The organism is Geovibrio thiophilus, assembly GCF_004087915.1.
Taxonomy (GTDB): Bacteria; Chrysiogenota; Deferribacteres; order Deferribacterales; family Geovibrionaceae; genus Geovibrio; species Geovibrio thiophilus.
On sequence record NZ_CP035108.1, the window covers coordinates 572,678 to 629,944 of the forward strand.

Sequence of the window (57,267 nt, forward strand, 5' to 3'; positions counted from 1 at the left end):
GAACTGCGCCGTGCGAAGCGAAGCCGAACAGGTTCGGCGCGAGCGTGTGAGGAAACGGACAGGATGTACCGTTTCTGAACTATCATAAAACAGAGAGATTGCTTTACTTCCGTTCGCAATGACGCAAACAGTTCCATGGATGGAACTGCGCCGTGCGAAGCGAAGCCGAACAGGTTCGGCGCGAGCGTGTGAGGAAACGGACAGGATGTACCGTTTCTGAACTATCATAAATAAGAAAGGCGGCTCCCTTTTCAGGAAAGCCGCCTTTTGTATTTTGAAAATATCGTTTAATTTACTTGTGGCATGTGTTGCATGTCTTTTTCACACGCTGTTTCGTGTGGCAGTCTATGCAGAGTTTTTCGTGGAAATCGTTTTTCATGCCTTTGATTTCGCCGACTTCAAACTTGAGAACGCCTGATTCAGGGTCAGAGTGGCATTCTGTGCATGCCATCTTCTGAGCGTGCGCAAGGTGCTCAAAGTTTACTGCGGGCTTTGTGGGCTCGGGAACATATTTCTCTGCTATGTTGATTATCTCCATAGCTGAGGCTATTTCCATGAGCTCTGCCGGGTTGCCGGCAAACGCAGGCGCAGCGGGAGCTTCCTCCGCAGCGGCTTTTTGTACCATAGGCGCCGCTGCTTCCTCAGCAACGGGCGCTGTCCATGTGTCTATAGCCTCTGTCAGCTCAAGTGCTCTTGTGAAGAGGGCATCAAGGTAGTCGGGGTTATGAACGCCTTTGGAGCCGTCCATTTCCGCGATTCTGATTATACGCGCATATTCATTGAAGAGAGCACGTTTGCCCATGGGCATGTCTTCTCTTTCGCTGAAAAGCTGTGCGTATTTGCCTTTAACTTCAGCAAGTCTCTCAGCGAAAGCTTCCTGAGTGTCTGTCATGATCGATGCGTATGAATCATCATGGCACATTACGCATTTATCGCTGTTGGGGCGCTCAAAGGCTGAGTCGTGGCAGTCGGAGCAGGAGAGGTCAGCCATGTACCATCTCATCTCGTCCACACCTTTCACATATGTGCCTTCCTGAAGACCCTTCTGCATTGTATGGCAAGCAGCGCAGTCCTCGTTTGCGGGAACTGTCTGCACTTTTTCTCTTACTGTGTCGTGGCAGTCAAAGCATGTCTGCATTTTGGGCTTGTTGTAAAGCTCGCCGCCGTGGGCAACCCCAATGTGGCAGTTTGTGCAGAGAAGACCTGCGCTTATGTGTTTTGCGTGGTTAGGCTCAACACCTTTGGTTACAGGTTCGCCTGTGATACTGGCGAGTCCGTATGATGTTCTGTAGGTGGGGTTCTTAACCTCGTCTATGTTCCTGAAGTGGATGCCGACGGAGATAAGCTTCTCTCTGCGGAGCTTCTGGTTGACATCGTCCGAGTGGCAGAAAAGACATGCCGAATCGGGCGCCGCGTGCTCAGCCGCCACAGGATCTGTAGCCGCATGAGTGAGGAGTTCAACAATTTTCTCCTCTGAAACGAATATCTGATATAAAAGACTTTTTGTACCGGCGATGACATGCGCGTCAAGATAGCCGATGATGCCGGGATCTCCGTGACAGTCAAGACAGCTTACGTCCGCCTTGCTGTGGATGTTCTTGTCCCATGTGAAGTGTTCGCCCCGTACGCCGACTCTCTGTTCTGCATGACACGTTTTACAGAATGTGTCCGTACTGGTCATGTGCATAGCCTCAAGACCGCCAAACGTGGCTCCCACAACAATAACAATTATGGCAAGTACGAAGATGAGAGGGTCTTTACGGCTGAAGTTTTTGAGTTTCTGCCACATTATAAAGCCTCCGTTATGGTGAAAGAAGGGCAGGAATACCCCTTGCGGAAGCTCCTGCCCTTTTATTAGTGCCTGTTAATTAAACAACAAGAAGAAGGATAAGCGCAACTACGAGTGCGTAGATTGCGATTGATTCGATAAGCGCAAGACCGATGATCATGGTAGTGGATATTTTGCCTGATGCGCTGGGGTTTCTGGAGATACCTTCAACGGCGCCGCGGATAGCGTTACCCTGACCCATACCTGTACCGAGAGCGGCTATACCCATACCGAAGCCTGCTGCTATGTAGTGTGCCCATTTGTAAGTTTCGCCGCCTTCCGCCGCGAATGCGCTTACTGAAAATACAGCCATTATTGCTGCTACGTTGAAAAGAATTTTTGCTGCTTTAGACATTTAAGTCCTCCTGATATTAGTTTATCTTTTAGTGTGCTTCTTCAAGTGCACCACTGATATAGATCATAGAAAGCATCATGAACACATACGCCTGAAGAGCGCCGGTGAACATGCCGAGCATAACCATGGGCAGAGGTATAAGAAAAGGAACGAGCATGAAAAGGATAACTATAACAAGCTCCTCACCGAAAACGTTGCCGAAAAGCCTCATGGAGAGAGACATGGGTCTCGCGAGGTGACCGATGACCTCAATTACAAACATAAGAGGGGCAAGAAAAGCCACGGGTCCGAGGAAATGCTTAATGTAGTGCGCGCCGTGTTTTTTAATGCCTATCGCCTGATAAGTGAAGAAAACTACCAGAGCGGGCGCTATGGTGGAGTTCAGGTTTGATGTGGGCGCGAGAAAGCCGGGTATGAGCCCCATCCAGTTGGAAAAAAGGACATAAACGCCTATACCGAAAATAAGGGGTATATAGGGTTTGCCCTCTTCGCCCATGAGTTCAACGCCCATGTTGTAAACAGCTCCGACAGCAGTCTCGAAAGCGCCCTGCGCTCTGCCGGGGATTTCGCTGCCCTGTCTGGAGGCTATGCTTCCGAGGAAAAGGGTGAACAGCATTACTACGAAGGTCATCATGACATGCCAGTAAGTGTGCCCGATATCCGCGGGAAAAAGCATGGAAATATTAAGCGGGTGTTCCATCTTTAAGTTCTCCGTAAAAACAATTTAAAACTTTCAAGGTCAGGCGAAAGTCAAGCCGACCCTCCGCATCCGTCTGATGTATCATCATTTTCGGAGCGGTAATGATAAACAGCGACCAGAAGTATACACAGGGGTACAACAGAGATCCCTACAAGTATGCCTATCATGCCGGCATGGAGATATTCATAAGCAGCCCAGACAGCGGCTCCGGTTCCCAGAAGCCTCACTTGCGTGTTAAAGGCTACCGCGCGGAAAATCTGTCCTTCAAATGCGTTTCTGATATTCCTTGAGAGCATGAAAAAATTCAGCACGGCAAGTAAATAACCGCACAGAACCCCGATCGTGAAACTTTTATCAAAAAAGATCGTGCATACTGTATACAAGATAGCGGAAAAGATCAATGAAAGAATGATGATTTTATTTGTTATCTTCATCAAAAACGCCGGCTTTTTTCATAAAATAAATCATGTTTTTAAATCCGGCAGCTATTCCCAACAGCATGAAGATAAAGGTCAGCACGGGTTTTGTGCCGAAATATTTATCAAGCCACCAGCCCATGCCTGTTCCTATAAGTATGCTGAATACGAACGACATGCCTATTGAGCTTGCGTGCATAAGTTTGTCGGCTTTTTTGAGTTTTGACTCAACCTTGTTTTTTTCTTCGCTGTTCATCATACACTCCGTCAGAAGCGGAGATTAGCACAGGGTGCTGTTTTTCTCAAGAAATTCCGAAAATACATAATCAGCAGATGAAAAAAGATGTATTGAACGGCAGGGGTTACATGATATAGATATTAAGCAGCCGGAGGAACCTATGACGCTCAGCCCTAACGAACTTGCAGTGATGTTTCTTTCGCTGGGTATTCTGCTTTTCACCGCCAAGCTTTTCGGCGAGATAGCAAAGAAGTACGGGCAGCCCTCCGTTCTCGGCGAAATTCTGGCGGGGATAATTCTCGGTCCCACTGTGCTCGGTTTCTTTGCGCCTTCGGTTACTGATTTCCTTTTCCCCGCCGAAGGTCTCAGAAAAGTTGTCATGGACAGCATAGCCACTATCTCCATTGTTCTTTTCCTCCTTGTCGCCGGTATGGAAGCGGATATAGGCACGATCCGCAAACAGGGCAGACAGGTTTTCAGCATAGGTGTTTCAGGAATTGCCGCTCCCTTCATAATGGGCTTTGCCGCCGCATATTTTTTCCCGGGGCTTTTAGGCATGGAAGCGGGGGGAGAGGTGCTGTTCTTTGCCCTCTTCATAGCTACCGCTCTTGCCATATCCGCTCTGCCTGTTATCGCCAAAACTCTGATGGATCTTAATTATTACAAAAGCGAGCTGGGCATGCTCATAGTAGCCTCGGCAATTTTCAACGACATTGTCGGCTGGATGATGTTCGCCGCAGTGCTGAGTCTTGCGGGCAAGGGCGATGTGAGCCATATGCCGATTTACGCTACCATAGCTCTGACACTGCTTTTCACTCTTTTTATGATAACAGTGATGCGCAGACTGATTCATAAAATACTCCCGTGGGTTCAGGCGCATTTCAGCTGGCCGGAGGGGATTCTGGCGTTTTCGCTGGCGCTTACCATGGTCGGCGCCGCAGCCACCGAGATGATAGGGATCCATGCTATCTTCGGCGCTTTTCTGGTGGGGCTTGCGCTGGGCGACACTCACCATTTCAGGGAAAAAACCAGAACAATAATAGAACAGTTCGTATCGTCATTCTTCGCGCCGCTTTTCTTCGCCAGCATAGGTCTGAATGTCAACTTCATCACCAATTTTGATTTTACGGTAACGGCACTGTTTCTTGTGATAGGAACAATCGGCAAAGTCGCCGGATGCAGCGCCGCCGCCCGTTTCTCCGGACAGGGCAAAAGGGAGTCTTTCGCCATCGGCTTTGCCATGAACGCCCGGGGAGCCATGGAGATAATTCTCGGGCTTGTTGCGCTTAATTTCGGGCTGATAAGCGAGAAGGTTTTTGTGGCGCTGGTTGTGCTGGCGATAGTTACTTCGGTTATCAGCGGTCCCGCTATTAAGATGCTTCTGAAACTGAAGAAAAGCTTTAACTTCAGGGATTATCTGGAACCGAAGGCATTCGTTCTGATAAATAATCCTGTTGATAAATACAGGGCTATCGAGATGCTTTGCGCGCCTCTTTCGACAGTGACAGGAATCCGTTACGACACAATACGGGCGGCTGTTATGGACAGAGAGAGTATTATGCCTACCGGACTCAAAAACGGTGTTGCCATACCCCACGCGAGGCTGAGAGATTTGAAAAAACCTGTGATCGCAGCGGGAATCACCTCCCACGGAATAGACTTCGGCTCAACGGACGGACATCCCGCTCACTGTGTGTTTCTGATCCTCACCCCGACGGAGGACAACATGGCGCAGCTTGAAATTCTCTCCGGTATAGCAAGGACCTTCAAGGAGCAGGAGTTCGATTCCAAAACCGTGAGACCGAACAACTTCACGGAGTTCATCTCAATGATAAAAAGCAACGGCAGCGCATAAAAAAGGAGCCGGAAGGCTCCTTAGTTTGTTGGCAAACTCCTGTCGCTATGCGGCAGTCTCTGTTTTTTCTATCCGATCTCTTTTAAACTGTCATAATGAGCAGCGATTGTCTTAGCCAGATCCTCTTCCGTGTGAGCCGCTGAGACAAACATGCACTCAAACTGCGCCGGAGCAAGGTTCACGCCTCTTTTCAGCATAGCGTGGAAGAAGGAGGCGTATTTCTTGGTGTCTGATTTAATTGCCTGAGCGAAGGACTTTACTTCGCCTTCGGTGAAGAACATGCAGCCGAGGGATTCAACACTGTTAAACGCGTATTTGAGTCCGAGCTTTTCGCAGTTACCCTTAAAACCGTCCCAGAGAATATCGGATTTTGCTTTCAGAGCTTCATAGAAACCGGGCTGGTTGAGCTTTTTCAGCGTCGCGAGCCCTGCCGCGGTGGCAAGAGGGTTCCCCGAAAGTGTCCCCGCCTGATAAACAGCGCCCACGGGGGAAATGAGATCCATGATCTCCTTTCTTGCGCCGTATGCCCCCACAGGGAGCCCGCCGCCGATGATTTTGCCCATGGTGGTGAGGTCCGGCTGGATGCCGTAGTATTTCTGCGCGCCGCCCGAGCTCATGCGGAAGCCTGTGATGACTTCGTCAAAAAGAAGGAGTGCGCCTTCCTCCGCGCAGAGGTTTTTAAGGCTTTCGAGGAAGCCCCTCTCAGGGAGTACCAGACCCATGTTCCCCGCTGCGGGTTCAACGAGTACGCAGGCTATTTTATCTTTGTTCTCTTTGAAAAGCGCCTTAACGCTGTCAATGTCATTGTACTGGGCTATGAGGGTGTGCTTCGCGAAATCTTCGGGCACGCCGGGACTTGAGGGCTGGTTGAAGGTGAGCAGACCGCTCCCCGCTTTAACGAGCAGGCTGTCTGAGTGTCCATGGTAGCAGCCTTCAAACTTAACAATGGTGTCTCTCTTTGTGTATGCTCTGGCGAGGCGGATGGCGCTCATAAGAGCTTCCGTGCCGGAGCTCACGAGGCGCACCATTTCCACTGAGGGAACCATCTCCGTGATGAGCTTCGCCATATTCAGTTCATTAACGGTGGGAGCGCCGAAGCTTGCGCCTTTTTCCGCCGCGTCCTTGATTGCTTTGAGCACATCTTCGTCAGTGTGCCCGAGGATCATCGGACCCCATGAGCATACGTAATCTATGTATTCCTTTCCGTTAACATCGTATATTTTGGAACCCTTAGCCCTGTCTACGAAAACGGGTTCGCCGCCGACAGAGCCGAATGCTCTCACCGGGCTGTTGACGCCGCCGGGCATATATTTGCATGATTCCTGAAAATAATTCATCGCATCCTCCGAAAAAATGAATTTCCAAGCTGAATCATAATAGAAATAAGCCAAACGTACAAGAGAATATGCCTCCCTGCCGCCTCTGCTTTTTTGTATAATTTATGTATTTCCTAAAGCTTATATTATGCTAATATAGCTTCATGAACATGGCTTTTATTAACTTCAACAAAAGATGGGCAGGGGTAAAAACCTGGACTGTGGACTACGGACGGGAGCTTGTTAAGCTTGGTCATAATGTTATTATGATTATCAGAAAAGGAACCGGTCACAGAGACATATACGAGTCGGCAGGGTTTACTGTGTATGAAATCCGCGCCGGAATGAAATACAACCCCTCCACCATCTATAAACTTTCCAAGATACTTATAAAAAATGATATAGATATTTCCGTGGTGAATATTTCCAAGGATCTGAATATAGGCGCCACTGCCTCAAAGCTTTCAGGGATTCCGGTCATACATCGTGTCGGGCTTATTAACGATGTTAAAAACAGGTTTGAGGACAGGGCGCTGCACAAAACCATAATCGACGCTGTAATTGTGCCCAGCTATTTCCTTAAAGCCGAGCTTGCGGACATTAAATGGTTTAACACTTCTAAAATCAACGTAATCCCTAACAGCAAAATAGCGGACAATTACCCTATTTCCGAAAGAAGAAGTGATGGGAAAATTTTCGGCATAACAAGCAGACTGGACGCCTCCAAAGGGCATGATCTCCTCATAGAAGCCTTTGAAAAAGTGAAGCGGGAGATACCCGATGCGCAGCTTTACATAGCCGGAACAGGCAAAAGGGAAGGCTTAATCAGGGAGCGTATAAGGGAGCTCGGTCTTGAGGACAGCGTGAAGCTTTACGGCTTTATCAAGGATGTTCCCGCTTTTCTGGCGGAGCTTGATGTCTATGTGCTTACAAGCCTTGAGGAGAGCTTCGGGAATACGGTTCTTGAGGCGATGTTCGCAGCCCTGCCCATAGTCTCCTTTGAGACAGGGGGAGTACCCGAGGTTCTGGGGGGAACGGGAATCCTTGTCCCTGCCGGTGATACGGACGCTCTGGCGGAGAAGATGATTCTCGCAGCCCGTGATCCGGAACTCCGGATGGAGAAAGGCACTGCCGCAAGAAAAAGAGCGGAAGAGGTTTACGATCTTAAAAAGAATACCTGCAAGCTCATAAAGCTTATTGAAGAGGTTATCAGCTCTCGCTGAACTGCATATTGTAAAGTCTGGTGTATATCTCTGATCTACCTATAAGTTCGTCATGCTTTCCGATGGACTCTATTCTCCCTTTATCCATCACCACTATCATATCAGCGCTTAATATGGTGGACAGCCTGTGGGCTATAACGAAGCTTGTGCGCCCCTTCATGAGGTTTGCCAGCGCCTGCTGAACTATGCGCTCGGATTCGGTGTCCAGCGAGCTTGTCGCCTCATCCAAAATGAGGATCGGAGGGTTTATGAGAAGCGCGCGGGCTATGGTGATCCGCTGCCTCTGTCCGCCGGAGAGTCTGTCACCCCGTTCGCCTATCATCGTCTCAAAGCCTTCGGGAAGCTTCATTATAAAGTCCGTGGCGTAGGCGGAATCAGCGGCGGCTTTTATGGTTTCATCGGTTATGCCGGACGCCCCGTAGGCTATGTTGTTTTTGATAGTGTCATTGAAGAGGTAAGGTTCCTGCGAGACAATGCCTATGTTCCGCCTGAGCGAGTATACGTCAAATTCCCGCACATCTGTTCCGCCTATGGTGAGGCTGCCGCCGGTGACATCGTAAAATCTGGGTATGAGACTTGCGATGGTGGTTTTCCCCGCCCCGCTGGAGCCCACAAAGGCGACTGTCTGCCCGGGCTGAACCTTCAGGCTGAAACCGTCTATGACTTTTTCATCATGACCCTTGTAATTGAACACAACATTCCTGAACTCTATATCTTTTCCGTCGGCACTGCACGGCAGGGTTCCGTTCCTGTCGAGAATTTCGTTGTCCAGATCAATAATATTGAAGAATCTTTCCGCCGCCGTTATGGAGTTCTGAATAGTGTAGTTTTCCTGATTGATCTTCTTGAACGGCTCAAACATCATGGCAAAAGCCGCTATGAACGAGAAGAAGGTTCCCGGGGTGGATTCCCCGCTGATTACCTTTGAGCCGCCGTAGTAAATAATCACCGCAAGCGCCAGACCGGAGATAATATCCATCAGCGGCGAGCCTATGGCTGCGACCTTCGCGCGTTTTATCTGGTAGCGTGTTTCCTGATCGTTTTCACGGGCGAATTTGCCTGATTCAAACCTTTCCATCACGAAAGCCTTCACAACCTTTATCCCTGCGAAGGATTCCTGAAGGGCAGCGGAAAGGGTTCCCATCTTCTCATGCCCTTTGGAGCTGTATTTCTTTGTCTTTTTGCTGGTTTTCCTGATGAGGATCATCATGAAGGGTATTGCCGCCAGTCCGTAAAGCCCCAGATCAAAGTCCTGATAAAATACAACGCCTATCAGGAAAATGACAGTGAAGCTGTCCTTCATCACGTTTATAAAAGAGGGGATGGCGGATTTCACCTGATTAATGTCGTTGACAATTCTGGACATCATATCCCCTGTGCTGTTGTTGTCGTAATAGCTCATGGGCAGGCGGATCATTTTTGAATAAAGGTCAAAACGCATCTCCTGCACAACTTTCAGACCGATTGTTCTCAGCAGATAAAGCTGAAGGAAGCGGAAAACCCCTCTCAGCAGGAAAATGCCGGACACAGCGGCGGGGATTATAATAAGCATTTCCTTGTTCTGCTTGATGAAAATGTCATCCAGAACATGCTTGAGAATATATGCGGAAGCTCCGTCAGTTCCCGCTACGAAAAGCGAGGAAGCGATTGCCAGAGAAAGCAGGAGCAGATGCTTTTTGAAATATGACCAGATTTTTTTTATAATGCCCATAACACCTCTTAAAGGGGTTATGATAATAGGAAACGGCATCTGCCGCAATGAGATATTTTCGTTAAGAAGCCGACCCCCTGTCGTCTTTTGCCGGCAGGCAGGGGGACAGTTGTGAAATCAGTCCGTCAGGTTAGTGAGTGCAGCCGCAGCCGTTCCCTTCGCCGTGTCCATGTCCGTGGTCATGCTCATGCTGACCGTGGCTATGTCCGGTTGTGCACGATGCAGAGCCGAGTTCGGTCAGAGTTCCGTTTCTGAATGCCTCAAGGTTGTCCTTCACTGTGCCGCCTACTGCCTGATAAACCTTTGTGCTCAGGCTGTTGAGCTTTGAGATTGCTCCGGCGCCTATGCCGCCTACCACTACAGCGTCAATGCTTTTTCCGGCGAGAGCCAGTGCGGGGTTGCATGCGCCGTGTACATGCTGGGAATCAGCATTATTCACCATGCTTACCGTGTTTGTCTCGCTGTCAGCCACTATGAAAGCGGGTGCGGAACCGAAATGGCCGTATACCCTGCTTTCGAGCCCTTTGTCCTGTGATACGGGGAAACAAATTTTCATATCCTTTACCTCCAATATTTTGAAAGGAACGTTATGAACATATGATAATATATCCTAGGTAAAAAGAAAGTAAAAAATAAGAATTTACTTTAAAAAAATTTGTCTATTTATTACTTTATATGCTCTGACGAGTATTAAGCCGAATATAAAACGTAAGGCAGGTATGAAATTTGTTTTTTCCTATAAAGGATAATGTACCCTCAAGAACATTTCCGTTTGTCAACTGGCTGATCATCCTTGCAAATGTTGCTGTGTTTGTTTATCAGCTAGGTCTGGGGTATGAGCTCAACTGGTTTGTGTATGAATACGGGCTTGTGCCGAAGAGAGTTACGCATTATGAATCACTGCTGAGTGACAGCATTGTCCCTTTCTTCACACATATGTTTATGCACGGCGGTTTTTTTCATATTTTCAGCAACATGTACATTCTCTTCATCTTCGGGGATAATGTTGAGGACAGGCTGGGGCATGCCAGATATTTTCTTATGTATGTGCTCTTCGGTCTGTTTGCCGGAGTGAGTCAGTTTCTGCTCTCGTACGATTCGCTTATTCCTATGGTAGGGGCGAGCGGAGCTGTGGCCGGCGTTATGGGCGCTTACATGGTATTTTACCCGAGAGCTAAGGTTAAGTCACTATTGGTTATAATAATATTTATAACATTTGTTGACATTCCCGCGGTGTTCTACCTGCTGTTCTGGTTTTTCATACAGTTTGTAAACGGAGCGGCATCCGCAGGCTATGACGGCGGCGGGGTCGCATGGTGGGCGCATGTGGGCGGGTTCATATTCGGACTGCTGTACGCAGTGCGGTTTAAAACGCAGGAAAAGGAAGTTTATATATAAACAGGAGCAATATATGTGTTTGGGTTTTCCCGGAAAACTTATTGAAATGGATGATTTTAAAGCCGTTGTGGACATTGACGGCACAAGAAGAGAGGTTTCACTCATGATGCTTCCCGATGAGGTGGTGCTGGGTGATTATGTTATGGTTCACGCCGGATTCGCCATCGCCAAAATGGATCCGGACGAGGCTCAGAAGACCCTTGAAGCACTGAGAGAGTTTGCGGATCTTCTCGATGAGGAAGGACAATTGTGAAATTCGTAAAAGATTTCAGGGACAGAGAGCTTGCGGAAAAGCTGCTCGCAGCAATCAGCCGTGAGGCGGATACATCCCGCGTATACAGATTTATGGAGGTCTGCGGCAGTCACACCATGGCTGTTTCAAGATTCGGTCTGCGCAGTCTTCTGCCGAAGAATATTGAGCTTGTCTCGGGTCCGGGCTGTCCGGTGTGCGTGACTCCTCAGTGGGAGATTGACGCTATATTTGAAATAGCCTCACGGGAGGATGTCACCATAGTTACCTTCGGGGATATGATACGTGTTCCCGGCAGCAGGGGCGAAAGCCTCCAGAAACTCAGGGCGGACGGAGCGGATATACGCATAGTATTTTCGCCGCTTGATACGCTGAAAATAGCGGAAGAGACGGGGAAAAACACGGTGTTTATCGGCATAGGGTTTGAAACCACGGCACCCACGGCGGCGGCTCTGGCGAAAACAGCGAAGGAGCTCGGAACTGCAAATGTATTTGTCGCGCCGTTCTGTAAGACTGTGCCGGAGGTTATGGATGTTCTCCTTGCGGATGAAACGCTGGAGATAGACGGCTTCCTTTGCCCCGGGCATGTTTCTGTGGTTACAGGGCTTGACATATACAAGGCTGTGACGGCGCAGAAACGAAGCGCAGTGGTCACAGGCTTTGAGCCGCTTGATATACTTTCGTCAGTGCTTGAGATGGTGCGCCAGCACAACAAAGGCGAGTACGAGGTGAAAAACTTCTACACCAGAGCGGTTAAGAACGAAGGGAATCTCAAGGCGCAGGCTCTTCTGAAAGAGGTCTTTTATCAGGCGGACACCGACTGGCGCGGTCTGGGGCGGATTCCGAAAAGCGGTCTTCGTTTCAGGGATGAGTATCAGTCTGTGGACGCTCTTGCCAAATTCGGCATACAGGAAACCGGAGTCACCGATCTGAAAGGCTGCAAATGCGGCGATGTGCTCAAGGGGAAGATGAAGCCCTCAGCCTGTCCGATGTTTGACAACGGCTGTACTCCGCAGAACCCATACGGTCCCTGTATGGTTTCTTCAGAGGGTTCCTGCTCGGCATACTATAAATACGAAAGATAAAATAAAGGCGGGGTTTTTGCCCCGCCCTGCTGTTATTCCTGTTCTTTTCTTCTTCTCATTATTACCTTGGCAATTCCCGCAAGGGCGAAAAGAGCTATGGGGAGGTTGGAGTTTCCGCCTGCGGAGCACCCGCCGCTGGGTTCGCCGTCATCATCGTCATCTGTTCCGCCGTCTCCTCCGCCTGTTCCGTTGTCATCGCCATCATTGGATGATGATATGCCTCTTCCTGTCACATTGAAGCTGGTGGATATTCCTGCGTCAGTGCTGATTGTGACTGTTCGGGTTACTGAACCCGCGGCAGTCGGATTAAAGTTAAGATAGAAGACAGCTTCGCTTCCCGCATTCAGGGTGTATGGAAGTGTGGGGCTGCCTGCCGTATCAATTACAAACGGAGAACCGGACTGTATGCTGATAGTGTAGCTTACCTGTCCGTTATTCCTTATTCTGAATGACATGGCGGATGAGCTGTCAACTGTAGTATCTGCAAAGCTTAAGGTATTATTCGTGAGGTTGGGCACTTCTATTGAAGCCTGCTGAGCTGTGCCGGTGAGGTATATTGTCCTGTAGCCTGCGTTGGAAACAATTTCAAAGCTTGTATTGAATGTTCCGTTCACAGTGGGGGAGAAGGTAACATTGTATGTCTGCTCTGTGTTGGGGTTGATCTCCTGATAGTTATTGTCGCATGCGGCAATTTCAGCAGGGAGATTAATATAGGAAAAAGGGGTGTTAAGAGAGCTGAAACATTTCAGCCTGAGAACATCATCGCCCGTATTCTTTATTTTGAAGCTTTTCTGAAGAGTGCTTGCAGTATTTATGCTGCCGAAGTTTATCTGCGCCGGATTCAGGATAGAACCTGTTTCATTATAAAGAGTTATCTGCGGCTGACCGAGAGCGTAGCGTATAGCGTATATATCAGAGCCGCAGGGCCGGGTGCCCGAACCGCATGTGCTTGAACTGAGGTTCCTCGCATCAGCCCAGACCGAAATGAATCTCTGGCTGAACGCATTGTATGCCGTTGAGGGGCTCTGCTGATTGTACTGGTTCGTGGTAAGCGGGAAATTGCTTCCACTCAGTGAACCCGCTCCATTAACAAACTGACCGAAGACGTCAATGTTTTCAAGTGATGTTGCGCCGGTTCTGGCATCAGCCCATGTGACAAGAAAACGTCCGTTTGTGCTGTCATACGCAATATTCGGGTTTGTCTGACCGTGTTCAACGGATTCGTAGTCAAAGCCTATCTGAAAGTTACCTGAATAGTAGCTGCCGCTGGGTGAAAGAAGCTGACCGTATATTTTCGGCTTAACGGACGCAGCATGTCTTTCCCATGCGATAAGATAACGCTGGGCGACACTGTCAAATCTTATTATCGGAGCATGGTTTGATACGTTAAGGACAACACTGTTCACCCTGCGGTAGCCAGTGTTGTCTGTGAGCTCCGGCAGCATGAAAGCGTATATATTCGCACTTTCATCAACTTCCGTATCTTCCCAAGGTATGGGGGATATTACTCCGCTGCGGTCTTCACATCCGAATGTGTGTTCACTTCTTATTGCCTCAAAAATAACCATGCACAGCCCTGAGTTGGAGCAGTCAATGCTGGGGTTTTCAATGCTTGAGTATCTTTCCACGATGAAGTTTTCTTCATCGGCTCCGTATTCTGCTTCGAGAACTTTTATTGTAGTGTTGCCGCTTTTAAGGGTGGTCGATGTATCTGCCGTGTGCATGAAGCTTGCGGGAAAGGGTGAAGGATTGGAGAGATTAGCCGTAGTTACGGTTGCGAATCCGAGATAAGAATGGTCAGAAATAGTGTTGCCTGCCCATACTTCGTTCGGAGGGGTGGTATTCATGCACAAGTGGGTTACGGTGTGTGCCTGTGCTCTCTGTTCAAGCCACACAAAATAGAAGGTTCCATCATGGAATTTTATAAAAGGTGACTCTCTTACGATTAGTCCGTCATCCGCAGTGCTGTTTGTGAAACCGAAATATTTTTCACTTCCCAATGTTACAGCGCATGTTGATGCGTCTGTTAACGTGAGTGTTTTAAAATAAATTTTCCCGCTTGAAGCATCACCTCTGGAGTCCTGCCATGTGATAACTGCGGTATTGTTAACGTCATCAAATGCCACTTTAGGGGCAACTTCCATACTGTTTGTGGATGAAACTATGATTTCAGAGCCGCATGTTGTTCCGTCGGAATTAATGTAACGGGCATATATATCATTTTGCAGACCGGGTGTGCCTGCGTTTCTTTCATCTTCCCAGACAGCCAGCCAGAGATTGTGACCGTTTAGATAGATAACTTCCGGCTCGTTCTGGTTCAGTTCAGCGTTTGAAACAGGTATTCCGTCGCCGTCCTCTTCAAAGGTGCCTAGGGTATGTGATATGCCGTCCTCGGTGAAGCCTGCGACACTGCGCATACTTCCGTCGGTAAAGTCGGCTTTTGCGGTTGTTTCGCCGCCGGAGCCGCAGGAAGCTGTTATGAAAACTGAAAGAATAAGCAGAAAAAATTTAAAATGACGCATATATACAACCTCGCAGGGAGTTTTATTCCTTATCTGTATCGGCGGACGGGAGAAAATATAAACATGAAATACCCGTAAAAAAGCCGCTGATATATTTTATTTGATCTCATACGGATAAACAACACGGAATACTGTTCCGAGAGTTTCGGATGAAGAAAAGCCCGCCCGTCCCTTGAGATACTTTTCGCTCAGGAGCTTCACGCTGTGAGTTCCGAGCCCTCTTCCGGCGCCTTTTGTGCTGACGTTTCTGTGGAAAAGCCGCGCCTGAATATCTCTGTGGATGAATCCTTTGTTGTATACCCTGAACTCCACTCCGTCCTCAGCCGGATAGGAGCCGATTTTTACTGTTCCGCCTGATTCGACTGCTTCAAGGGCGTTTTTCAGCAGATTACCAAGAACCCGCTTAAGTATTGTTTTATCAGTTATGAAGCGTATGTCCTCTCCTGCCGGATCTGCGGCTATGTTTTTGCCGATGCAGACTGTTCCGGCGGAATACAGCGCTTTAAGCTCATTTATTATTTCTGCGGATGAAACTTCTTCCGGTCTGGTGCTGAGCTCGCCGTTTTCAGCCTCGAATATCAGCTTGTGGGAGCGTATCTCGTCTGTGAGGCTGACAGAGGTCATGCGCATTATGTCCGCCAACTCTTTTATCTCTTCAACGCTTTCGGCGGACTCAAGAATGTCCGAAGCAGCGCTTATGCCTGAGAGCATGTTCATGATGTCATGAAAGAAAAGCCGCTCAAGTATTGCCTTCCGTTTAGAGTCGCTGAGGTCTTTTATATAAACGAACAGATAAAGCAGACCGTTCATTTTCATAGGCGTGGATGTAACCCGAAGCTCCATCACATCGCCGTCTTTTTTCAGGATGCTGCATTCTCTGGCGGATTTTACCTCTTTGAGGCTTTCGGCTATAGCCCTGTTTGCTCCGCAGTGCTTGCAGAATTCCATTGTTCCGCACTGATCGTGTGAAGACACAGCGTGGGAGCAGCCTAGAATTTCCCCCGGAAGCCTGCCGATCAGTTCATCCGTTTGTCCCAGAACAAAGGCGGCAGCGGAGTTGAATGTGACGAGTCTTCTCTCGTGGTTGAGCATGATCACCGGCTCCGGTACGGCGTTTGCGATGAATTTAACCGCATGTTCGCAGCCGGAGAGATCGTCCGTGTCAGTCTTTAAGTTTTCAGGATAAATATCGGTTATCGGTTTCATTTATATGAAGCCTACCATATGAATCTGTTTTTTGTATCAAGAAAGTTGCAAATCTCAGCAAAAACTAATAATCTTCTGAACATAAATAAAACGGCGGGAAACTGGAATGAAAAAAATAGGATTGGCTGAAGGCGGCGGCGGAAGCGCCACCAATAAATTTATAAAAGAGCTTTTTATCTCCCGTTTGGGGAATGACGCATCGGAAAAAATGCCCGATGCGGCGCATGTTGAAACAGACGGCAGAACGGCATTCACAACTGACGGCTTTGTGGTGCGCCCCGAGTTTTTCCCCGGCGGAAACATAGGCAAGCTTGCCGTATGCGGCACAGTGAACGACCTTGCCGTGAGCGGTGCGAAGGCGGAATATCTCTCTCTCGGAGTCATCATTCCCGAAGGATATGAGGCGGAAAGACTGGAAAAAATCGTGGACGCCATAGCGGAAACTGCGAAAAGGGCTGGGGTCAAAATCGTCTGCGGCGATACGAAGGTTGTGGAAAAAGGTGCCGTGGACGGGCTTTTTATAAACACCGCAGGCATAGGAAGAGTGGTTAATGACTGGACAGTCTTTGAGAATATAAAGGACGGCGACGCTGTGATCCTCACCTCGGATATGGCGCGTCACGGCATGAGCGTGCTTCTCGCCAGAGGAGAGCTTGGTTTTGAGGGGAATATAGAGTCAGACTGCGCACCGCTGAACAAAATGCTTGAGGCGCTTCATGAATATGATGTTCATTTTTGCAGAGACGCCACAAGAGGCGGTGTCGCCGCTGTTCTGAACGAGATAGCCGATGGAGCGAAAAAGGGCTTCCTCATACATGAGGCAGACCTTCCGCTGAGGCAGGATGTTGGAAATTTGTGTGAAATTCTCGGTTTCGATCCTCTGTCTGTTGCTAATGAAGGATTAGCTGTTATACTTGTATCAGCTTCGGACGCTTCTCATGTTATTGAGAAGCTGAAAAATTTTGAGGAAGGCAGGAATGCCTGCGTTGTCGGTTTTGTAAATGGAGCAGGGCGTGTTATACTTGAGACGGCGGTCGGCGGCAGACGTGTGGTGGATATGCCTGCGGGCGAGCTTCTTCCCCGTATTTGTTAGCCTGATTTTTGCCTGTTCGCAGGGAGAGAAGACCTTTCCGATAATTGAACAGAAATGCGGCAAATGCCACAGAGCTTCTGTTGTGTACCAGAAAGACCGCACAGAGGAGGACTGGAAAAGGGTTCTCCACGGCATGAAAATGCGGGGTCTTGTCATCACCGGACAGGAAGAAAAAGAAGTTATGAAGGTTCTGACCGAAAACTTTCTGTTAAAGAATTAGAATAATCTGCCGAAATTTGACTCAGGGTAGTGATATGATTGAAATAGATTGGGGAAAGCAGGCGGGTCTTCTTCCTGTTGTTGTGCAGGATGAGGAAACAAAAGACGTGCTGATGCTTGCTTATGCAAATAAAGAAGCGCTTGAGCTTACAAAGGAAACAGGATACGCCCACTATTTTTCCAGAAGCAGGAACTCGCTGTGGAAAAAGGGCGAAACTTCGGGAAACCTCCAGAAAGTTGTTTCGGTGAAGCTTGACTGCGACGGGGATACCCTGCTTTACATCGTAAATCAGACCGGCGCCGCCTGCCACACCGGAGAAAGAACCTGTTTTTTTACTGAGCTTTACCGGGGAGTATAGATGTTGGGCGGAAAACAGCAGCTTATCGGTGTTGATATAGGGAGCAGTTCGGTAAAAATAGTCGAACTGAAGCCCAAAAAGAAAGGATATGTGGTTAAAAGCGCCGTTGAGGTTGCTCTTACCCCCGATGTTATAGTCGAAGGCGCTATAATGGACTACGGCGAAGTCGCCGGAGCCGTCTCGGAAGCCTTTAAAGCGGGTAAATTCTCTTCAAGAAACGTTGCCGCGGGTCTCAAAGGAAGCGCGGTGATAGCCAAAAGACTCTCCGTTCCCATAACTGATCAGGATGAACTGCGTGAAACCTTCATGTGGGAAGCCGAGCAGTACATCCAGATGGATATTGAGGACGTAAGCATAGATTACGAAACAGTGGAGATCGACGAAGCCAAGGGCGAAACCGACCTTGTGCTCGCCGTTGCCAGAAAAGATCTTATCGTGGACTTCAAGTCGGTGCTGGAGGCGGCAAAGCTTAAACCCCTTGTGGTTGACCTTGAGGTTTTCGCCATGATGAACGCTTTTACCGCTAACTATGAAACGGATGACGAGGCGGCGGTTCTTGTAAATATAGGTCATTCCACAACCTTAATCACTATCACCAGAAACGGAAGCTACGAATTTTCCAGAGAGGTCTTAAAGGGCGGCAAAAACCTCTGCGAGATGATAAGCCAGTCCCTCTCCATTCCGTATGACGAGGCGGAAAGGATGATGAAGAACACCTCCGCTATTGAGTCCGACGAAAACCTGAAAGAAACCGTAGACACCTTTAACTCCCAGATAGCGATGGAAATTAAAAACTCCATAGAAATGTTTGACACCGCAAGCCAGTCAAAGCCTGCACGCTGCTTCATCTGCGGCGGCGCTGCTGTTCTGCCCGGACTGCGGGAAAGGATTGAGAAAGCCGTGGAGGCGGACGTCTCCCTCTTTGATCCTTTTGCCAGAATGGAAATAGCAGGCTCGGCGGACAAAAGGCTGATAGAGGAAAAGCTTCACTCTTTTGCCGTTGCGGCGGGGCTTGCTCTCAGGAGCGCGGGGGAAAAATGATAAGGGTTAACCTGCTCGGCAGGAAGCGTAAAAAGAAGGTCAAACCGATACAGATTGAGTTAAGCGCTTTTGTTCTGGCGGTTGCCGCAGTTTTCGCCGGCATTATGCTGTTCAATATGACGGTGAACGCAAAAATCGCGTATCTTGAGGATCAGGTTAACAAAAAACAGACGGAACTCCGCAAGCTTCAGAGCGTCAAGCAGGAAGTGGAGAGATTCCGCACCCAGATGGATGAGATTCAGAAGAAAATCGAGATAGTCCGCAAGCTTAAGGAAGGGCAGAAAGGCTATTATAAAATACTTACAAATATAGAGAAGTCCATGCCGGACGATGTTTGGACAAGCAGCCTCAGCTTCGAGGGCGGCAAAATAGTTCTCGGCTGCTCCTCACTCAGGGTTTCATCGGTGAACAGATTTGTGATGAACCTGTACGAAACGAATATGTTTTCCACAATAGACCTTGAGAAAGCAGACAAAAAGGATGAGGACACGGTTGAAATAAACAACTTTGTAATTACCGCCGGAGTGAGGTTGGACTGATGCTGAAAAAATTTGCCTCCATACCGTTCCGTTTCCGGCTGCTGATTGAGATAGCGCTTATCGCCGTCATTATCGGCGGGTACTATTATCTGTTTCTCATGCCTCTTCAGGAGAAGATGGAAAGGCTGGAGAAGGAATATGACGACCTTGTGTATAAGATAAACGACGTTAAGCCCTATGCCCTTGCCTATGACGATTTCAAGAAGCAGCTCGCCATGATGGAGGAGCAGTTTCAGATAGTTCTCAAGGTGCTCCCCGATGAAAAAGGCTATTACCTGCTCTATGATGAGGCGGTGGGGCTTGCCGAGAAGGACGGCGTGAAGGTCACGCTGTTTCAGCCCGGCGGCGAGAAAAAAATAGATAACTTCCACTCCAGCGTAAACTTTAATGTGAAGATGGAGACCCCGTACCAGAATCTTGTCAGGTATCTTTACGACATAAATTATCTCAACAAAATAATAAACCTCCAGAACATGCAGATAAATGTGCTTAAGTCCAAAACCGGAGAAAGATTTCTGGATGTGACGGCAAGCCTCAATTCATACAAATTCAACTCAGGCGGAGCGCCGGAAACCGCGGCTAAGGGCAAGAACGCCAAACCCGTAAGAGCTGTGAAGAAGGGAGGAAAATAAGATGAAAAAGCTTACACTCCTTTTCACGGCGGTTTTTCTCTTCGGCTGCACAGAAATAGACCGTGAGGAACTGATGAAAAACAGGGCAGAGGTCAAGCCCGTCAAGCCCATTGAGGTTAATTTTGAAAGGCTTGAGAAACAGAAGGAGGAGCTGATAGAGCTTTTCAGCACTGTCTATGTGGCTCCCGAATACGCCTTTACCAAAGACCCGTTCACAAGCGTGGTTGATATTTATAAACTGGCTCAGGCGGAGGAGGAGGCGACTCTAAACCCTGTTCTGATACACAAGTTTGACGAGTTCAAGCTTGTGGGCATACTCACTGGAGAGATCGGAAACATTGCCGTTCTCGCTGTGGCTGATGATAGCTTCTATCTGAAAACCGGAGATGTCTTCAGTGCCAACCGCAGCACGATCATATTCATCGGTCAGGACTTAATAAAAGTCAGGGACAACAGCAAGGATATATTCGGCAACACCAAGACCGAGATAAAGGACATAAAGCTCGACTATCTTAAAGACGATTCCTCAAAGGAGAAGACCTCATGAGCAGATACAGAATATTAGTATTGGTACTGACGCTTTTTGCCGTGCTGTCCTGCGCGGGGAAACAGCCTGTGGAGGAAGCCTCTGTTAAGGGCAACCTGCTTTCAGGAATCAGGATAGTCGATCTCGGCGACGGAGAATACGCCATGACCCTGCGCTCCGCCGAGGAAACTCAGTTTAAGGTTCTGTACTCGAAAAGCCCATACAAGCTTGTGATATTCGCTCCCTCCACAGTGATGAACGATGAGGTTCTCAAGTACAACTTCTCAGACGAGGTGGTGGAGGGGCTGGCTTTTATGCCCGGTAAGGACGCAAGCCAGATAGAGATACTCCTCACCGAAAATGTGGATTACGATTACTCTCAGGATAAAAGCATGCTGAGCCTCACCTTCCGTGTGTACAGCGGCGGGGCTGCCGCTCTGGAGAAATACGGGATGGATGTTGGGGCTGTGGCTCCGGAAAAGGCAGGGCTCGCTTCAGCAGTGCGCAGCTTCAGGAACCTTTCCGACAGCTCGATGCTTAAGCTCGAATTCGGGCTGGACGGCATAGCCAGATACGACTACGGCTACCTTGACGACAGCACAATGTATATTGATCTGTTTGATGTGACAAGCTCGCTCAATAAGAAAAGATATTCCGGACAGGGCATAATTTCCGATGTAAAGGTCGGCGAGTATTATCCGCCCAAAAAAGTGCGCTTCCTCATGAAGGTTTCCTCCCGCATGCCCCTGTTTGCGGGACAGGACGGGGATAAGCTCACTGTCGCCAGCGACATGGGCGCTGTTCCCTCTGACAGCAGATATATAGCCGCCATTGACGCCCTGCATTATAAAAACGTGCAGAGTGTTATAATCAGGTTCATAGGCAGAATCAGCTATACAAAAAAGATCGTGAACAACGCTCTTCATCTTGAGTTTGATCAGGATGTGAAGATGCTCGGCACTGTTCAGAACAGGTTTAACTTCGCGGGGCTTCCTTTCAGAAACGTGGAAGTTCTTAAGATAGACGGCAAGCCGGTCATAGTCTTCACGCCGGAAAAAGATATATACGCCAGAGTGGATGAAACTCAGGACGGAATACTGGTGAGCGCCAGCTTCGATGAATTCGCGCGGGCTAACATGGAGCTTTCCGAACCGGCTTCCGCCGGATCAGCGGGTGCGGTTCAGGCTCCGAAGCCTCAGGATCTTGTAACCCTCAACATGAAGGATATGGATCTGAGAGAAGCGATCCGCCTCATCTACTTCGGCAGGGCTAAGAACGTAATCTTCGGTGAGGAGGTTGCGGGCAAGGTCACTCTTTACCTCAGAGAGGTTGACTACGAAACAGCCCTGAGGCTGATTCTTCGCGACAGAAACCTTACTAAGATAGAAGAGAACGGCATAGTCTGGATAACCTCAAGCCAGAAATATGAGGAAAGGCAGAACGCTGAAACCGCTAAACTACGTGCGGCGGAACAGGCAAAAGAGCTTGCCCCGCTGAAAACAGAGATAGTGCCGGTAAACTTTTCAGACGCTTCGTCTCTTTCGGGGATAGTTAAGTCTGTCCTCTCCAAGAGAGGCAGCGTTGAGGTGGAGGCGAGGACAAACAGCTTCGTGGTGCGTGATATGCCGGAAGTTATAACAGAAGTTAAGCGCCTGATGAAGACGGTTGACAAGCGTACTCCGCAGGTGACCATAGAAGCCAGAATAGTTGAGGTCTCCGATATTAACAGCCTCAACTTCGGTGTTCAGTGGGGAGCCACGGTTCAGGATACCACAAAGGTGCATTTTCCCAATACCGTCAACATCGGCGGAGATTCCAGCGGATACATGGTGAATATCCCTGCCGCGGAATCGGTGGGCACATTCGCTCTGGGTATAATGAACAGAACAGGCACATTCGGGCTCGACCTCGCACTGAGCGCGCTGGAAAGCCAGAACAAGGCGAAAACAATCTCCAGTCCAAGAGTAACTACTCTGGACAATATGGAAGCCACAATAAAAAGCGGCAGCAAGGCGCTGATCGTTCCATCCGGTGATGACACCAAGACGGAAGAGATAGACACGGGTATTATCCTTACCGTTAAGCCGCATATCACTTCAAATGACATGGTTTTCCTTGATATTCTTGTGGAAAAAAGTACACTCGGCGAAATAACAGCCACAACGGCGACCGCTGACGAAAAGAAAGCGGAGACCAAGGTTCTTCTCGCCAACGGAGAAACAACTGTCATAGGCGGTCTTTACGAAGATGAGGAAATCAACTACGTTCAGGGAGTGCCGGGGCTCAGCAAGCTCCCCATACTCGGGCATATGTTTAAAGGAACTCAGAAGAGAAGCACAAGAAAAGAGCTGCTGGTATTTCTGACGCCATATGTTGAAAAATAAAAAACTCTTTATCATCGCCGGAGAACAGTCCGGCGATACCCATGCTGCCAATCTGCTGAAAGAACTTTCTGCCCACGGTGAAATTAAGCTGTACGGAACCGGCGGCGCCCATCTGCGTGCTTTGGGGCAGGAACAGTACTACGACATAAATGACTTAAGCGTCATCGGATTTGACGGTATCATAAAAAAACTTCCTTTTTTCTTCAAAGTCAGGGATGTTCTCCTTAAAAAAATCGAAGAAATCAAGCCGGATGCGGTGATTCTTGCGGATTACCCCGGGTTTAATCTCCGTTTTGCGCAAAAGCTTGAAAATTCAGGTATTCCTGTAATCTATTTTGTCGCTCCGCAGGTCTGGGCATGGAACTACAAGAGAGTAAAAGTCATAAAAAGATGTGTTGACCTTCTCCTCTGCATCCTCCCTTTTGAGGAGGATATTTTCAGAAAAGAGGGAATAAACGCGCACTTCATCGGTAATCCGGTTGTGGATCATCTTGAGAATAAATATGCCGACCGTGCGTCATTCTTCAGGGCGGCAGGTCTCGATCCTGATAAAAAGACAATAGGCATACTCCCCGGCAGCAGACGCAGGGAGGTGGAAACTCTTCTGCCTGTGATGCTTGACGCCGCGGATGCGCTCAGGGGGCAGTACCAGTTCATTATATCAAAGGCGGAATCTGTAAGTGATGAGCTGCTGGCGGGGGTACTCAAAAAGCGGGATTACAGGATCGCCACACTCACTGCGGATATAATGAAGCATACAGACCTTGTCTGGGTCTGTTCCGGAACGGCGAGCCTCGAAACTGCGGTGAGCGGAACCCCCATGGTTATTTTATACAAAGTCGGCGGACTGACAGCGCTTATCGGCAGGCTGCTTCTGAAGATAAAATTCATCGGTCTGCCTAATCTGGTTGCGGGCAGAGCAATAGTTCCCGAAGCTGTGCAGGATGACGTCAACCCCGCCAAGCTTATCGATTATACGGAGAAAATTTTCAGTTCCTACGAATCTGTTAAAGCAGATGTTGAGAGAGTTGGCAGCCTCTTCCGCGGACTTAGCCCTTCCAAAAAAGGCGCTGAACTCGTAGCCGGTTTCCTGAAAAGCACGGAGTAAGCGGCAGGCTTTTTTCCGTTTTTTATCAATCCTTGTTAAAACTTCTTTAAAATCCCCCTCAGTCCCCCTTTGCAAAGAGGGAAGCTATTGCTGAAAAGGATAAAACACCCCAATTCATAAAGAAGGGCAGTTCAAAGAAATCATACTTTTTTCTGATAGCCGTGCGGTGCGGGCGTGTGTAAAAATTGTCAGCAGGTTTTGAGCAGAAACCGCCGGGATCTAAACGGCGATTTTCCATGGAGGGAAATTTTTACGTAAACAGGGAAAATAGTTACAGATCTCTTCAGGAATAAAGTTCCTGATCGTACATCGGCATATTTATAAAAAACTTTAGCCTGATCACAATCAAACCCTTGATTCATATAGATCCTTTTTCTCTAAAACCCTGATCAACAGCGCCTTAAAACAACTTGGCACGGACTTTTCTATATACACGGCGGAGGTGTGTCAATGGATTTGATGTCATTCATCACGCCGGGCACGGGGAATGTACCTGCATTCGGCACCGCCATCTCCGCACAGAACGGTTCTCAGGCTTCTAAGAGCTCATTTGAGGATTTCCTCAAGGACAGACTCTCAGGAACCGGAGTCAACACAGTTTCTGAAAAGGCATCGGCAAAGAGCGGAACCGAAGTTAAGTCCGACTCTAAGACCAAAGCCGGAAAAGTAATTGATGAGCTTGATATTCCCTCGGAACAGAAGGAGCAGTTAAAGAAGGAACTTGACTCTCTGGAAACTGAGGAGGATGCGGTGGAATTCCTTGAGAATCTTGAGGAAATATTGATGCTGAACGGAATCGGCGTTGAGGAAACCGTGGCAAGGCTCACAGAAGCATTCGTTGCGGAAGATGCACAGAACGCAGCGGGGAGTACGGCTATTGATTCCGCAATGCTGAAAGCCCTCAAAGCAAGGGGTTACACTCAGGCGGAACAAAACCTTACAGACAGCGAACAGCAGGCGGCGAATGAGGCCTTTGAAAAACTTATGCTTCCCAAAGAGGCGAAGATAAGCGGCACAGAGGTCAAAATAGCCGAAATTGTAAAACCGCTGACCGCTGAAACTGTTCCCGAAGAGGAGCAGATTATTAAAACTACAACAACGGACATACCCGACACGGAAGTTGGGGAAACCGCACTTAAATCGGGGCAGAGCGTTTTAACCGAACAGGAACAGCCTGAGGTTAAGATTGTTACACCCAGAGATATTAATAAGATCGCCGACTTCATACAGTATTCTAAGTCAGGCGATCAGAAAAAGCTTACCATACAGCTTATGCCGAAAGAATTGGGTAAGCTGAATATCGAGCTGGTGGAACACGCCGGTAAGATAAGCGCCCGAATCACTATGGAGAGTGATCAGGCGAGAAACCTGCTTGTCAACAACGCGGAAAGCGTAAGGCAGCAGTTGGAAGCAAAAGGGATTGTGCTTGAAAAAATGGAATTTTTCTTTGCCGAAAAAGACTCCAAGGATGGAACCGACCAGCAGTTTTTCAGGAAGAAAGGCTCTGGAAACGGAAAAAATGAATTTGCGGTAGGGGACATCTCTGAGGATGAGACTGATCCCTCAAAGGGTCTCTACGCGTAAGTCCGGAGGTTGCTATGACCACAATATCTGACTCGGTTCAGAATATTCTTAACGGCGGAAGCTCCACAACAACGACTACGAAGGAAACAGGAACCACCGAAATGGACATGATGGATTTCCTGAATCTCTTTATCAGCCAGCTTAAGAATCAGGATCCCCTTGAGCCGATGGACAACAACCAGCTTACAAGTCAGACCAGCCAGTTTTCAATGGTTGAGCAGCTTGTCAGCATCAACGAGGCAGTGGAAAAACTTGTAGACGGCGGTTCAACATCAAACGATATAGACTCCCTGTTCAGCGCCTCAAGCTTCATCGGTAAAATGGTGGAGTATGAAGGCAACAGCTTTGTCTTTGACGGTGAAAGCGCTGTTATGGATTTTGATCTCGATACGGCAAGCTACTCAACGGAGATCTATGTTTATGATACGGATGGAAATCTGATAAACGCAGTTAACGCAGGTCAGCTTGATTCCGGCAGGAACAGCATTGCTTGGGACGGAACGGACTCCGAAGGCGAAGCTGTGGAAGCCGGACAGTACAAATATGTGGTAAAGGCTTACGACTCCACAGGAGCGGAAGTTAGTGTCACAACGTACGGAAACGGGTATGTCTCCGGCGTTTCTCAAGAGGACGGTAAAATTGTTTTTGACCTTTTCGGAGAGGAACTCGACGCTGATAAAGTTATTGCAGTAAGAAGTTACTAAGGCTGTAGGGGAGATTTGTTCTCCCCTTTTCAATCAGCGGATTAAGGAGTGCGCTTATGATGCGTTCACTGTACTCGGCCATCAGCGGTCTGAACACGAATCAGAAAGCTATGGACGTTATAGGCAACAATATAGCAAACGTTAACACCACGGGTTTCAAGGCAGGTCGTGCTGTTTTTCAGGATCTGTTCAGTCAGACTCTCGTGGGAGGTAAAACCCCCACAGATGCCAGAGGCGGTGTAAACCCCCGTCAGGTAGGTCTGGGCGGATACCTCGCTGCCGTTGACAACATATTTGAAGCCGGTACACCGACCACAACAAGCAAAACCACGGACCTTGCCATACAGGGTGAAGGTTTTTTTGTTGTCAGAGGTGAAGGGCTCAATGAATATTACTATACCAGAGCGGGAGATTTTAACTTTGACCGCTACGGCACTTTCGTTAATGCTGCCGGCTATCCTGTGCAGGGATGGATGGCAGACCCCCTCACCGGAGAGTTGATTGATAACGGGGAAGTGGGCGACATAGTTGTCGGTTCCGCTTTCCAGACGATTCAGGCAAAGGCTACCACTGAGGTTTCCATGAATGCGGTGCTCAACACTGTTGCCAATGCTTCGGTTCTTGAGTACCCCACGCTCCTTCACACTGCCGGCAGCTCAGACGATCTTTTATCCGTTTTTTCAACTAACGGCGTTAAGATGGATCTTGCCGAAAATGAGCCTATAGTCATTAAGGCGCATGCCACGGAAATAACCGATATGCTTTACGCATACAGCGATTCGGATGTTAATCTTAATCTGGATTCCGAATCGGTTCTGAGAGTTTATATCAACAATAACCCGTATACTTTTACCTACGGCGTTGACTTCAGAACCATGGGTGAGCTCGCCACTGCCATCGAGAACAAGCTTGAGGATTCAGTGGGCAACGGCGCTGTGGCGAATAACTTCGTGGAAACATCCGTAAACGGTATTTTCGATGAGACTCTGGTCACCCCCAATGCTTCTTATGCCACCACTGAGAGCTGGACAGTGACCATCGATCCCACGAACCCCGCGAGATTCAATGTCGTCGGTTCAGTATCCGGCGCAGTAAACAGCGGTGTTGTGGGACAGACATACACGGCGACTGATCCTGTTACGGGGGACGCTCTTTTTACAATACCTTCCACCGCGTGGAACGGCTCATGGGCAGCAGGCGAAACCGTTACATTTGACACTGCCGCCGCTCCGGCGTCCGATTTCAGTGTCAATATAGTAAACGGAAAAATACAGATAACAAGGGACACCGACAACGGAATAGACGTGCAGGTAAACTCCTTCAGCGGCACACCTTACCTTGCTGTTATAATGCAGTCTCTCTCCGGTACATATAACGAGGCTTCCACATCAAGAAGCAGTGATGAGATTCTTTTTGAGGAGACAAAATACGCAGGAAGAGACTTCGACACACTTGCGGAGCTGGCTTCTATAATCGAGCAGGCAATAGACGGAAACGTTCTTCAGGCGGACAAGTTCAGCGTCAACTTCGATGAAGCCACAGGCAGATTTCAATTCATGAACACAGGCGAATATGATACTGCGACAGGAACCACCGAAGGACTCATTCTTTCGAGCTTTATGGTGGATAAAGCCTACAGCGGCACAGTTTTTGAAAGCAATATAACTCCTGCCGGTTCGCTCACAATACGACCGGTGGATCCCGATGACGATCCGGCGTTTGTCGCCTCAGCGGACTACGGCTACTCTGAGCAGTTCCTCAGATATGCGGAAGGCTCCGACCTTCTCACAGAGCTTTATACAAGCTCAGGCGAGAGCATGGGGCTGGATGATACGGCAATACTTCAGTTCAGCGGTGCAGTGGGCGGTGAGGATCTTCAGGGAACCGGAACGATTCCCGCGCTCGGTTCCACAGTGGACGATCTCAGAGCCATGATGGCGGGATACCTCGGCTTTGAAAACTCCACGGAAAGCCAGATTGCGGAGCACATCAGCGACATAGAGGATAACAGCGGCAAGATCAAGGTAACCGGTGAAAAGGGTCTTTCAAACGCCGTGGACTTTCTTAAGTTTGAAGTCGTGGGTGCGGGAACCTATCAGAACTTCTATGACTACTTTGAGTATCAGACAACCCAGACAGCAAGCGGCGGTCAGATGGCAACCACTCAGACCATCTATGATGCTCAGGGTAATGCGCACACGCTGAAATATACTTATGACATGGTGAATGCGACAGGCAACATCTGGAAGCTGACTCTCAGCACAACAGATGAGAACACAAGCGTGTCCTTCAACCAGACGGGCGGGAACGAAATCCTTCTGCACTTCAATAATGACGGTTCGTTCAACTATCTCTCTTCTCCGGAAGGAACAAGAGTCGCTGATCTCAGCTTTAACTTTGATCCGGCGAACGGAGCAGGGGTGATAAGCGATGTTTCCATGTTCCTCGGAACTCCGGCAAGCTATGACGGGGTCTACATCTCCGCCAAGGAATCATCCAAAAACAGCGCAGAGCAGGACGGTTACGCAGTGGGCTCTCTTGAAGAGGTAATGTTCAACCCCGCTGGAGAGATTGTAGGCTACTACACCAACGGTGAGGTGATGACCATAGCTCAGGTTGCCCTTGCCACATTCACAAACAATCAGGGTCTTCTGAAAGTAGGCGATACCCTTTTCGCGGAAACGGGCAACTCCGGCACCGCAGCGATAGGCAAGCCGCAGACAGGCTCCAGAGGGGAAATACTATCAGGAGCACTTGAAAACTCCAACGTTGACCTCTCAAATGAATTTGTGACCATGATTACCACTCAGAGAGGCTTTCAGGCAAACTCAAGGGTTATCACAACCAGTGACGAAATGCTTCAGGAGCTTCTGACCCTCAAACGTTAATAACCGTTTTAACGGTCGGCTTTTATCAAAAGGGCGTCTTCGGGCGCCCTTTTTTTATTAATTAAAAAGCAAAAACTGACGATTTATTCATAGATTCTCCTTAAAAGAGAGAGCGTAAGGCGGTAAAACGACTGCCTCACGCCGCAGAGAAGGCATTTTAAAATAAGCTTGACTCTTTTGCTGGCGTTCCTGTATCTTTTAAGGGTAGAATAGTACAAAATGTTTATATCAAAGTTTATTCTTTGAATAATGCAGTCGGACGGGAACGTATGGATTTAGCAACGATTATCGGGTTTCTATTGTCATATATTCTTCTTATCGTTGCGCTTGTAATAGGCGCGGGGGTCGGGGTTTATGTCGATTACCCTTCGGTGCTTATCGTTATCGGCGGTACTCTGGGCATTGTGCTGATCAACTACCCGCTGGACAGGATAACAGGTCTCACCAAAGTAATGATGAAGGCTTTCTTCAACAAGTCCGCTGACACGGCAGAGCTTATACAGCAGCTTGTCGGTTTCGCCGTAAAAGCGAGAAGAGACGGCATTCTCTCTCTTGAATCCGCTGAAGACGAAGTTTCGGACGAGTTCCTGAAAAAAGGGATACGCCTCGCTGTTGACGGAACCGAGCCTGAGGTTATCAAAACGATTCTTGAAACCGAACTGGAATACATGCAGGAAAGGCATAAAGAGGGCGCTGGTATTTTCACCTCTATTGCGGATTTCGCGCCCGCAATGGGTATGATCGGTACGCTTGTGGGGCTTGTCGCGATGCTTCAGAGTCTCAGCGATCCTTCGGCGATAGGTCCTGCGATGGCTGTCGCTCTTATCACCACTTTTTACGGTTCTATTATAATGAACATGTTCGCGACACCTATTTCAGGCAAGCTTAAGGTGCGTTCCGGAGAGGAAGTTCTCCAGAGACAGATTATGATCGGCGGCATAATGGCTATTCAGGCGGGGGACAACCCTAGGATAGTCGAACAGAAGCTCAACGCTTATCTTTCGCCTAACAAACGTAAATCTCAGTTTGACTGATTCCTGCCCGTTCCGGCTGAGAGCGGGCTCATAAAAAGGCAGGTTTGATCTAATGTCCGAAAAGAAAAAGTCCTGCGACTGTGAAAAGGGCTCCCCTAAGTGGATGACCACTTTCACTGACATGAACATGCTTCTGCTTACATTCTTCGTTCTGCTTGTTTCCATGTCGACGCTGGATAAAAAGAAAATTCTCGAATCCCTCGGTTCGTTTCAGGGTTCATCCGGTCTCCTAAGCGGAAGCCGCAATGAAGTGAGCGCTCAGAACATAATGACCCGAATCAACGTAATTGACCAGACAGGGAGTTCAAACGCACAGACAGCGGAAACCCTTCGTGATTATGTCAAATCCGCAAACCTCTCCGATGTTGTCAGCGTCATAGAAACCAAAAAGGGTGTCTCCATAAGAGTTCTGGATTCTCTGCTTTTTGCCCCGGGCAGTGCGGATGTTCAGGGTGAAGCAATACCATTTCTAAGAAAAGTGGGAACAGTTATAGTTGACTCTCCGTATTACACTCATGTAGAAGGGCATACGGATGACACGCCTTCCCGTTCGGCACGATTTCCTTCCAACTGGGAACTTTCGACAGCCAGATCAGTCTCTGTGGTGCGCTTTCTGATTACCGAAGGAGTCAACCCTCAGAGCCTTTCGGCGGGAGGGTTCGGAGAGTTTCATCCTCTTCTGCCCAATATCACTGATGAGAACAGGGCAAGAAACCGCAGGGTTGAGATAAACCTTGTGAGCCCCGAATTTGCGGAAACCAATAAAAATATTTTTGAAGAAGACAACGGAGGACAGTAATGGCGGCAGACGAAAAAGACACCCAACCGGAGCAGGGAGGGAAGAAAAAGTCTAAACTCAAACTGATCATTATTATTCTCCTTCTGCTTGTGCTTCTCGGCGGAGGCGGAGCGGCTTATTTCCTTTTCCTTAAGCCTAATCCCAATCAGGCAGCCCAGCCTGCGGCGGCTGCTTCTGCCGCTCCTGAAGCGGCTCCGAGCGAAGCAATCGCTCAGATAGGCGAGCTTTACCCTCTGGAATCCTTTGTGGTCAACCTTGCAGACCCCGGAGGAACCAGATACCTGCGCGTCACTCTTCAGATTGAGCTTACCGCCGTAAAAGGTCTTAAAGAAGAAATAGATAAGCGTGTTCCTCAGATCAGGGACGCGATAATAACCATACTTTCATCCAAGCGATATGAGGAGATAAACTCCGCGCAGGGCAAGATGATAATGAAACAGCAGATTATGAGGAGAATAAATTCTCTCCTCGCCGCAGGGCAGATCGCCAATGTTTATGTTACCGAATTTGTTATCCAGTAAGAGGGCTTTGATGATAGAGCATGCGAGAAACCAGTTCGGTGAGGTTCTTTTTGACATAAGAGTCGAGCTGGGGCGTAAAAAAGTGTCCGTAAGGGAAATGCTGAACTGGGAGAAGGGAACTATCCTCAAGTTCAACAAGACCTCCGGCGAACCGGTGGATTTCCTTGTGAATAACAAGCCCCTCGCCCTCGGTGAAGTGATGGTTCTTGATGACAGGTTTGCTATACGTATCACAGAGATATTGGACAAGGAAAAACTCACCGAAATGTACAAAGACGGAATCTATGGCTAAAATCCGGCTCTTAACCGCCGCTTTTTTGTTTTTTTTATGCTCATTCTCCGCTAATGCGGCGGCAGTCAAATCGGAGCTCACGGACAACTCCCTGAGGATCAGTATTCAGTTTGAAAAAGGCTATTCCGATGTAAACATCATAAAGCTTGATAAATCATACATAATCAGCTTCCAGACCGTGGAGGAGGCTGTTTATTCAGAGGAGTTCTGGGATTCTCCCGCCTCTCAGGCATACATACATTCCGAAGGTGACAGGAAAAAGCTCATAGTGGATTTTGAAACAGCCGCTGAGGAGCCGAAGGTGGAAACAGCGGAGAAGGGGCTTGATGTCACCTTCTCCTTCGCAGCCGCTCCCGCAGTCCCTTCCGCCACCGGACCCGGAGCCTACGTCAGGATGGTGACGGGGCTTGCCGTTGTTGTTGTGATAATTCTCGTCATATACTGGCTTACCCGCAGGATGCTTTCCCGCAGGGTGCTCTCGGAGCTGCCGGGCTCGGGCAGGCTTCTCGGCAAGGTTGACCTTGAGATACGCAAGAGCCTGTTTTTTTATGAGCTGGGGGACGCGGTCTACATTTTCGGCGTTACGGATATGTCTGTTAATTTAATTGAAAAAGTCACGGACGAAGCGGAAGTGCATAAGATAAAATCAGGCTTCGCGAGGAAGGGCGAGTTCGGTTCATACCTGAACTTCTTCTCCAAGGGTTCTGATGTTAAGACTGATCTTGACGCCTCAAGAAACATAATCAGGGAGAAACTGAAATCAATAAAAAAACGCTGATTTTCACCCTTTTCATGCTTCTGGCTCCTCTTGGCGCCATAGCCGCAGATCCGATCCCGTTCCCCGCTTTCCGGTTCGGGCTTGAGGCGGCGCAGAATCCTGATGACGTCGCAATTACGCTTCAGATCATCTTCTTTATAACCATAGTTACCCTTGCACCCTCAATTCTCATACTCATGACCTCTTTTACGAGGATACTAATAGTATTCTCTTTTCTCAGAACAGCAATGGGTACGCAGCAGATGCCCCCTAATCAGGTTCTGGTGGGGCTTGCGCTGTTTCTTACCTTTTTCATAATGACTCCTGTTTTCAATCAGGCGTATGAGAAGGGGCTCCAGCCCTATTTCGCGGAGGAGATGGGGTTCGCGGAAATGCTCACCGAAGCGAAAAAGCCCTTCCGCGAATTTATGCTTAAAAACACTCGCAAGAAAGATATGCGCATGTTTATAGATATAGCAGGCGGTGAAAAGCCGAAAACAGTAGATGATATTCCCGATTTCGTTCTGCTTTCCTCATTTGTTGTCAGTGAGCTGCAAACCGCTTTCCAGATGGGCTTCCTGCTGTTTCTGCCGTTTCTTATCATTGATTTTGTGGTGGCGAGCGTGCTTCTGTCAATGGGTATGATGATGCTGCCGCCTGTGATGATCTCCGTTCCGTTCAAGATACTTCTGTTCGTTCTTGTGGACGGCTGGGGGCTGATAGTCTCATCACTTATAAAAAGTTTTATGTAGTGCTTGAGCCAAGGCTGGTGAAAAATGACTTCTGATACTGTAATAGCTCTTCTTTCCGATGCTCTTAAGATGGCGCTGCTCATAGCTTCGCCCATGCTTATTTTCGGTCTTGCAGTCGGGCTTGTCGTCAGTATATTCCAGTCTGTAACGCAGATTCAGGAAATGACCCTTTCATTCATTCCGAAAATAGTCGCGGTGGTTGTGGCTGTGATAGTTTTTGCCCCGTGGATGCTTCAGAAAATGGTTTCCTACAGCGCCTCTATCTTCGGCAATCTCCATATGTATATCGGAAAATAACTCAGCCGAGGCTTATTATCTCCGCAGGCGCACCTGAGGCGAGTTCGTTCCGCAGTATTTCCATCGCCGGCGATTCGTCAGTGAAGAACAGCTTTCTCACGCTTTTTCCCGATGTATTCAGACCGCTTCTTATCAGATGCTCTATTATTACTTCCGATGAATCCACAATGCTGAACTGAGGATAAAGTCTGGTTATGGTATTTTTGAGGAGAGGATAGTGGGTGCAGCCCAGAACGAGTGTGTCTATCCCTTTTTTGCTGAGTTCCTCCAGATACATCTTCACGGCGAGCTCCGCTATAGGGCTTTCCGTCATCATTTCCTCAACAATGGGAACAAACAGCGGACAGGCGTTTTCGTATATATCGAGCTCAATTTCAGACATGGTTTCCAGTGCCGCGCGGTATGAGCCGCTGCGTATGGTTGCTCTGGTGCCTATAACGCCTATTTTCCCTTTTTTGGAGACTCTCAGAGCCTGCTCCGCACCGGGAAGCACAACACCTGTGACGGGAACATGAAATTTTTCGGAAATTATGTCAACAGCGTAGGATGAGGCTGTGTTGCAGGCTATTACGATAGCTTCGGCGCCGCATTTTGTAATGAGGTATTCGGCGCATTCCAGACTGTAGCTGATTATGGTTTCCCGGGATTTGCCGCCGTAGGGCACTCTGGCTGTGTCGCCGAGGTAGTAGATGTCCAGTGCGGGAAAATGCTCCGCAATGGATTTAAAAACCGTGAGTCCGCCGATTCCTGAGTCAAAAACGCCTATAGCCATTCGGACTTTATACCTCAAAGATTTATGTTCGGCAATAGACGCTTTGGGAGCGCTTAACTTATTTTTGCATCCGTCAGTAAGTAATCCGGTATGATTAAAACAACAAAATAATTTATTTGATTTAACCTTTTCTCATCTCAGGATATTATAGATTAAGTATTAAAATTACACAGAAAGAAGTATTTTTTTCTGATTTATTTTTACCTTCGCTTGTCTTATGATATAATATGAAATACGCAGCGGAGAGTCGCTTTATTTAAACTGCTGATATTTAGCTGGTTTATTCAGTTTACATACAGGCGCTAATTTTATTACGGAGTTGACTTGATGTATATCAAGCTGTTTTTAGGTGAAAAAACGGCTCCGGGAGTTTTCAGTTTTGATTATACCAAAGAGTTTATCCGATCCTGCGGAAAGGATGAGTTTGAAGAGAAACTGAAATTTGCAGATCTTTCATTTGTGGATTCTCCCGAAGCTTTTATGAAGGCTGTTTCCGATGCTGTGGACGAGGCTATGGATAACGAGTTTAAGGCAAGCGAGGTTTACAGGGCAGGCAGATGCCCTGAGACGGGCAAGGTTTGCTATATTTGTGTGAATATTGAGGATTACGAAGAAAAAACTGCCTGAGACCGCATTTTCGGTAAAAGCGGTCAGGCTTCCATGACAGCGTTTTTAAAACGTTTAGCGAACCTGTCAAGCTCCTGCTCGCTGTTTATTGCGTGCTGTTTCGGGTTAATGGACGAAACTATGGTTTTCAGAGGCTTCATTGTCTTCAGATCATAGCGGGCAAGATCAAATATATGTGATTTTTCGAGCTTTTCTCTTTTTTCATCTGTAACTACCAGAACCTTCGGACGGGTCAGATCTTTTCTGTTCGGTTCAAGTATTACGGCTATTTCGCCGGAATCAAGCATCACGAGGGTTCCCACCGGATATATGCCGATTGTGTTGATGAAGAACTTTACCAGTGTCTCATTAAAATGCTTGCCAGACCAGCTGAAAAGGATTTTCAGCGCTTCTGACGGCGTTCTTTCGTGGTTGTAGGTCTTCTTGCTGGTGATGGCATCATAAACATCGGCGATGGAGACGATCTTTGTGATATTGCTTATCTGTCTCTCGGATAAGCCCAGCGGGTAGCCGCTTCCGTCCGATTTTTCGTGATGCTGGAGAGCTGTCATCGCTGTCTCGGAGGGGAGGCGGTCGTTTGCGGTAAGCATTTTATAGCCGTATTCCGGATGCCTTTTTATCTCGGTATATTCATCGTCAGTGAGCTTCCCGGGCTTGTGTATGATGCTGCCGCTGATTCTCGCCATGCCGACATCATGCAGAAGTCCGCTGAGACATATGGTTTTGAGCTCATCAGCGGATTTTCCGAGCCGCTTCCCCAGAGCAAGGGAAATCACAGCGACATTCAGAGAGTGGCTGTAGGTGTAGTCGTCCTGATTTTTCAGATGAGTCATGGCTGTGAAAATGCCGGGCTTGTGGCTGCTGACCTCTACCAGTTCAGAGGTTATTTCCTCTGCCGTGCGGGAATCGATTTTTCCGCTCTGTCTGAGACCTTCGAGGAGTTCCCGCGCCTTGCAGCGTATGTTTTCAAATATCGCGCGCGCCTGAATTATGTCGCTGATTGCAGGGGAGGAATCGATGAGAAAGTAGTCTGAGGTTTCAACGGAGCTGTCCATCATCGCTGTGAGTCTGTCGGTGAGTTCGCCTTCTTTATCTTCCTCAGCGTCCTTTTCTTCCAGAATGTATATGTATGATACACCGGAGTTTTTGAGAACATTAACGGAGCGCGGGTCTGTAAGTTCTTTATCAAAGAAAGGGAAATGCAGCCCGTCCTTTTCGGTGCGGGTCACTGTCATCCCTGTTTTAAGTTCGGAAATATGTATCCTGCGTTCAATTTTCATTCTGTGTTTCCGTGTGTGTATTACCGAATGATAACTTTAATTAATGAATAACACAATATAAACCATATGATTATTAACAAAAGGAATAATTAGCATTGTAGTGGTCATTTATATGTATTCGGGCGTCTCTGCGGTTTCTGCCTGTTAAGGCTGTACAGGTTCTCTTTTATGCGGGAAACAAATAAAAAGTCTGTTTTCTGTAGTAAATGCTGGCGTAACTGCGGCTAATTGGGTAAATTATAAGGATGTATAATAAATAGGCAGATGTTTAAGTTTCAGGCTATGCCTCTCTTTAGGAAACCCTCATGAAGGACAGAATCAGAATTTTAGTAATTGACGATGAAGAAAACATTTTATGGCTCTTCAAGGAAGGGCTGGAAGACGATAAAATAAGCGTGACAACAACCGGCAGCCACAAGGACGGCGAGATCATCCTCTCCGCCGGAGGGGTAAGCATCTGCTTTGTGGATCTTTTTCTCGGCGACAGCAACGGTATAGCCCTTGTCAGGGAGTGGTCAAAGATTTACCCCCATGTGCATTTCATCATAATGACAGCTCAGGATACTGGCTCCAACGTTATAGAAAGCATAAAATCCGGCGCGACAGACTTTTTTCCGAAACCGTTCGACCTTGCGGAGCTGAGAGCCAAGATCCTCAATCTTGCAGGTGATCACGGCGAAACCGAGGAAACCGAAAGCGCAAGCTACGACTTTGAGACCAAGAACCGTAAGATGCTTGAGATCTACAAGCTCATAGGCAAGATCTCCGGCGCTAATATAAATGTTCTTATATGCGGCGAATCCGGCACCGGCAAAGAAGTCATAGCCCACATGATTCACGAGATGAGCAACCGCAGCGGCAAGCCCTTTGTGCCGATCAATATGGCGGCTATCCCCTCTGATCTCATGGAGAGCGAGCTCTTCGGTCACTCCAAGGGCTCATTCACCGGCGCCGTTACGGACAAAAAGGGCAAGTTTGAGGAAGCCAACGGCGGAACAATCTTCCTTGATGAAATTTCCGAGATGGATTTCTCTCTTCAGTCCAAGCTGCTGAGAGTTATTCAGGAGAAAGAGATAAACCCTGTGGGTTCAAGCCGCACCGTAAAGCTGGACACCAGAATCATCGCCGCGTCAAACAAAAACCTTGAAGGGCTTGTGGAGAACGGGAAGTTCCGTGAGGATCTTTTCTACAGGCTGAATGTAGTCTCCATAGAGCTGCCGCCGCTCAGGGACAGGAAAGAGGACATACCCTATCTTGCCAACCATTTCCTGAGGAAGTACAGGAACATCAAGAACAGGGTGCTCAAAATCAGCGGCGAGGCTCTGGGTGCCATGGCTAAATACCGCTGGCAGGGCAACATCAGGGAGCTGGAAAATATTATCCAGTATGCCATAGTAAATACAGACACTGATGAGGTGACCAAGCAGAGTCTGCCTCAGAAGCTTTTCAGCACAGCGCAGGAGAAGGATGCCTCCTGTCTGTCCGATGAGCTTTTCAAACTCGCCTCAAGCATAGTGGAGGCGGAAACCCTTTCAGAGAGCTATAACGCCTTTGAAGAATATATGAAAATTGTGGAATATCCCCTTATGAGAGCAGTTCTGGAAAGAACGGACGGCAATAAGTCTGTCTCGGCTAAGTTATTGGGAATAAACAGAAACACTTTACGCAAAAAAGCGAAGGAACACGGATTTGACTGATTTAAAAAAAGAACTTCTTAAAGTATTTGAAAAAAACGACAACCCTCTCCCCTCCGGCGTTATCGCCAAGCAGATGGGAATAGATAAAAAACTGGTAAAAAAGATAATAAACGAACTCACCCGCACGGGGGAGCTGATTAAGCTGAAATCCGGCAGGTACGCCCCTGCAAAGGAAATAAACCTTATCACAGGCAAAATAGACTTTCACCCCGAGGGCTACGCCTTCCTCAGCCCGCTTTCCGGCGGCGGGAGCGATTACTTTGTACCATCTATGAAGACCGGAAATGCTCTGAACGGCGATATTGTGGCGGTCAGTCTGGAGAAATTCAGAGGCAAGACCGAGGCAAGGGTGGTGAAAATCATCAGCCGCAGCATGCAGAAGGTTGTGGGACGCATAGAAAAATCCCGATATGCCATATACTGCATGCCGCTGGATAAAAAATTCCTTTACGACATTTTCATCCCCGAAGTCCACGCCAAAGGAGTCGAGGAGGGGGATATAGTCATAGTCGAGCTTACTGTCTATCCGGATAAGAAGCGCCGCCCCGAAGGGAAGATTGTAAAAAAACTCGGCACGATAGACGACAAGGGCATAGAAAACGAGATTGTCCTTGCCAAATACAACCTTGAGCGTGAATTCCCCAAACGGGTAATGCAGGAGGTTGAGGAGAGCGCGGAGAAGCTTAAGAAAAACGCTGGCAGGCGCACCGATTTCACGGAGCTTTTCACCGTGACCATTGACGGCGAAACCGCCAGAGATTTTGACGATGCCATCTCCATAGAAAAAACGGAAAACGGTCACAGGCTGTATGTCCATATTGCGGACGTGAGCCATTTCGTCCGCCCTGATACGTATCTGGATAAGGAAGCGCTCAAACGGGGAACCAGCACATATTTTCCCGAATTTGCCATCCCCATGCTGCCGGAGAAGCTTTCAAACGACCTTTGCAGCCTCCGCCCCGACACCAAGAGACTCACGCTGACTGCGGCAATGGAGTTTGACAGCAGCGGAAAGAGAACCGGACAGAAGTTCTACCGCTCCGTAATAAAAAGCGATAAGAGACTGACCTACACATATGTCTTTGATGTTCTGGAGGGCAGGGAGAAGACGAGGAGCAAGGATCTCAATTTCCTTATTTCCGCTTCCGCCGAGCTTGCCGGAAAAATCATGAAGCGCAGAAGCAGCGAAGGCATGCTGGATTTCGATCTGCCTGAACCTGTATTTGAATTTGATGAAAACGGTGATCTGAAAGATGTTCATCCTCTTGAGAGAAATATCGCCCACAGACTCATAGAAAATTTTATGATCGAGGCAAACGAAGCGGTGTCTGAATATCTTGAGCAGCACGCGTCAGCATCGATCTACCGTGTGCACGACAAACCGGACAGACAGAAGCTTGAGGAGTACGAGAACATGTGCGCATCCTTCGGCATACCGGTGAGTTTCGGGGATACGATCGACACCATTGCGGTGCGTGAGGTCTGCGACAGGGTGAATGATTCCAAATATGCCCATGTACTCGGCGGACAGCTCGTTCGCGCCATGGCTAAAGCTGTTTACGCCACGGCCAATATAGGGCATTTCGGGCTGGCTTCGGAATCATACACACACTTCACAAGCCCCATACGCCGTTACCCCGACCTTCTGGTGCACAGGCTTCTGGCAACCGTTCTGTTCAATGATCCGTATGAGATAGACGGGGGCAGGCTTGAAACCTTAGCGGCTCTTTGCAGCACAGCCGAGCAAAACTCCGTTCAGGCTGAGAGAGACATACAGAAATTCAAAATTCTGAAATACCTTTACAGCCATTTTGACGAGCCCTACAGCGCCTACATCAGCAGGGTCAACGCCAACGGCATGTTCGTGTTCCTTGATAAGCTCATGCTTCAGGGTTATGTGCACACATCTTCACTTGAGGGGGATTACTACGCGGTCAGTGATGACGGAAACGCTCTGGTGGGAAGAAGGAAAAAGAATATGTTCCGTGTAGGCGACTATGTGGAGGTCATGCCGGACCGTATAAGCTATGACATGCTTGAGGCGGAGTTCGTGATAGCCAAAGGTTAGGGTATGTCTTTCCGCGGGATGTTCTGGTTTTTAAATTTATGAAATATTCTTGCTATGAAAACGAAAGGTCTCAGTAAATAAAAAGAGGCACAGCTAGCAGACCTTATGGGCAGTTATTTAATAAATAAACCTTGCTGAAAAAGTTACATGGTGATACTTTTTAGTTAAGAAGAGGTACGAATGTCCGATTCTAAAAAGACGAGCTATACAGAACCCCACTATCATCTCAATAAGCTCAAGGAAAACATCAGGAATGAACGTTATCGTTTTACATTGAGAGCTAAAGAAGAGTTAGCTGATTCCGAAACTGATGAAGATACTGTCATAGAGGTAATTCTCAGTATCTATGACAGTGAGTTTTATAAATCCATGGAATCAAAAGAAAGACAGGGAATCTATCAAGATGTGTACAAGGTTACATCGGAACTTGGGCGTATGTATATCAAAATGCAAGAAAATCCTAAAGATTTCACAGTCATAATAAGTACGCATTATGGCTGGGAGGAGTAACATGAAAGCAGAATGCGGTTTATGCAATTCGACTATGACAAAAATATTTGAAAAAGAACTGGTAGTTGGCAAAGAAGAGTACGCAACTAAACTTAATCTCAAGTACATTGAGTGCGATGAGTGCGGAGAGTCGTTTTACACTAAAGAATCTGAAAGTGTAATTAACAAGACAGTCAGTGATATTAAAAGGAAAAAACAAGGACTGTTATTGGGTGAAGAAATAAAGGCATTCAGAAAAAGCCTAGGAGTAACTCAAGAGCAGCTTTCTATAATGTTGGGAATGGCTCCAAAAACCATTTCCAGATATGAAGGCGGTTTTGCAGTACAGAGCAAGCAGACAGATGAACACTTGCGTCTCATGATCAGCAACAGGGACAGAGCCATAGAAAAAGCCATTGAATTAAACTTTTTGGAAGATTGTATAGAAATATTTCCTGTCAGGAAACATAAAAATATTTATAAAACTAAGACAAGAGAGAACCACTCAAATTGTGGTTCTCTTGCTTTTTGCGGGTAACGATATGAAGCTTAAAATGGAAAACATTATCTTTCCGAATATCAGGATCATTGTCGCACCCGATGTTTATAAAAGGGTCTCAAAAGGGAAAAACCTAAATATCTCTATCAAATTAAAAAATAACCACGTTCCGGTAAGCCAAAAAGGTAAAAATTACCAAGTTCAAATGGATTTAAGTATAGAAAATAAGGAAAAAGATCTGATAATTGAAGCTATCGGGGTGGCTTCATTTTTGTTGGATGAACTACAGGATGAAGAACAAAAAGAGTTTGCCCTGAATGTTAATTGTTGTGCAATAATGTTCCCTTACATCAGAGAAAAAATCACCTATCTCACTCAATCAGCAGGTCTTGAACCATTAATCTTGGAGTCGTTTAATTTCGTTGACAGGTACAACAAAAGCAAGCAACAAGAAGAATCAGATACTTAAGCGAGAGCAGTTCCGGATTGCGATTGTTAATTTGACGGCACTTTTCCGATATTCCACTGCTTTAATTCAATGGTGAAGCTTGCTCCTGTGGCGCATTCATTGGCGTATATTCTGCCTTCCATATTGTTCTCAATGATTATTTTGGACATATACAGACCTATTCCGACTCCCTGTCCTTCCTCCTTTGTGGAGAAATAAGGTTCAAAGACCCTGTCCCTTATATCGTCAGGAATACCGCAGCCGTTATCCTCAAGGGTCATCTTAACAATATCCCCCTCCGGCTCCACTATCAGCTTAACAAGCCCTGATTCCTGCGAGCCCGAGCTTCGGGATTCTATTATGGCGTCTCTGGCGTTTGAGATAAGGTTCAGAAGAACCTGTTTGAACTCATTGGGGTATCCGTATGAGGTCACACATTTTATCTGGCTGGGCAGTTCGATCATGCCGGGTTTCAGTATCACCTGATGCTCGCCGTAGAATATTTTCAGTTCAATGTTATTGTTGATAAGCTGCGGATTGATCAGCGAGAGAACCTCCCGCATGATCTCGCATATGTCGAAGATTTCCTTCTCCTTGTCGGGTTTGAAGAAATTTCGGAAGTCATCAATGGTTTTGGACATGTAGGCTATCTGCTCCATGCAGTGATCCCTGAACTGGCTGATGTAGTCCATATTCAGCTCGCCGTACTCAAAAGCATCCTCCACATCCTGAACGTAAAGACCGATTGTTGTGAGCGGCTGTCGCCACTGGTGGGCTATGGCGTTGATCATCTGTCCCATAGCCGCGAGCTTGGACTGCTGCATAAGCATCTGCTCCTGAATGCGGTTATGCTCAACCTCTTCCTGAACCCGTTTTTCGAGATCTTTTTTCTTCTGCGCCAGTATCTGCTGGGTCTTCTTGCGGACTGTTATATCCCTGATGATTATCTGGACGAACCTGTTGTCTCCCGCTGTGAATGAGTTTGTGGCGATTTCTGAGTCAAATTTGTCGCCGTTTTTGCGGTAGAGTTCTTTTTCAAAATGCTGTCTGTTCTCCTGAATAAGATTTGGCATATTTTCATCAAGCTCAAACTCGGGGAAGAGTGAGGTGATTTTTCTGTTTTTCAGTTCATCGCAGGTATAGCCTATCTGCCTTTCCACCGCGTTGTTAGCGTCCTGAATAACCCCTTCGGAATCCATGATTATGATCGGATCCGCTGAAGTCTGGAAAAGGCTGCTGTATTTTTCTTCGCTGTTTTTGAGTTTTTCCTCAGCCTGCTTTCTCTCCTCAATCTCTTTCATGAGAAGACCGTTTATTTCGCTGAGCTCTCCGGTTTTCCTTTTGATTTTTTTCTCAAGAAAAAGACTGATGAGGAAGAGAAAAACGAGAGGAACCCCCAGACCGACTGTTATCAGTCTCAGAGTTGAGGAGAAGTCGTTCTTCTCCTTAACTCCCATCCATTTATCGAGTGATTTGTGATAGACGGAGTTCTTGTCGCTCTTCATTTCGGCTATGTGTGTATCGGTCATTACGGAGAGAACAAGGCTCTTCTGCTTGCCTTTCGGCATGGCGAAACGTATTTCTATCGGGTGTATGAGGATGGGTGTGCGTCTTACATTGTAGCTGTTTTCGTTAAGCTGCCCGAAGAGCCTGTTGATCAGCCCAGCGTCCGCTCTGCCGGAGTCCACCGCTTCGATAATTTCACGGTAGCTTTCGGCGTATACGAAGGTGACATCGATATTGAAGGCTTTGACAAGCCCTTTAAGCCCCTGATCGCTTTTGAAGTATATGTCTGATTCTATAACGGCTATTTTTTTGCCTACAAGATCGGGTATTGAAGTGATTTTTTGCTTTTCGCCGGAGTATATCTGCCCCCAGTTGGTAAGCACTGTTTCGTCATTAAAATGGTAAAGCGCTGCCCTTTCCCGTGAGAAAGCTATGGGGAATATAATGTCCGCCCCGCCCGTTTCAAGCATGCCGAGACATCCGTCCCATGTGGAGATGATGTAGTTTATCCGCAGATTTTCCTTTTCGGCGACATAGTTTATAATGTCTGCGCCGATTCCGCCCACACTGTTTTTATTGCTGATTTTTATCATCGGAGGGTTGTCATAGACACAGTAATTTACGGTCATCACATCTTCGGGCGCACCGAAAGACGCTGATGCCGAAAAGAGAATTAGAAATAATAAAAGAATTCTTTGCATTGCGGAACTCTCACTGTTCAGTGCTTATTACACATCCTAATTTCAAAGAGTTTATTAAGCAAGAGGTAATAGCTATAAATGAGTATCTGTACGGGAACGAATCGGATAAGAATAAAAAAATAACGCCGCTTTAAGGAGGCAGAGGAAAAGCGGCGTTTACCTTTTTATATCAGTAAATTGTTTTTTAGACATTTTTGGCGTATTGGCTGCAGTTTATGCAGTCGCCCATACATTCTCCGTTATCAAAAAGTCTGAGGCATTTCTCAATGGTTCCCTCAACGCTTTTGACGCTACAGTTGTGAATCTGAAACAGGGGCACATTTTTCTGTTTGGAAATGCTTCTTGCTTTGCTGGCAACTCCGTGTGCTATGTTTGAGGTAAGAAGAACTATAGCGTCGCTGTTTTCCAAAATGTCGGCTATGTGGGTCTGTTTCTTGAGAATGACCTTGGTCTTCACGCCGAGAACCTTGCCGGCGTTGATGTACTCTTTTTCGAGTCTGTCCAGCCCGCCTACTATTGATACAGTCATGTTATGTCTCCTTATACACTGCTAAATAAGTTAGGTATGCCTAAATATACCCGGGCAGTAGGATTATGTCAAGCGGATCATTGAAAAATAATTGTCAGAAGTTCACTGAACCTGTGGTAGTAAAAATATAGATTTTATAGATTTATGTCAACGTTGTATTTTGAAAATAAGATTTTCAGGAGTCCTTGGTTTCATCCGATCCGGTTTCCTCAAGTTCAATAATGAATTCAGCGCCTCCCTCCTCTCTGTTCAGAGCGCAGAGTCTTCCTCCCATATTGTTTTCGATGATGACCTTTGCCATATAAAGACCTATTCCCGTGCCCTTATCGGGGTTTTTTGTTGTGAAGTAAGGCTCAAAGATTCTGTCGATAAACTCCGGAGCTATACCGCCTCCGGTATCCTTGACGGATATGCGGACGAGTCCGTTTTCAGCGGTCACGGAGATGGTTATAAGTCCGTTTTTATTCTCCTTCTCTTTGGTTTTTATTATTTCATCCTTGGCGTTGTTGAGTATGTTCATTATCACATGCTTAAACTCGTTGGAGTAGCCGTTTATGTAGATTTCCGGATAAGCCGTTTTGCAGTCAGTGCCGTCTTCACTGCCTTTTGCGCTGCATGAGAAATCCACACTGATCGAATTATTTGAAATCTGCGATGCCATGAGAGCAATAACCTCAATCACGGCGGCGGGAACACTGATTTTTGTTTTCTCCTTGCTCGGTCTGAAAAAATTGCGGAAATCGTCAATCGTGACGGACATATGGTTTATCTGCTTCATGGCATCGGATACTGACGCTGTGATGTATTTGTCGGTTATCTCACCGCAGAAGTGCGCTTCCTCAATGTCCTGAATCAGCAGAGCAAGCGCGTTCAGCGGCTGGCGCCACTGGTGGGCTATTGAGCCGATCATTTCGCCCATAGCCGCCATTTTTGACTGCTGAACCAGAAGCTGCTCCTGAGTGCGGAGCTTTTTAGTTTCCTCATGAACTCTTTTTTCCAGATTTTTAGACAATTCCTCAAGGAGAACAGTCTTTTCCGTAAGCTGTGCAGTGCGATCCTGAACCTTGCGCTCCATCTGGTCATAGGCTTTCTGAATGGAATCTTCCCACATAACTCTTTTCATTGCGCCGTCAAAAATATTCTTGAAAAGCCGGAGCGACGGGCGGAGGTTTTCATATTCCTCAGCAGTGAGCGGTTCCGCGAATTCAAACAGGATTACCGTATCGTTCTCCTGCTCAACACTCATCGAGGAGGCGGCGGCGGAGACCGTGCGCCTGCTTTTAAGAAAGTGCATGGCGGACTGGTTTTCTCTGCTCTGCCAGACAGATTCTATGAAGAGCTCAGGTTGCTCCGCTGTGCGCTCAAACAGCCATCTGCTGAACGCACGGCACTCCTCTGTTCCCGAAGGCGAATCGGACGGATCATACCTGTACAGCATTCTGCATTTGTCTGGTGTTGTTTTATAAACAGCCGCTTTCGATGCCACGATGAGCATGCTGAATTTTATCAGTGAATTACGAAAAATTTCGTCGGTAGGCATGGAGGAGAAGTTGATGAATCCCGCGGAGATGTCGCTTACTGATTTTTCGGTTTCAAGGCTTTTTTTCAGGGCGTTTTCAGCTTTCAGTTTATCCTGTAAATCCTGCTCAAGTTTTTTTCTGTAGTCGTCAATAGTTTCCATATACCTGTTGAAATGGTCTATGAGCCTGCCGGTTTCGTCTGCGGTCTTCTTTACCAAGCGTATGTCCGTGCCGCCTTTTTCGATTGCTCTTGTCAGATATTTGATCGGTCCCGTTATGCTGGCGCTGAGCCACACGGTGAGCGGTATGACGGTGATGACGGATATGAGGAAAACCGCTGTGAGATAAACTTTCAGCCTGAAAAGCGGAGCGTATATCTCATCCAGATAGCTGGAGGAGGCCACTATCCAGTCAAGCTCGGGAATGTATCTGTGGCTCGCGACCTTTTCACGGAAAGACGCTTCCCCGGGATTCTTCCAAGGGTAGTAGGTCTCGCCGTTTTTCTTACTTATCATCTCTCTGATGAAGTATCTGCCGTTTATATCGGCTTCGTTATATACATTGGTGTTTTCGATAACAGGATGAATGAGCACATTTCCGGAAGAGTCTATGACATAAGCGTAGCCGCTTTTGCCGAATTTTTTGGATAGGATCGCCTCCCGCACCTCCTCAACCTCAAGAATGTCCCTGAACGATGCGGACGGCACGGATACTGTGACACACCAGCCGGATGAAGGGATTGTGTATGTCCCTGAGGTGTAGTGGATGCTGTTTTTAACAAACCTTTCGGTTTCAAGGGATGTTTTTCCGCAGGAGGGCGCGTCACCGGTTATGCCGTAAATGAGGAGCCTCCCGTCTTTATCCCTTATGCTCACGGAGGCGTCCTTGAGAGGCGGCTTGGAGGCGATCTCAAGCATGTTTTCCCTGATCACCGTGCCTGAGGACATTGTTTCAATGACGGAGGCACGTTCAAGAAGAACGCCCTTCAGGTATTGCTCGGAAGCGCTGTCCACGGAGATCTTCACCATCTCCGACAAGCTGTCGGCGTAGATATTCAGCTGTTCGGCTATCCTGTCCTGAAGCTCTGTTTTTATGATGAAATAAAGCGTAAAACTGCTTAGGGTAAGGATGCCGAAAAAAAGGAGAACAGCGTAAACAAATATTTTCTGCTGTATGCTTGTAAAAATCACACGTGAACCCATTGTTTCTATACCGCCGCAAAAATTGCCCGTTAATTTAATGATAACCGATCTTTGTTAAAAAAACCCGAAAGAAGGCTGAAAAAGTATATTTTTCCCCGTAAAAAATGTCATAAGCTTGTCAGGACAAGCTTTTAGGAGCTCTCTCAGATTTCTGCTTGCATATTCTAAAACTTTGTCTTATCTATGTACGGGTTTCGCCGTTGTTAAATAACAATAAAGTTGTCAATTGTTTGCAAATGGCAAACCATAAGAAAAGTCAGGAGAATGTTTATGTTCAGGCGTTTAATTTTAATTATTGCTGCTGCGTGTTTTATTTTACCTTCGGCGGCGTTTGCCAGCGGTTTTGCGATTAACGAGCAGGGCGCAAAGGCACTGGGTATGGGGGGCGCATTCGCGGCTCAGGCTGACGATCCCACGGCGGTTTACTACAACCCCGCAGGCATTACCCAGCTTGAAGGAACTCAGGTTTCTTTGGGATTCTCTCTTATTCAGCCTTCCACTGAATTTGAAGGTCAGTATTTCGGAGGTTCTGTTTCCGGTGAAACAGAAGACAAGACTTTTGTCATCCCCAACCTTTATATAACAACAAAAATCAACGACAGGCTTTCATTCGGCTTCGGCTCCTTCATCAATTTCGGTCTCGGAATGGACTGGAAAGACGACTGGGCGGGCGCTTATCTTGTAGGCGGAAGAAACGCTGAAATAGCCACATACACTTTTAACCCCGTTCTTGCATACAGAGTCACAAATGATCTCAGCCTCGCTGCCGGTCTTGTTTACCAGAGAATGGATGTGACTATAGAGTCTATGACCACCCCCGCTGCTCTTGCAAGCGGCATTCCTTCTTCCCCTCTCAAGCTTGAAGGCGACAGCGACGCGTGGGGATGGAACGTCGCCGCTCATTATAAGCTCGGCAAAAACTGGCGTTTCGGTCTCAGTTACAGACCCGAAATGAAGCACGAAGTTGAAGGAACAAGTAAAACTGATTCTCCTCTTGCTGCCGTCTACGAAATCTCAGGAGACTTCAAAGCCGATATAACTCTGCCCGCGGTCACGTACGTTGCCGCTGCATGGTCAAACGGCAAATGGACTTTTGAATTTGACGGACAGTATACACAGTGGTCGTCATACGATGAGCTTAACCCCGAAGGTCTCTCGGACATAGGCGTGAAGCCCAAAAACTGGGATGACGTGTGGGCACTCCGTTTCGGCGGTCAGTATAAGCTTAATGAAATGGTCGATCTCCGCGCGGGCATAATCAGAGACTACAGTCCCATCCCCGATGAGTGGGTAGACCCTATGCTCCCCTCCGGTGACCGCTGGCTTTACACTGTGGGTGCGGGCTTTCATTTCGGCAAAAGCTTTGACCTTGATCTTGCCTACAACTATCTTGATGACGAAAACAGAAAGTTCGATAACGAAGCGGGCAATATCGTAAAAAATACTGACGCAACCAGACTTACCGGTGAGTTCAAAAACACAGACGCGCACATATTCGCAGTCAACCTTACCTACAAGTTCTAAATAATAAACCTGAGGGAGCCCCGCGAGGGCTCTCTCAGACTGATCAAAGACATTAGCAGGCTTGTTTATGTCTGTAAAATCCCCCTCAAGAGCTCCTTCTCCGGTTATGCTCATTTACATTATCTGTCCGCCTCTGTCAGGGATCGCACTGGAAGAGGGCAGCTGAACCGCCTGCTTTTTAATCAAGAGCTTTTTTATCTTCTTAATCCTAAATCAGGGTTGACTTATCCGTCTCTTCATAGCAGAATAACTCATCGGGAATCAGGGAAGCGCGGTTAAAATCCGTCACTGCCCCCGCAACTGTGAGCCGGACGAAAGCTCCTTTTCTTTGCCACTGTCAGCCGTACGGGAAGGCGGAGCGATTAGGGTGACGGCGAGTCAGGATACCTGCCCCGTGGAATAAACTGCCCATCGGAGGGATGGATGAGATTATTACACGCCATTAATATTTCAGCGCATATAATCTTAACATGCTAAACGTCCTCCGGCTGGAACTGTGCTTATTTTCGGAGGATTGATTATATGATTGAAAAAGTTATGAAACGTGACGGACGCTTTGTCCCCTTTGATCAGGAGCGCATAGCGAACGCCATCTTCAAGGCGGCGAAATCCGTCGGCGGAACGGACAGGAACAATGCCGCCGCCCTTTCCCTTATTGTAACCAGAAAGCTTACCGATGCCTGCGAACGCTACGGTTCCTGCTCCGTGGAGGAGATACAGGACTGCGTGGAAAAGGTGCTCATTGAACAGGGGCATGCCAAAACAGCCAAGGCATTTATAATATACAGGAAACAGCGTGCGGACATCCGCTCCATCACAGACAGCATGGAAGGGTTTGAATCCATAGTGGAGACATACCTCGGCGGAAGCGACTGGCGTGTCAACGAAAACAGCAATACAACCTACGCTCTGCAGGGGCTGAACAACTATATTTCATCCACGGTAACCGCCAAATACTGGCTGAACAAAATTTACCCGCCCGAAGTACAGAAAGCACATACGGAAGGGGATTTCCACATACACGATCTCGGTCTGCTCGCCGTTTACTGCTGCGGCTGGGATCTGAAAGACCTTCTGATGAAGGGTTTCAGGGGGGTTGCGGGCAAGGTGGAAAGCAAGCCCGCCAAACATCTCCGCACAGCTCTGGGGCAGATAGCCAACTTCTTCTACACATTGCAGGGGGAAGCGGCGGGCGCTCAGGCGTTCGCCAACTTCGACACATACCTTGCGCCGTTCATAGCCTATGACAAGCTCTCTTATAAAGAGGTCAAGCAGGCTATGCAGGAGTTTGTTTTTAATCTCAATGTGCCTACACGTGTGGGCTTCCAGACTCCGTTTACCAATCTCACCATGGATTTATACGTTCCCTCCACCCACAAAGACGAGGCGGTGATAATCGGCGGCGAAGTTACGGACAGAACCTACGGCGAGTTTCAGGAAGAGATGTTTCTCATCAACCGCGCGTTCATGGAAGTTATGATGGAAGGGGATGCGAAAGGACGTATTTTCACTTTCCCCATACCTACTTACAATGTTTCAAAAGACTTTGACTGGGAACATCCCATAGTTGTTGAGCTGATGAAAATCACGGCGAAATACGGGATTCCCTATTTCGCCAACTTCGTAAACAGCGACATGAGTCCCGAAGACGCACGCAGCATGTGCTGCCGTCTGCGTCTGGACAACAGGGAGCTCCGCAAACGGGGAGGGGGGCTCTTCGGCGCAAACCCCCTCACAGGCTCCATCGGGGTTGTCACAATAAATCTGCCGAGAATCGGCTATACCGCAGGCAGTGAGGAGGAGTTCTTCAATAAGCTCTCATCCCTCATGGATCTCTCGCGGGACAGCCTTAGAATAAAACGTAAGTCTCTGGAGAAGCTGACGGAAAACGGGCTTTACCCGTACGCAAGGTTCTACCTTGAGGATATTCATGCCCGCTTCGGTCAGTTCTGGAAAAACCACTTCAACACCATAGGCATAATAGGCATGAACGAAGCCGCGCTGAACTTCATCGGCGTGGATATTATGAATAAAGAAGGTCTGGAGTTTGCCGAAAAGATACTTAACTTCATGCGCGGCAAGCTGGCGCAGTTTCAGGAGGAGGACGATATGCTCTACAACCTTGAAGCTACGCCCGCCGAAGGAACCTCATACCGTCTTGCCAAACGTGACATCAAGGACTACCCTGAGATCATCACTTCCGGCTCCCTTGAGCGCCCCTACTACACCAACTCCACGCAGATTCCGGTGGAGAAGGCAAGGGATCTCTTCGCGGCGCTTGATCATCAGGACAGGCTCCAGCCGCTTTACACAGGCGGTACAGTGTTCCACGTTTTCCTCGGTGAATCAGTGGATGAGCCGTCGGCAGTGGGCAAACTGCTGAAAGAAATAACATGCTGCTATAAAATACCTTATATAACAATAACTCCCACATTCTCCGTATGCCCGGTGCATGGCTATCTCAAGGGTAAGCATCCCGAATGCCCTCTCTGCGCGGAGGAGAAGAAAGCGGAAATTTTCAAAGAACTGGAAAAGCTCAAAGCCGAAGTTTAGGACTTGGGTAATATAAAAGCGCAAGGAGGCACTATAATGGAAAAGGCTGAGAAAATCAGAGCACTGGAAAAAGAGCTGGCAGATGTAAAAGGCACAACTTGCGATGTTTACAGCAGGGTGGTCGGCTACCACAGTCCTACAAGCCACTGGAACGAAGGTAAAAAAGAGGAATTTATAAACAGGGGGACTTTCAGAGTTTCCAAATGAGTCACACAGACTTCTTTATTGCAGGCTTTACGCCCGTAAGTCTCATAGATTACCCGGGGGAGGTGGCGGCAACTGTCTTCACCCACGGCTGCAACCTCAGGTGCAGATACTGCCACAATCCCCTTCTGGTAACCGGCAGAAAAAGGGACAACAAGTCATCCGAGTTTTTTTCTTATATGGCTGTAAGAAATATAGGGGCTGTCGCCGTAACCGGCGGCGAGCCTCTTTTTTCAGATCATATCACTGATTTTGTCACTTTTCTCAAGAATGACGGAATCAAAATCAAGCTGGACACCAACGGGTTTGCCCCGGCAAGGCTGATACCGCTTCTGGAAAAGAGGCTTATCGATTACGCCGCGGTGGATATAAAAGGCTTCTGCGCGGAGGACATAGAGTACATGACCCGCACTGCCCGCTCCACCGAGCCTTTTGTGAAAACCATCAGGGCTCTTAAGGAGAGCGGAATCCCCTTTGAGCTGCGTTATACCGCATGGAAGAAGCCGGACGAGGAATCCCTCTTCTGGCTGGCAGACTTCGCGCGGGATGTGCCTGTGGCTCTCCAGTTTCTTCAAAGATCAACGCCGCTGCTGGACAAGCGTTTCTCCCCGCCGATGAACAAGGCTGAGTTTTACTCGCTGAAGGCTCTGTTTGAATCATATTTCGGCAAGGTTGCCGTCAGGGAGTGACAGTTTTTTATTGTCTGTAATTCTCAAAAAATGTAAGCTTCCGAAATTTAATTTGTTTTTTTGGGGGCTTATATGCTCGGTTTATCAGGATGGGCGGTTCCGCTGGGATTTATTCTTATGCTTCTCAGCGCCGTGCTCTGCATTATCTACGGAATAATCAACTGGAATAAAGGCTACATGACCGATGAGGAATTTCTTCAGGAACAGGCATGGGCTGAGGAAGAAAGAAAAGTTGAGGAGACACTCTGATGGAAATGAGTCTTCCTCTTCTTACATTTGTCGTCATAATCTACCTTTCGATTGTCGGCTGGCTCACAGTTAAGGCATACAAAGGCACTGTCAGCACTGCTGATTACATGGTCGCCGGACGGCAGATCCACCCCTTTGTCATGGCAATGTCATACGGCGCAACGTTTATCTCGACATCGGCGATTGTCGGCTTCGGCGGCGCGGCGGCGGTTTTCGGCATGAGTCTTCTCTGGCTTACTGTTCTTACTATTTTCGTGGGCGTTTTTGTCGCCTTTGTCTTTTTCGGCAGACGCACAAGGGTCATGGGACTGAATCTCAATGCCCACACCTTCCCTGAGTTTATAGGTCTGCGCTTTCAGTCCCGCACGCTTCAGGGGCTCGCGGGGCTTCTAATATTTGTTGCCATGCCACTTTACGCCAGCGTGGTTCTCATGGGCGGAGCGAAGTTCATAGCGCAGATATTAAGCGTTAACTACAACGCGGCTCTCTTTTTCCTCACTGTCATAGTGGCTGTTTACGTTGTTATGGGCGGGCTTAAGGGTGTTATGTATACCGATGCCTTTCAGGGCTCGGTGATGTTTGCGGGGATGCTTATCCTCCTTTTTTTCACCTACTGGAAAATGGGCGGAGTAATAGATGCTCATCAGAAGCTTACGGACATGGCGGACATAGCGGTGAGCATATTCGGCGCTCAGGGGCACACGGGCTGGACATCTTTCCCGACCCTCGGCTCGCCGTTCTGGGTGACGGTGGTCACCACCATGGTAATGGGTGTAGGGATCGGCGTTCTGGCACAGCCTCAGCTTATCGTCCGCTTCATGACAGTTAAAAGCAACAGGGAGCTTAACCGTGCCGTGCTCATAGGCGGGGTGTTCGTTCTTGTGGCTGTGGGAGTGGCGTTCATAGTCGGCGCGCTCTCTAATGTGTATTTCTATTATATGAATCCGGAAACAGCGGGGAAAATATCCCTCGTCGCCGCCAACAAAAATGTGGAGGAGATTATCCCTCTCTATATAAGCAAAGCCATGCCACAGTGGTTTACCGCGATATTCACCATAACCATGCTTTCAGCTGCAATGAGTACGCTGAGCTCTCAGTTTCATGCAATGGGAACCTCCCTCGGCAGGGATATTTATGAAAAATGGCTGAGAAAATCGGGAAATTCGGTGCTTATCACAAAAGCGGGCATAATCTTCACGATCATGCTCAGCTACTTCTTCGCGTGGGGGCTGCCTCTGTTCTTTGACGGCGGAACAGCGATAATCGCAAGGGGAACGGCCATCTTCTTCGGCATATGCGCCGCAGCCTTCCTGCCGCTGTATTTCGGAGCGATATACTCAAGACGGATCACGAAGTTCGCAGCATTCACAGGCTTTACGGCGGGAACGATAATCAGCTTTTTCTGGCTTTTCTTCGTGCATGACAAGGTTTCAGGACCTATGATGATTTGCAAGGCGGTATTCGGCGTGAACTCTCTGGCGGAGGGCACTATCTGGGCGGCGGTTGACCCGCTTGTGATAGGTCTGCCCGTGTCGGCGCTGATTACGCTTGCCACAGCATTCGCAGGAAAACAGCTTCCGAAGGAACACGTGGAAAAGTGCTTTCACGGCATCGGGAAATAAATAAAGATAAGGGATTTATCTGTTGACAACGGATTAAGGAAATCATAATATTTCTTTCCCTATTATGCTAAGCCGTGGTGGTGGAATTGGTAGACACGCAGGTTTCAGGTACCTGTGGGAGTTAATCCTGTGGGGGTTCGAGTCCCCCCCTCGGCACTACAGAAAATGGCTTCGGAGAAAAATCTCTGAAGCCATTTTTTCGTTAAATGACTGCATCTGACTACATCGATTCTTAATTTAAAATAATCTTTTCCGGCGTTCCGTGAGCAGTTTTAAATATTTTTCCTTCATGCCTGCGGAAAGAAAGCTTTTCTCAATTGTCTTGCCCCAGCCCGCAGAAACAGATTCAAGTGATGACAGCGCTTTATCAATCACCTTCTCATTCAGACCAAGCCTTTCTTTCCCGTAATAATCCGCAAGGTCGGCTTTGGTTATTCTGTTCTTTTTGGCATTAAGCGGCAATGCAAGCTCTTCTATGGGGTTGGGAACAGCAGCAGTTGTGTTGAGGAGATCATAAACAGGTGAAAGCTGAACTTTACCGCCCTCATATATCAGAGAGAAGTTTTTCAGGTGCATATCCTCGTTTCCTGTGATAAACGAAAACAGGGTCAGCTTAAAAAGCTTCTCTTTTTCTATTTGCGGGAAAGTGCAGTATTTTTCTATTATTTTCGCCACCTGCTCCATGCTGGAGCGGTACTTGGTATCCCGTGTCGCTCCGGACAGCTGGGCAAAATCCTCAACAGACAGTTTCCTGTTTTTTCCCGCACGGTCAAAACGCTTAATTACATATGTGAGTGCGCCGTCTTTACCGTAAATCATGAAATGGAGCGGCACATCCAGTCCGTAAGATTTCGCAAGCCGCATTGTCAGGTCTTCATTTTCGGGCAGTTCAGGGTAATCGGCAGACTGCGGCTTTAGAATATACTGCCCGCCCCCGTTCGTAAGCTCAAAAACGCCTCCCTTGACATTCAGCCTTGCGGGCAGCTTCGGCTGAACGCCTTGGATAGACATCTTTTCAGACCTAGCCGCTGCCTCAATGCGGAGCTCGTCTTTCGTGTAAGGCAGTTCATGCAGTTCTTTCAGGCTACGGTTAATGATTTTCAAACCCGCTTCACTGTATCTGTAATTAGTCTCTTCATAGGTAACCGGGCACCTCATTCCGCCGCCTCTTTCACAGTGACAGAACCGACAAGATCAGCCCCCACAGCGATTAATTGTGAAAAAGAATCGTTGCGGTCGATCTTGAGCCTTCTCAGCAGTGATTCAAGCAGATAACCCTCCGGCAGAAGTCCGTCGAAAAAAGGCGGAAAATCATCAAACTGATAGGGTTTGCCTGCTACAGGAAGTGTGAGTGAAACTGCTGTGCCGTCATAATCCGGAAGATATTGGAATTCGTACCCGCGTTCAGTCTCAGTGAGAAATCCGGCAGGTATCCCCTGTTGGTATACAAGCGCCTTACGCATCTTTACTGCCTAACGGAGAAATATATTTCACTTTAATATTAAGGATGTGCAGAACCTTTAAAATATTTTCGTATCTGATTGTCATTTTGCCTTTTTCAAGGTCATATATGAGGTTTTTCGCAACACCGGCATGTTCCGCAAGCTCTTTCTGTGTCAGCCCTGCCGCCTTCCTTGCATCTTTAATTATCTCAGCAAGTTCCATACAGATACCCTCCATAAAGGGAAAATTCTATGTTTATAGATATTATTAACCCAGAAGCAATAAAAAACAAGTATTTTTCCCTCTATAAGGGTAATTATATCTGATTATCATGAAAAAAAACCAAAATAGTTATTGATTGGCAGGATATTCCCACTATAAAGGGCAATTTTGACAGATGAATGTAGTCACTGGGACATGCGGGGAATGTAATATTAAAATCTTTGTGACTATTTATGAGGTTGTCCTAGATAATTGAAATAATCTAGGACAGGCTGTAAAGCTTTATCAATCCAAGAAAAGCATTCTGCATTTGTTACGCCAAAAACCTGAGATCACCCCAACAGCCACTTCCAGAGCGGCAGAATATGTATAGTCCGGTCATCTTGCTGAAATGTTTCCTCCTCGTCCGCAGTGATAAGATAAGCCTCGCTCATTTTAAAATATTCCATTGCTTCAAGAAGCCCGTTTAGCTCACGTTCTCTTGTTTTGGGGCTGTCAATTTTATAGCTGACATTTACCAGAACCTTTTTACCTTCTGCAACGCAGTAGAAATCTACTTCCTGTTTTCCGCTGTAGTAGTAGATCTCAGGCGTCTGTCTGCGAAGATGCAGAAACACGGCATTTTCATATAGCTTACTGAAATCATCCGTAACGAAAGCATCGTAAACCCCTTTAAAGCCGTTATCCACTGAATATATTTTTCTGGGATTGCGATTTTCCTCCTTTATACTGTTTCTGAAGACAGGAATGCTGAAAACAGCATAAGCGTCTTCCAGATATGAATAATAATCAAAAACTGTATCTTTGCTGAGTTTATACCCCTGTGATTTCAGATCATTGTAAAGCTTGTTCAGGCTCACAAGTGTGCCTATATTGCAAAAGCTGTATTTTATTATATGTTTGAGCAGACTATTATTTTTTATACCGTATCTCTCCACTATATCCTTATAGACTATCAGATCCAGATAATCTCTGAGAATACGTCTTTTTATATCAGCAGACTGCAACACTGTTTCAGGAAATCCGCCGTCTGTGAGATACTCACTAAGAGCGTTTTTTATATAGCTTACGGAATCTGAACTGTTGAAATTTACCTTTATACCTTTTGCTTTTAAAAAATCTGCAAAAGAGTAAGGGAAAATTTCATAAGTGAGGGTTCTGCCCCTGAGCGATGTGGCTATCTCCTTACTGAGAAGCTTTGAGGAAGAACCTGTGACAAAAACCCGTATGTTCAGTGTGTCGTATATTCTCCGCACGTATCTTTCCCATCCGGCAATGTTCTGCACCTCATCAAGGAAGACATATACTGTTTCATGCCTTTTTTCAGGGCGCATCTCATAATAACCCTCCATGATATGATTCAGATCTCCCAATTCTGTGGGAAATAGGCGGTCGTCTTCAAAGTTTACATAGATTATATTTTCGGAAGGAACCTTTTTCTTGAGGGAGTTTATAATATCAAAAAGAATACTTGTCTTTCCGCAGCGCCGTACACCTACCAAAGAGACTATCTTTTCACTGCCCACGGGAATATCATATTCTCTGGATATGATATTATCCAGCTTACGTTCCTGAAAGTCAGTGATAAGGGTTTTAAAGGTTTCTCTCATGTTTATCCTCCCATACAAGGATAAATATAAGTATCTTTATCCTTCTTGACAAGGACAAATAAAGCGATTTTTATCCTTCCTTACAAGGATAGAAATCTTAATACCCCAGACATCCCCTGCATCCGTTGTACTGGCAGTCGGGGAGAACCTCGATCCTTCGGCCTGCCATTTCGCTGAGAAA

At 47.6% G+C, this 57,267-nt stretch carries 55 protein-coding genes, 1 tRNA gene, 1 pseudogene and 1 riboswitch (1 of these 58 running past the window's edge); of the genes and pseudogenes, 37 read left to right on the forward strand and 20 right to left on the reverse strand.

The genetic code is table 11. From position 1 onward, the window contains the following. Positions 1-292 precede the first annotated feature (292 nt). From EP073_RS02775 to EP073_RS02795, 5 genes are all read right to left on the reverse strand, one after another. Positions 293-1,789 (reverse strand): cytochrome c3 family protein, encoded by a 1,497-nt coding sequence (locus EP073_RS02775; RefSeq protein ID WP_128465645.1) that lies wholly within the window; start codon positions 1,787-1,789, stop codon positions 293-295. Positions 1,790-1,868: 79 nt separating this feature from the next. Continuing rightward, positions 1,869-2,183 (reverse strand): ATP synthase F0 subunit C, encoded by a 315-nt coding sequence (gene atpE / locus EP073_RS02780; RefSeq protein ID WP_128465646.1) that lies wholly within the window; start codon positions 2,181-2,183, stop codon positions 1,869-1,871. A 28-nt stretch (positions 2,184-2,211) separates the two neighbouring features. Next, positions 2,212-2,883, reverse strand: coding sequence for a F0F1 ATP synthase subunit A (gene atpB / locus EP073_RS02785; RefSeq protein WP_128465647.1), 672 nt, complete (start codon positions 2,881-2,883; stop codon positions 2,212-2,214). Between the two features lie 50 nt (positions 2,884-2,933). After that, positions 2,934-3,317, reverse strand: coding sequence for an ATP synthase subunit I (locus tag EP073_RS02790; RefSeq protein WP_128465648.1), 384 nt, complete (start codon positions 3,315-3,317; stop codon positions 2,934-2,936). Continuing rightward, positions 3,301-3,558: an AtpZ/AtpI family protein gene (locus tag EP073_RS02795; RefSeq protein WP_241654039.1), complete on the reverse strand. Its 258-nt coding sequence runs from the start codon at positions 3,556-3,558 to the stop codon at positions 3,301-3,303. The genes EP073_RS02790 and EP073_RS02795 overlap by 17 nt, the downstream gene beginning before the upstream one ends. Before the next feature lie 139 nt (positions 3,559-3,697). On the opposite strand from EP073_RS02795, the gene EP073_RS02800 reads away from it, so the two are divergent. Continuing rightward, entirely contained in the window at positions 3,698-5,392 is a 1,695-nt protein-coding gene (locus EP073_RS02800) for a cation:proton antiporter domain-containing protein (RefSeq protein WP_128465650.1), read from the forward strand. A gap of 68 nt (positions 5,393-5,460) precedes the next feature. On the opposite strand, the gene hemL is transcribed toward EP073_RS02800, so the two are convergent. Beyond that, complete coding sequence (gene hemL / locus EP073_RS02805; RefSeq protein ID WP_128465651.1) at positions 5,461-6,729, reverse strand: glutamate-1-semialdehyde 2,1-aminomutase; 1,269 nt, start codon at positions 6,727-6,729, stop codon at positions 5,461-5,463. A 149-nt stretch (positions 6,730-6,878) separates the two neighbouring features. On the opposite strand from hemL, the gene EP073_RS02810 reads away from it, so the two are divergent. Beyond that, positions 6,879-7,931 (forward strand): glycosyltransferase family 4 protein, encoded by a 1,053-nt coding sequence (locus EP073_RS02810; protein ID WP_164885249.1) that lies wholly within the window; start codon positions 6,879-6,881, stop codon positions 7,929-7,931. Here EP073_RS02810 and EP073_RS02815 read toward each other — a convergent pair. Both EP073_RS02815 and EP073_RS02820 read right to left on the reverse strand, forming a co-directional pair. Then, positions 7,918-9,642, reverse strand: coding sequence for an ABC transporter ATP-binding protein (locus tag EP073_RS02815; protein WP_128465653.1), 1,725 nt, complete (start codon positions 9,640-9,642; stop codon positions 7,918-7,920). The genes EP073_RS02810 and EP073_RS02815 overlap by 14 nt on opposite strands. Positions 9,643-9,772: 130 nt before the next feature. Beyond that, positions 9,773-10,198 (reverse strand): NifB/NifX family molybdenum-iron cluster-binding protein, encoded by a 426-nt coding sequence (locus tag EP073_RS02820; RefSeq protein WP_128465654.1) that lies wholly within the window; start codon positions 10,196-10,198, stop codon positions 9,773-9,775. A 170-nt stretch (positions 10,199-10,368) separates the two neighbouring features. Between EP073_RS02820 and EP073_RS02825 the strand changes: the two genes are divergently transcribed. From EP073_RS02825 to hypD, 3 genes are read left to right on the forward strand one after another with little or no spacing between them, the layout of a single operon-like run. After that, the gene (locus EP073_RS02825; protein ID WP_128465655.1) at positions 10,369-11,040 is read left to right on the forward strand and encodes a rhomboid family intramembrane serine protease; all 672 of its coding nucleotides are present in this window, start codon (positions 10,369-10,371) and stop codon (positions 11,038-11,040) included. Between the two features lie 13 nt (positions 11,041-11,053). Next, the gene (locus tag EP073_RS02830) at positions 11,054-11,293 is read left to right on the forward strand and encodes a HypC/HybG/HupF family hydrogenase formation chaperone (protein ID WP_128465656.1); all 240 of its coding nucleotides are present in this window, start codon (positions 11,054-11,056) and stop codon (positions 11,291-11,293) included. Beyond that, positions 11,290-12,375, forward strand: a complete 1,086-nt coding sequence (gene hypD, locus EP073_RS02835) for a hydrogenase formation protein HypD (protein ID WP_128465657.1) — start codon at positions 11,290-11,292, stop codon at positions 12,373-12,375. Before EP073_RS02830 ends, hypD begins: the two co-directional genes overlap by 4 nt. 32 nt (positions 12,376-12,407) lie before the next feature. On the opposite strand, the gene EP073_RS02840 is transcribed toward hypD, so the two are convergent. Both EP073_RS02840 and EP073_RS02845 read right to left on the reverse strand, forming a co-directional pair. Next, positions 12,408-14,897 carry a choice-of-anchor D domain-containing protein gene (locus tag EP073_RS02840; protein ID WP_128465658.1) on the reverse strand — a complete coding sequence of 830 codons (2,490 nt, stop codon included), beginning with the start codon at positions 14,895-14,897 and terminating at the stop codon, positions 12,408-12,410. Between the two features lie 96 nt (positions 14,898-14,993). Beyond that, positions 14,994-16,103, reverse strand: a complete 1,110-nt coding sequence (locus EP073_RS02845) for an ATP-binding protein (protein WP_128465659.1) — start codon at positions 16,101-16,103, stop codon at positions 14,994-14,996. 106 nt (positions 16,104-16,209) lie between these two features. On the opposite strand from EP073_RS02845, the gene hypE reads away from it, so the two are divergent. The 19 genes from hypE (at position 16,210) to fliQ (ending at position 33,632) form a co-directional block, all read left to right on the forward strand. Next, positions 16,210-17,196 (forward strand): hydrogenase expression/formation protein HypE, encoded by a 987-nt coding sequence (hypE, locus tag EP073_RS02850; RefSeq protein ID WP_128465660.1) that lies wholly within the window; start codon positions 16,210-16,212, stop codon positions 17,194-17,196. Further along, complete coding sequence (locus EP073_RS02855; protein ID WP_128465661.1) at positions 17,150-17,416, forward strand: hypothetical protein; 267 nt, start codon at positions 17,150-17,152, stop codon at positions 17,414-17,416. Before hypE ends, EP073_RS02855 begins: the two co-directional genes overlap by 47 nt. A 34-nt stretch (positions 17,417-17,450) precedes the next feature. Next, complete coding sequence (gene hisI / locus EP073_RS02860; protein WP_128465662.1) at positions 17,451-17,774, forward strand: phosphoribosyl-AMP cyclohydrolase; 324 nt, start codon at positions 17,451-17,453, stop codon at positions 17,772-17,774. Further along, complete coding sequence (gene pilM / locus EP073_RS02865; RefSeq protein ID WP_128465663.1) at positions 17,775-18,815, forward strand: type IV pilus assembly protein PilM; 1,041 nt, start codon at positions 17,775-17,777, stop codon at positions 18,813-18,815. Further along, positions 18,812-19,354: a PilN domain-containing protein gene (locus EP073_RS02870; protein WP_128465664.1), complete on the forward strand. Its 543-nt coding sequence runs from the start codon at positions 18,812-18,814 to the stop codon at positions 19,352-19,354. The genes pilM and EP073_RS02870 overlap by 4 nt, the downstream gene beginning before the upstream one ends. Continuing rightward, on the forward strand, positions 19,354-19,986 hold the full coding sequence (locus tag EP073_RS02875) for a type IV pilus inner membrane component PilO (RefSeq protein WP_128465665.1): 633 nt from the start codon (positions 19,354-19,356) through the stop codon (positions 19,984-19,986). Before EP073_RS02870 ends, EP073_RS02875 begins: the two co-directional genes overlap by 1 nt. Position 19,987: 1 nt before the next feature. Then, entirely contained in the window at positions 19,988-20,533 is a 546-nt protein-coding gene (locus EP073_RS02880; protein ID WP_128465666.1) for a pilus assembly protein PilP, read from the forward strand. Next, positions 20,530-22,896: a type IV pilus secretin PilQ gene (locus EP073_RS02885; protein ID WP_128465667.1), complete on the forward strand. Its 2,367-nt coding sequence runs from the start codon at positions 20,530-20,532 to the stop codon at positions 22,894-22,896. The genes EP073_RS02880 and EP073_RS02885 overlap by 4 nt, the downstream gene beginning before the upstream one ends. Beyond that, positions 22,883-24,004 (forward strand): lipid-A-disaccharide synthase, encoded by a 1,122-nt coding sequence (lpxB, locus tag EP073_RS02890; RefSeq protein WP_128465668.1) that lies wholly within the window; start codon positions 22,883-22,885, stop codon positions 24,002-24,004. The genes EP073_RS02885 and lpxB overlap by 14 nt, the downstream gene beginning before the upstream one ends. Before the next feature lie 450 nt (positions 24,005-24,454). After that, on the forward strand, positions 24,455-25,588 hold the full coding sequence (locus tag EP073_RS02895; RefSeq protein ID WP_128465669.1) for a flagellar hook-length control protein FliK: 1,134 nt from the start codon (positions 24,455-24,457) through the stop codon (positions 25,586-25,588). A 14-nt stretch (positions 25,589-25,602) separates the two neighbouring features. After that, positions 25,603-26,292, forward strand: a complete 690-nt coding sequence (locus tag EP073_RS02900) for a flagellar hook assembly protein FlgD (RefSeq protein WP_128465670.1) — start codon at positions 25,603-25,605, stop codon at positions 26,290-26,292. A gap of 56 nt (positions 26,293-26,348) precedes the next feature. Then, a complete protein-coding gene (locus tag EP073_RS02905) occupies positions 26,349-29,180 on the forward strand; it encodes a flagellar hook-basal body complex protein (RefSeq protein WP_128465671.1) in 2,832 nt (943 codons plus the stop codon). A gap of 269 nt (positions 29,181-29,449) precedes the next feature. After that, positions 29,450-30,214 (forward strand): motility protein A, encoded by a 765-nt coding sequence (locus EP073_RS02910; protein WP_128465672.1) that lies wholly within the window; start codon positions 29,450-29,452, stop codon positions 30,212-30,214. A gap of 52 nt (positions 30,215-30,266) precedes the next feature. Then, on the forward strand, positions 30,267-31,013 hold the full coding sequence (locus EP073_RS02915) for an OmpA/MotB family protein (RefSeq protein WP_128465673.1): 747 nt from the start codon (positions 30,267-30,269) through the stop codon (positions 31,011-31,013). Continuing rightward, a complete protein-coding gene (locus EP073_RS02920) occupies positions 31,013-31,534 on the forward strand; it encodes a flagellar basal body-associated FliL family protein (protein WP_128465674.1) in 522 nt (173 codons plus the stop codon). Before EP073_RS02915 ends, EP073_RS02920 begins: the two co-directional genes overlap by 1 nt. Positions 31,535-31,544: 10 nt before the next feature. Then, the gene (locus EP073_RS02925; protein ID WP_128465675.1) at positions 31,545-31,826 is read left to right on the forward strand and encodes a FliM/FliN family flagellar motor switch protein; all 282 of its coding nucleotides are present in this window, start codon (positions 31,545-31,547) and stop codon (positions 31,824-31,826) included. Continuing rightward, entirely contained in the window at positions 31,819-32,604 is a 786-nt protein-coding gene (locus EP073_RS02930; RefSeq protein ID WP_128465676.1) for a FliO/MopB family protein, read from the forward strand. The genes EP073_RS02925 and EP073_RS02930 overlap by 8 nt, the downstream gene beginning before the upstream one ends. Positions 32,605-32,618: 14 nt before the next feature. Then, complete coding sequence (fliP, locus tag EP073_RS02935) at positions 32,619-33,335, forward strand: flagellar type III secretion system pore protein FliP (protein ID WP_128465677.1); 717 nt, start codon at positions 32,619-32,621, stop codon at positions 33,333-33,335. A gap of 24 nt (positions 33,336-33,359) precedes the next feature. Continuing rightward, on the forward strand, positions 33,360-33,632 hold the full coding sequence (gene fliQ, locus EP073_RS02940) for a flagellar biosynthesis protein FliQ (RefSeq protein WP_128465678.1): 273 nt from the start codon (positions 33,360-33,362) through the stop codon (positions 33,630-33,632). Between the two features lies 1 nt (position 33,633). Here the strand turns inward: fliQ and murI are convergent, their stop codons facing one another. Continuing rightward, positions 33,634-34,404 carry a glutamate racemase gene (murI, locus tag EP073_RS02945; protein ID WP_128465679.1) on the reverse strand — a complete coding sequence of 257 codons (771 nt, stop codon included), beginning with the start codon at positions 34,402-34,404 and terminating at the stop codon, positions 33,634-33,636. 327 nt (positions 34,405-34,731) lie between these two features. Between murI and EP073_RS02950 the strand changes: the two genes are divergently transcribed. After that, the gene (locus EP073_RS02950) at positions 34,732-35,031 is read left to right on the forward strand and encodes a hypothetical protein (RefSeq protein ID WP_128465680.1); all 300 of its coding nucleotides are present in this window, start codon (positions 34,732-34,734) and stop codon (positions 35,029-35,031) included. Between the two features lie 23 nt (positions 35,032-35,054). Here the strand turns inward: EP073_RS02950 and EP073_RS02955 are convergent, their stop codons facing one another. Next, a complete protein-coding gene (locus EP073_RS02955) occupies positions 35,055-36,311 on the reverse strand; it encodes a cyclic di-GMP phosphodiesterase (RefSeq protein ID WP_128465681.1) in 1,257 nt (418 codons plus the stop codon). A gap of 305 nt (positions 36,312-36,616) precedes the next feature. Between EP073_RS02955 and EP073_RS02960 the strand changes: the two genes are divergently transcribed. The 5 genes from EP073_RS02960 (at position 36,617) to EP073_RS02980 (ending at position 41,533) form a co-directional block, all read left to right on the forward strand. Further along, positions 36,617-38,008, forward strand: a complete 1,392-nt coding sequence (locus EP073_RS02960; RefSeq protein WP_128465682.1) for a sigma-54-dependent transcriptional regulator — start codon at positions 36,617-36,619, stop codon at positions 38,006-38,008. Continuing rightward, positions 38,001-40,076, forward strand: coding sequence for a ribonuclease R (gene rnr / locus EP073_RS02965; protein ID WP_128465683.1), 2,076 nt, complete (start codon positions 38,001-38,003; stop codon positions 40,074-40,076). The genes EP073_RS02960 and rnr overlap by 8 nt, the downstream gene beginning before the upstream one ends. 180 nt (positions 40,077-40,256) lie before the next feature. Beyond that, on the forward strand, positions 40,257-40,586 hold the full coding sequence (locus EP073_RS02970) for a type II toxin-antitoxin system MqsR family toxin (protein WP_128465684.1): 330 nt from the start codon (positions 40,257-40,259) through the stop codon (positions 40,584-40,586). 1 nt (position 40,587) lies between these two features. Continuing rightward, on the forward strand, positions 40,588-41,103 hold the full coding sequence (locus tag EP073_RS02975) for a type II TA system antitoxin MqsA family protein (protein ID WP_164885250.1): 516 nt from the start codon (positions 40,588-40,590) through the stop codon (positions 41,101-41,103). Positions 41,104-41,107: 4 nt separating this feature from the next. Continuing rightward, positions 41,108-41,533, forward strand: coding sequence for a protein-export chaperone SecB (locus EP073_RS02980; RefSeq protein ID WP_128465686.1), 426 nt, complete (start codon positions 41,108-41,110; stop codon positions 41,531-41,533). A gap of 26 nt (positions 41,534-41,559) precedes the next feature. On the opposite strand, the gene EP073_RS02985 is transcribed toward EP073_RS02980, so the two are convergent. The 3 genes from EP073_RS02985 to EP073_RS02995 all read right to left on the reverse strand — a co-directional run bounded on the left by EP073_RS02985 (position 41,560) and on the right by EP073_RS02995 (position 46,970). After that, the gene (locus EP073_RS02985) at positions 41,560-43,647 is read right to left on the reverse strand and encodes a PAS domain S-box protein (protein ID WP_164885251.1); all 2,088 of its coding nucleotides are present in this window, start codon (positions 43,645-43,647) and stop codon (positions 41,560-41,562) included. A gap of 256 nt (positions 43,648-43,903) precedes the next feature. Further along, positions 43,904-44,248, reverse strand: coding sequence for a DUF2325 domain-containing protein (locus tag EP073_RS02990; protein WP_128465688.1), 345 nt, complete (start codon positions 44,246-44,248; stop codon positions 43,904-43,906). A 175-nt stretch (positions 44,249-44,423) separates the two neighbouring features. After that, entirely contained in the window at positions 44,424-46,970 is a 2,547-nt protein-coding gene (locus EP073_RS02995) for a cache domain-containing protein (protein WP_128465689.1), read from the reverse strand. 270 nt (positions 46,971-47,240) lie between these two features. Between EP073_RS02995 and EP073_RS03000 the strand changes: the two genes are divergently transcribed. From EP073_RS03000 to EP073_RS03025, 7 genes and pseudogenes are all read left to right on the forward strand, one after another. Beyond that, on the forward strand, positions 47,241-48,494 hold the full coding sequence (locus EP073_RS03000; RefSeq protein ID WP_164885252.1) for an OmpP1/FadL family transporter: 1,254 nt from the start codon (positions 47,241-47,243) through the stop codon (positions 48,492-48,494). A 199-nt stretch (positions 48,495-48,693) separates the two neighbouring features. Further along, a riboswitch (cobalamin riboswitch) is annotated at positions 48,694-48,903 on the forward strand. Positions 48,904-49,016: 113 nt separating this feature from the next. Continuing rightward, positions 49,017-51,047, forward strand: a complete 2,031-nt coding sequence (locus EP073_RS03005; protein ID WP_128465691.1) for a ribonucleoside triphosphate reductase — start codon at positions 49,017-49,019, stop codon at positions 51,045-51,047. Positions 51,048-51,146: 99 nt separating this feature from the next. Further along, positions 51,147-51,254: pseudogene (gene nrdD / locus EP073_RS14170) on the forward strand (anaerobic ribonucleoside-triphosphate reductase); the annotation flags it as partial. After that, positions 51,251-51,940 (forward strand): anaerobic ribonucleoside-triphosphate reductase activating protein, encoded by a 690-nt coding sequence (locus EP073_RS03015; RefSeq protein WP_128465693.1) that lies wholly within the window; start codon positions 51,251-51,253, stop codon positions 51,938-51,940. The pseudogene nrdD and the gene EP073_RS03015, both read left to right, overlap by 4 nt. A gap of 72 nt (positions 51,941-52,012) precedes the next feature. Next, positions 52,013-52,189: a symporter small accessory protein gene (locus EP073_RS13805; RefSeq protein ID WP_164885222.1), complete on the forward strand. Its 177-nt coding sequence runs from the start codon at positions 52,013-52,015 to the stop codon at positions 52,187-52,189. A gap of 5 nt (positions 52,190-52,194) precedes the next feature. Next, a complete protein-coding gene (locus tag EP073_RS03020; protein ID WP_128467761.1) occupies positions 52,195-53,811 on the forward strand; it encodes a sodium:solute symporter family protein in 1,617 nt (538 codons plus the stop codon). Between the two features lie 71 nt (positions 53,812-53,882). Further along, a tRNA-Leu gene (locus tag EP073_RS03025) sits at positions 53,883-53,967 on the forward strand. Between the two features lie 81 nt (positions 53,968-54,048). Here the strand turns inward: EP073_RS03025 and EP073_RS03030 are convergent. The 5 genes from EP073_RS03030 to EP073_RS03050 all read right to left on the reverse strand — a co-directional run. Then, complete coding sequence (locus EP073_RS03030) at positions 54,049-54,969, reverse strand: HipA domain-containing protein (protein ID WP_128465694.1); 921 nt, start codon at positions 54,967-54,969, stop codon at positions 54,049-54,051. Continuing rightward, complete coding sequence (locus tag EP073_RS03035; protein WP_128465695.1) at positions 54,966-55,274, reverse strand: HipA N-terminal domain-containing protein; 309 nt, start codon at positions 55,272-55,274, stop codon at positions 54,966-54,968. The genes EP073_RS03030 and EP073_RS03035 overlap by 4 nt, the downstream gene beginning before the upstream one ends. Next, positions 55,267-55,476 (reverse strand): type II toxin-antitoxin system Y4mF family antitoxin, encoded by a 210-nt coding sequence (locus EP073_RS03040; RefSeq protein WP_128465696.1) that lies wholly within the window; start codon positions 55,474-55,476, stop codon positions 55,267-55,269. The genes EP073_RS03035 and EP073_RS03040 overlap by 8 nt, the downstream gene beginning before the upstream one ends. Before the next feature lie 332 nt (positions 55,477-55,808). After that, the gene (locus EP073_RS03045; RefSeq protein WP_128465697.1) at positions 55,809-57,086 is read right to left on the reverse strand and encodes an ATP-binding protein; all 1,278 of its coding nucleotides are present in this window, start codon (positions 57,084-57,086) and stop codon (positions 55,809-55,811) included. A gap of 97 nt (positions 57,087-57,183) precedes the next feature. Further along, positions 57,184-57,267, reverse strand: partial view of an acyl-CoA dehydratase activase gene (locus EP073_RS03050; protein ID WP_128465698.1) — the end only. Its footprint extends 666 nt past the window's final position; 84 of the gene's 750 nt are visible here — the last part of the coding sequence; its start codon lies beyond the right edge, outside the window; its stop codon occupies positions 57,184-57,186.

Excerpts from the sequence above, each read along its gene's own strand:
- EP073_RS02775 (WP_128465645.1), bottom strand. The coding sequence starts at position 1,789 with ATGTGGCAGAAACTCAAAAACTTCAGCCGTAAAGACCCTCTCATCTTC.
- atpE (WP_128465646.1), bottom strand. The coding sequence starts at position 2,183 with ATGTCTAAAGCAGCAAAAATTCTTTTCAACGTAGCAGCAATAATGGCT.
- atpB (WP_128465647.1), bottom strand. The coding sequence starts at position 2,883 with ATGGAACACCCGCTTAATATTTCCATGCTTTTTCCCGCGGATATCGGG.
- EP073_RS02790 (WP_128465648.1), bottom strand. The coding sequence starts at position 3,317 with ATGAAGATAACAAATAAAATCATCATTCTTTCATTGATCTTTTCCGCT.
- EP073_RS02795 (WP_241654039.1), bottom strand. The coding sequence starts at position 3,558 with ATGATGAACAGCGAAGAAAAAAACAAGGTTGAGTCAAAACTCAAAAAA.
- EP073_RS02800 (WP_128465650.1), top strand. The coding sequence starts at position 3,698 with ATGACGCTCAGCCCTAACGAACTTGCAGTGATGTTTCTTTCGCTGGGT.
- hemL (WP_128465651.1), bottom strand. The coding sequence starts at position 6,729 with ATGAATTATTTTCAGGAATCATGCAAATATATGCCCGGCGGCGTCAAC.
- EP073_RS02810 (WP_164885249.1), top strand. The coding sequence starts at position 6,879 with ATGGCTTTTATTAACTTCAACAAAAGATGGGCAGGGGTAAAAACCTGG.
- EP073_RS02815 (WP_128465653.1), bottom strand. The coding sequence starts at position 9,642 with ATGGGCATTATAAAAAAAATCTGGTCATATTTCAAAAAGCATCTGCTC.
- EP073_RS02820 (WP_128465654.1), bottom strand. The coding sequence starts at position 10,198 with ATGAAAATTTGTTTCCCCGTATCACAGGACAAAGGGCTCGAAAGCAGG.
- EP073_RS02830 (WP_128465656.1), top strand. The coding sequence starts at position 11,054 with ATGTGTTTGGGTTTTCCCGGAAAACTTATTGAAATGGATGATTTTAAA.
- EP073_RS02840 (WP_128465658.1), bottom strand. The coding sequence starts at position 14,897 with ATGCGTCATTTTAAATTTTTTCTGCTTATTCTTTCAGTTTTCATAACA.
- EP073_RS02845 (WP_128465659.1), bottom strand. The coding sequence starts at position 16,103 with ATGAAACCGATAACCGATATTTATCCTGAAAACTTAAAGACTGACACG.
- hypE (WP_128465660.1), top strand. The coding sequence starts at position 16,210 with ATGAAAAAAATAGGATTGGCTGAAGGCGGCGGCGGAAGCGCCACCAAT.
- hisI (WP_128465662.1), top strand. The coding sequence starts at position 17,451 with ATGATTGAAATAGATTGGGGAAAGCAGGCGGGTCTTCTTCCTGTTGTT.
- pilM (WP_128465663.1), top strand. The coding sequence starts at position 17,775 with ATGTTGGGCGGAAAACAGCAGCTTATCGGTGTTGATATAGGGAGCAGT.
- EP073_RS02870 (WP_128465664.1), top strand. The coding sequence starts at position 18,812 with ATGATAAGGGTTAACCTGCTCGGCAGGAAGCGTAAAAAGAAGGTCAAA.
- EP073_RS02875 (WP_128465665.1), top strand. The coding sequence starts at position 19,354 with ATGCTGAAAAAATTTGCCTCCATACCGTTCCGTTTCCGGCTGCTGATT.
- EP073_RS02880 (WP_128465666.1), top strand. The coding sequence starts at position 19,988 with ATGAAAAAGCTTACACTCCTTTTCACGGCGGTTTTTCTCTTCGGCTGC.
- EP073_RS02885 (WP_128465667.1), top strand. The coding sequence starts at position 20,530 with ATGAGCAGATACAGAATATTAGTATTGGTACTGACGCTTTTTGCCGTG.
- lpxB (WP_128465668.1), top strand. The coding sequence starts at position 22,883 with ATGTTGAAAAATAAAAAACTCTTTATCATCGCCGGAGAACAGTCCGGC.
- EP073_RS02895 (WP_128465669.1), top strand. The coding sequence starts at position 24,455 with ATGGATTTGATGTCATTCATCACGCCGGGCACGGGGAATGTACCTGCA.
- EP073_RS02900 (WP_128465670.1), top strand. The coding sequence starts at position 25,603 with ATGACCACAATATCTGACTCGGTTCAGAATATTCTTAACGGCGGAAGC.
- EP073_RS02905 (WP_128465671.1), top strand. The coding sequence starts at position 26,349 with ATGATGCGTTCACTGTACTCGGCCATCAGCGGTCTGAACACGAATCAG.
- EP073_RS02910 (WP_128465672.1), top strand. The coding sequence starts at position 29,450 with ATGGATTTAGCAACGATTATCGGGTTTCTATTGTCATATATTCTTCTT.
- EP073_RS02915 (WP_128465673.1), top strand. The coding sequence starts at position 30,267 with ATGTCCGAAAAGAAAAAGTCCTGCGACTGTGAAAAGGGCTCCCCTAAG.
- EP073_RS02920 (WP_128465674.1), top strand. The coding sequence starts at position 31,013 with ATGGCGGCAGACGAAAAAGACACCCAACCGGAGCAGGGAGGGAAGAAA.
- EP073_RS02925 (WP_128465675.1), top strand. The coding sequence starts at position 31,545 with ATGATAGAGCATGCGAGAAACCAGTTCGGTGAGGTTCTTTTTGACATA.
- EP073_RS02930 (WP_128465676.1), top strand. The coding sequence starts at position 31,819 with ATGGCTAAAATCCGGCTCTTAACCGCCGCTTTTTTGTTTTTTTTATGC.
- fliP (WP_128465677.1), top strand. The coding sequence starts at position 32,619 with ATGCTTCTGGCTCCTCTTGGCGCCATAGCCGCAGATCCGATCCCGTTC.
- fliQ (WP_128465678.1), top strand. The coding sequence starts at position 33,360 with ATGACTTCTGATACTGTAATAGCTCTTCTTTCCGATGCTCTTAAGATG.
- murI (WP_128465679.1), bottom strand. The coding sequence starts at position 34,404 with ATGGCTATAGGCGTTTTTGACTCAGGAATCGGCGGACTCACGGTTTTT.
- EP073_RS02950 (WP_128465680.1), top strand. The coding sequence starts at position 34,732 with ATGTATATCAAGCTGTTTTTAGGTGAAAAAACGGCTCCGGGAGTTTTC.
- EP073_RS02955 (WP_128465681.1), bottom strand. The coding sequence starts at position 36,311 with ATGAAAATTGAACGCAGGATACATATTTCCGAACTTAAAACAGGGATG.
- EP073_RS02960 (WP_128465682.1), top strand. The coding sequence starts at position 36,617 with ATGAAGGACAGAATCAGAATTTTAGTAATTGACGATGAAGAAAACATT.
- EP073_RS02970 (WP_128465684.1), top strand. The coding sequence starts at position 40,257 with ATGTCCGATTCTAAAAAGACGAGCTATACAGAACCCCACTATCATCTC.
- EP073_RS02975 (WP_164885250.1), top strand. The coding sequence starts at position 40,588 with ATGAAAGCAGAATGCGGTTTATGCAATTCGACTATGACAAAAATATTT.
- EP073_RS02980 (WP_128465686.1), top strand. The coding sequence starts at position 41,108 with ATGAAGCTTAAAATGGAAAACATTATCTTTCCGAATATCAGGATCATT.
- EP073_RS02985 (WP_164885251.1), bottom strand. The coding sequence starts at position 43,647 with ATGACCGTAAATTACTGTGTCTATGACAACCCTCCGATGATAAAAATC.
- EP073_RS02990 (WP_128465688.1), bottom strand. The coding sequence starts at position 44,248 with ATGACTGTATCAATAGTAGGCGGGCTGGACAGACTCGAAAAAGAGTAC.
- EP073_RS02995 (WP_128465689.1), bottom strand. The coding sequence starts at position 46,970 with ATGGGTTCACGTGTGATTTTTACAAGCATACAGCAGAAAATATTTGTT.
- EP073_RS03000 (WP_164885252.1), top strand. The coding sequence starts at position 47,241 with ATGTTCAGGCGTTTAATTTTAATTATTGCTGCTGCGTGTTTTATTTTA.
- EP073_RS03005 (WP_128465691.1), top strand. The coding sequence starts at position 49,017 with ATGATTGAAAAAGTTATGAAACGTGACGGACGCTTTGTCCCCTTTGAT.
- EP073_RS03015 (WP_128465693.1), top strand. The coding sequence starts at position 51,251 with ATGAGTCACACAGACTTCTTTATTGCAGGCTTTACGCCCGTAAGTCTC.
- EP073_RS13805 (WP_164885222.1), top strand. The coding sequence starts at position 52,013 with ATGCTCGGTTTATCAGGATGGGCGGTTCCGCTGGGATTTATTCTTATG.
- EP073_RS03020 (WP_128467761.1), top strand. The coding sequence starts at position 52,195 with ATGAGTCTTCCTCTTCTTACATTTGTCGTCATAATCTACCTTTCGATT.
- EP073_RS03030 (WP_128465694.1), bottom strand. The coding sequence starts at position 54,969 with ATGAGGTGCCCGGTTACCTATGAAGAGACTAATTACAGATACAGTGAA.
- EP073_RS03035 (WP_128465695.1), bottom strand. The coding sequence starts at position 55,274 with ATGCGTAAGGCGCTTGTATACCAACAGGGGATACCTGCCGGATTTCTC.
- EP073_RS03040 (WP_128465696.1), bottom strand. The coding sequence starts at position 55,476 with ATGGAACTTGCTGAGATAATTAAAGATGCAAGGAAGGCGGCAGGGCTG.
- EP073_RS03045 (WP_128465697.1), bottom strand. The coding sequence starts at position 57,086 with ATGAGAGAAACCTTTAAAACCCTTATCACTGACTTTCAGGAACGTAAG.